Here is a 55,031-nt window from a genome sequence, read left to right as displayed (position 1 = left end):
TGAAACCAACATCCCGTGGGGGCCGGCGTTCATGGGGCCGATTGCCGAGCGCGTGCGCCGCGAGGCGGGCCTGCCGGTGACGTCGGCGTGGGGCTTTGGTACGCCGCAGTTGGCCGAGGGGGCGCTAAAGGCTAACCAGCTCGACCTGGTATCGGTGGGGCGTGCCCACCTGGCCGATCCGCACTGGCCGTACTTCGCGGCCAAGGAACTGGGCGTGGAAAAAGCCGCCTGGACCTTGCCGGCGCCGTATGCACACTGGCTTGAACGTTATCGCTGAGTTGCAGATTCAGCGGTAGCCTGCACCGGCCTCTTCGCGGGCAAGCCCGCTCCCACAAGTGAGCACTGTCTTCCAGATCAGTGCAGCACCTGTGGGAGCGGGCTTGCCCGCGAAAGGGCCACTGCGGTTCAGAGCATGGGCGCCTTATCCGCGCCACCCCACTTCCTGCAACGCCGTCAGCAACCGCTCCCCACCCAACCCCGGCACCAGTACACCATCCGCGGTGTGCATATCCTCCCCAGCCAGCATCGCATTGACGATCGCTTCTTCCACCGCCTCTGCCGCCGCTATGAACAGCGGGGTGATGTGGTCGTTATTGAGCATCTGCACCGCCTGGCTGAACGGCACGTTTTTACGCCCATACGCCGCCGGTGGCAGCTGTTGATCGGCAGTCGAGAAGGCGACGAACAGATCACCGCTGGCATCCTCGGTGCCGCCACCGGTCCGTGCAATGCCGATCGACGCCCGCTGGGCCAGACGCTGGCACTGGTGTGGCAGCAGCGGGGCATCGGTGGCGATGATCACCACGATCGAACCCATGCCCGGTTCACCGCGCTCGGCAAAGGGGGAGGGGAGGCCGTCCAGCACCCGGCCAACTGGGTAGCCATCGACCCTCAGTTCACGGCGCTGGCCATGGTTTGCCTGTACCAGCACGCCGACCGTCCAGCCTCCTTGTTCGGGCGACAAGCGCCTTGAAGCGGTACCGATACCGCCCTTGAACTCATGGCAGATCATGCCGGTACCGCCGCCCACCGCGCCCTCGGCAACCGGTCCGGGCTCGGCGCGGGCCAGCGCGTCGTGTACCTGCTCAGGCCCCACATGCTGCCCCCAGATGTCGTTGAGCAGGCCATCGAAAGTCTCCAGCACCACCGGCATGCACCAATACACCGACGGGTCGGCCACGCTGTCGCGCTCGGCGGCGATCAGCGCATCGCGCACCACGCCGACGCTGTGGGTGTTGGTGATGGCGATCGGGGTGGTCAGCAAGCCTGCTTCGCGGATCCACTCAAGGCCAGTGGCATCGCCGTTGCCGTTGAGTACGTGAACGCCGGCAAAGCACGGCGCCAGGCGGGCCGCCTCCGGGCGTGGCTGGACCACCGTGACCCCGGTACGGACCTGCTTGCCAATGCCCTCGGCCAGCAAGGTGCTGTGGCCGACACGGACACCGGGGACGTCGGTGATGGCGTTGAAGGTGCCGGGTTGGCCAAGGCCCAGGGTGATGCCAAGTTGACGAGCGCGCATGGTAGCTCCTGTTAGTCAGAGTTTCTGGAAGGCGGGGCTGAACTTGCCGTACGTGCTGTAGAGGATCACCGAGACGGCCAGCAGCACGAGGATGATGAGGATGTCGCGAAGCGGCGCGCCAAGCAGACCGCTGAGTAGCAGGTAGCCCGCGCCGACCACCGCCAGCAGCGCTGGCAGCGGCCACAAAGGCATGCGGTAGGGGTGCTCGCGGTCGCTGCGCAGTACGCGGCTGAACAGTGCGCAGAGGGCAACGGCCAGGTAGACCATCAGCAGCAACAGCACGGTGAAGGAGGTCATCTCCTCCAGATCCGAGCTGAAGCTCAGCGCGGCCGAGGGGACGGCCAGCAGCAGGGTGGCCAGCCAGGGCGAGTCCCAGCGGGGGTGGATGCGGGTGAACAGGCGGTTCAGGGTCGGCGTCCACAGCTGGTCGCGGCCACTGCTGAAAATCACCCGTCCGGACTGGATGACGATGGCGATGATGGCGTTGAACACCGACAGGAAGATGCCGGCGCTGACCAGCCGCGACAGGGTCGGGTTGCCGTGGGCGTTGAGCAGGTAGCCGATCGGGTCGCCACTGGCGAGCATGTCCCCCAGTGACGGCGCGCCCAGCAGCAGTGCGCAGATCGGCACCAGTTCAATCGCCACCACCAGTGCCAGCGACCACACGACCGCGCGATGGATGCTGCGCCCGCCATCTTTCATGTCCTCGGCCAGCACCACGGCAGCGCCGAAGCCGTTGTAGGCGAACAGCGCAGTGCCGATCGAGGCGAACACCAGCGCCCAGGGCGCAGCGGCCAGCAGGCCGTGGTCGATGTGCAGGGGCGTGATCAGCACGCTCAGCGGCTGGCTGACGTTGCCCAGCCCCAAAGCCACGATCACCAGCACGGCCGCGACTTCGCACAGCAGGAACACACCGGTGACCCAGGCATTCAGGCGAATGTTGAGAATGCCCAGGGCATAGCTGCCGGCGACGATGGCCAGAGCGACGGCCTGGGTATCGAATGCGGTGCCGAACGCATTGTTCAGGTAGGTTGCGGCGCCGGTGGCCAGCACCGGCGGGATGAACAGCAGCGATACCAGCACGGTCAGGAAAGTGGCGTAGCCGGCCATGCCGCCGAACACCCGCTTGGCATACACGTACTCGCCGCCTGCCGAGCTGTGCGCACGGCCCAGCTCGGCATAGCACCAGGCGAACATCAGTGCCAGCACGGCGGCCAATACGAACGCCAGAAAAGCACCACTGCCGGCCTGGGCAATGGCGAACGGTGCAATGACGAATACGGAACTGGCCGGGGTGACCGCCGAGACGGTGATGGCGACCACATCGAGCATACCCAGGCTGGGTTTGAGCGCACTGTCGTGCATGTCGTTTTCCTCGAATTGTTATTGGGGGTTGAGGCAGTGACGAAAGAAGGGGCGCCCTCTCGATTGGGGGCTGCATGGGCTGCAATCTAGGCCTGGCGCTGGCACCGGCCAATTACCCTTTGGGGTTACGCCCCTTGACGCGCGCGTTGCAAAGGCGGGAAATCACATCAGCGTTCACGGGAGCCGACACGATGCACAACGTTTTTCATGAAGTCGGCATGCATGCCAACCTGGGCCGGACCATCGAGCAGATTGGCCAGCCGCGTTTCTGGAAACAGCTGATCCTGCTGCTGCATCGCTGGCTGCCGTTCGATAACGCCCTGGCGGCGTTCTACCCCCTTAGCGGCCCGCCCGTGGTGCAGGAAGAGCATGACGCCACGCCGCAGGCAGGCACGGCGGCAATGGCGTTGTACCTGAGCGGGCTGTACCAGCTCGACCCGTTCTACCTGGCCTGCCAGGACGCGGTGGGCAGTGGCCTATATCGCCTGGATGAGGTGGCGCCGGACCAGTTTCACCAGAGCGAGTACTACGTCAGCTGGTTCCAGGCCAACGTCCTGAATGACGAAGTGCAGTTCATCCTGCAGCTCCCTGACCAGGGCGCCCTGACCCTGTCGCTGGGCCGGGCGCAGGCGTTCGATGCCGAGCAATATGGCGTGCTGGCAATGCTTTGCCCGTGGGTGCTGGCGTTGATGCAGCAGCATTGGCAGGCCGGCCGCAAACCCGCGCAGGGGCAGGGCGAGCCGGTCGCGGTGCAGGTGCGCGATGCACTCAGCCAGTTCGGTGCCGGGGTGTTGTCCGATCGTGAGCTGGAGATCGCTCGGCTGATTTTGCGGGGTTTTTCGTCAAAGGCCATGGCCGAGCGGTTGGCGATTTCACCGGAGACGGTGAAAGTGCACCGGCGGCATCTGTACACCAAGCTTGATATCTCGTCGCAGCCGGAGCTGTTTTCGCTGTTTCTGCAGTCGTTAGGGCATGACCCGCAGAATCCTTGATGTCAGTGCGAGCCTTTTCGCGGGCAAGCCCGCTCCCACAGGTACACCGCTGCCCTTGAGGTTGGCGGTGATCCTGTGGGAGCGGGCTTGCCCGCGAAGAGGCCCGCACAGGCTAAAACCGATCCAGTCGATAAGCCTCCATTCCAGTACTCCCCTCAGCCAACCCCCCCACCCATTCCGCCGTCACCGCCGCCTGGGTCAGCCCCAAGTGTTGATGCCCGAACGCAAGCAGCACCCGCCCATCACACACCCGGTCTATCACCGGCAACGAATCCGGCAACGAAGGCCTGAACCCCATCCACGGTGTCGCCCCCTGGGCATCCAGGTCACGCTGGAACAACCCCTTGCTCAACCGGTGCAGCTGCCACGCCCGCTGCATGCTCGGCGGCGCATCCAACCCAGCGAACTCCACTGTACCGGCCAGGCGCAGCCCTTCGGCCATTGGCGTCATGATGAACTTGCGCTCCAGCGAAGTAACGGCGAACGGCAAGCGCTGCTGCTCGCCAGGCAGCATCAGGTGATAGCCGCGCTCCGTGTCCAGGGGTACCCGCTTGCCGGTCAGGGCGGCGGTCAGGTGCGCGGAGTGCGCGCCGCAACTGATCAGCACCTGGCGCGCATTCAACGTGCCCTGGTCGCTGTTCAGCTGCACCCCATCAGCGTTCAACTGACCGCCCGCGACCTGCGCCTGGACGAAGCGCACGCCACTGGCCCTGGCCGCCTCGAACAGTTCACAGACCACTTGGTAGGGGTCGATGAAATGCCCGGTCCGGGGGAAGAACAGGCCGCCCAGGATCGCTGGGTTCAACTGGGGCGCCGCCGCGCGCACTGTGTCGGCCGACCAGAACTCCACCGGCACCGCTTGCTGTTGCATTCGCGCGCGCAACGCCTCCAGCGCCTGGCGCGACTCGGCGCGTTCGAACATCAGCAACGAGCCGTCTTCCTTGAACAGGTCGCTACGCCCGATAGAGCCGAGCAGGCGCTGCCAGGCGCCTAGGCTGCCCTCGTTCAACGTACGAATGCCGGCCACGCTGCGTTGGAACGGCGCCGGGCGCAGGTTGAGCAGCAGCCGGGCGAACCAGGGCATCGCCGTGGGCAGGTATTTCCAATCCAGGCGCAGTGGCCCCATCGGGTCCAGCAGCATGCGCGGCAGGCGCTTGAGGATCGACAGGTCGGCGATCGGGAACACCTGTTCGGTGGCCAGGTGCCCGGCGTTGCCGTAAGAGGCGCCGTGACCCGGGGGTTGGCGGTCAATCAGCAGCACCTGGCGGCCCTGGCGGGCCAGTTGCAGGGCGCAGGCGACACCGACGATGCCGGCGCCGACCACGGCGATATCGGTTTCAGCGGAGGCATCACGCATGGTTCAGCGTTCCCGTTGACCGTCGAGCAGACGCCGCAGCTGCAGCGGGTTGCCCTGTTTCAACGCTTGCGGCAGCAAGGCGTCGGGGAAGTCCTGATAGCACACCGGGCGCAGGAAACGCAGGATCGCCGCCGTGCCAACCGAGGTGCTGCGGGCATCGGACGTCGCCGGAAATGGCCCGCCGTGGACCATCGCATCGCACACTTCCACCCCGGTAGGCCAGCCGTTGACCAGGATACGCCCGGCCTTGCGTTCAAGCGTGGGCAGCAGGCTGCGGGCGCTGTCGAGGTCGGCGTCGTCCAGGTGCAGGGTGGCCGTCAGCTGGCCTTCCAGGTGTTCGGCGACCTGCTTGACCTGCTCATCGCTGTCGCAGCCAACTATCAGAGAAGCGGCACCGAATACTTCGCCCTGCAACGCCGGGTCAGCCAGGAATGCGCTGGCCTGAGTGACGAACAGCTGCGCCTGACACTGGTTCGGGCCTTGTGAGGGTTGGCCGCTGGCCGCGACCTGGGCATTGGCGTTTTCGGTCAGCGCGCCGACACCGGCTTCATAGGCGCTGAAGATGCCTGGCGTAAGCATGGTCTGCGCCGCCGCCTGGCGTATCTGTTCGCTGGCGGCGTCAATGAAGCGTTGCAGCGCCGGGCCTTGGCGGGCGATCACCAGGCCGGGGTTGGTGCAGAACTGGCCGGCGCCCTGGGTCAGCGAGGCGACGAAGCCTTGCGCCAACGCTTCGCCACGGGCCTGCAATGCCGCATCGAACAGGAACACTGGGTTGATCGAGCTCATCTCGGCATACACCGGGATCGGCTCCGGCCGTGCTTGGGCAGCGTGGCACAGGGCAATTCCGCCGCTGCGCGAGCCGGTAAAGCCGACCGCCTTGATGCGCGGGTCGCTGACCAGGGCGATGCCGACTTCGCGGCCCGCGCCGTAGAGCAGCGAGAACACACCTTCCGGCAGGCCGCACTGTTGCACCGCGCGGGCCACGGCCTGGCCGACCAGCTCACTGGTGCCTGGGTGGGCACCATGCGCCTTGACCACCACCGGGCAACCGGCTGCCAGGGCCGAGGCGGTGTCGCCACCGGCCACGGAAAAGGCCAGGGGGAAATTGCTGGCGCCGAACACCGCCACCGGGCCCAGGGCCACCTGGCGTTGGCGCAGGTCGGCGCGCGGCAGTGGCTGGCGCTGGGGCAGGGCATTGTCGACCCGCACATCCAGCCATTCACCGCTGCGTACGACGCGGGCGAAGGTGCGCAGCTGGCCGCAGGTGCGGCCACGCTCGCCCTGGATGCGCGCCTTGGGCAGGCCGCTTTCGGCCACAGCGCGGTCGATCAGAGTATCGCCCAACGCTTCGATGTGCTCGGCGATGGTTTCGAGAAAGGTGGCGCGTTGCTCCAGCGAGGTTTCGCGGTAGTCGTCGAACGCTGCCCAGGCCAGTGCGCAAGCCTGGGCCACGTGTTCGCCGGTGCCGCCGGCATAGGCGGGTTCGAGGGCCTGGTTGGTGGCTGGGTTGATGGCGCGGATCGCTTCGCGGCTGCCGGTCACGGCGCGCTGGCCGATCAGCAGGTTGCCTGTCAGGGGCATGGAGCCTCCTTCAAAATTTGGTCTAGTAACCTGTGGGAGCGGGCTTGCCCGCGAAGGCGTAGGTAAATTCACTGACGTCTTCGCGGGCAAGCCCGCTCCCACAGGGAATTTGCAGTCCTTGCCCTGGATCAGGCCAGGTTCTGCTCCGCCGACCAGCTTGCATACCAGGTGCGGAACAGCGCGTACTGCTGTTCGGCATAGTTGCGCTGGGCGTCGCTGAGCGCGTCGGTTTCGTTGAAGTGCAGGCTGTACTCCGTGTCACCGTTGAGCACCATCAGGTGCTTGTAGTACAGCACCAGGTCGCAGCCCTCATCGAACGACGACAGCACCGCCAGCGCCGATTCCAGTTCACGCGCCAGGCGGCGGGCCTTGGCGTCGCCCTTGGCGGCCTGCTTGCTCAGGCGCACCAGCTGCAGCACTTCACGCGGCAGGGCGTTGCCGATGCCGGTGATGGCGCCGGTGGCGTTGCAGTTGACGAAGCCATGCACCACCTGGGTATCGACGCCAACCATCAGGGTCACGTCGTCGTCCTTGGAGGTGATGTGCTCGGCGGCATAGCGCAGGTCGGCGCCGCCACCGAACTCCTTGAAGCCGATCAGGTTCGGGTACTCGCGGCGCAGTTCGAAGAACAGGTCGGCGCGGGTGGCGAAGCCGTAGTACGGGCTGTTGTAGATCACCGCCGGCAGCTTCGGCGCGGCCTGCAGGATCGCCGCGAAATGGTGCTTCTGGGCGCTCAGCGAAGCGCCACGCGACAGCACGCGGGGGATGACCATCAAGCCGGCGGCACCGACCTTGGCCGCGTGGGCGGCGTGCGCCACGGCTTCACGGGTGTTCACCGCGCCGGTGCCGACGATGGTCGGGATGCCGGCGGCCACCAGGCGCGCCACGCCTTCCTGGCGCTCGGCCTCGGTCAGCAGCGGCCAGTCGCCCATCGAACCGCAGTACACCACTGCGCTCATGCCCGCTTCGATCAGCTCGCGGCCCTTGCGCACCAGGGCGTCGAAGTCCGGCTTGCGCTCGGCGGTGCACGGGGTCATCAGGGCGGGCATGGTGCCGGTGAAGATGTTATGGGTCATTGTTGTCACTCCTGGCGGTATTCAGTTGGGAAAACGCGGGGTCAGATGCCCCAGGCGAAAGGGTCTTGTTCGTCGATCAACAGGGTGCTGTCGGCGGTCATGTAGGCGCGGCCGGTGATGAATGGGCGAATACGTTCGCCCTCACGCTCGTAGCGGCCGTGGAACTGGCTGCCAGTGATGCTCGCCTGGACCCAGGTCTGGCCCTCGGCGAGCTTGCCGTCGGCGGCCAGGCACGCCAGCTTGGCGCTGGTGCCGGTGCCGCAGGGCGAGCGGTCGTAGGACTTGCCGGGGCACATGACGAAGTTGCGGCTGTCGGCGTGAGGGTCGTCGGCGAACAGTTCGACATGGTCGATAGGGGCGCCGTTTTCGCCGGTGATGCCTTGCGCTTCGAGGGCCTTGAGCATTGCCCAGGTGTATTCGGTCAGGGCTTCGCGGTTGTCCAGCTCGATGCGCTGGCCATGCTCGGCAACCAGGAAGAACCAGTTGCCGCCCCAGGCGATGTCGCCGAGCACCACGCCGTGGCCTGGCACCTCGACCGGCACTTGCTGGCGGTAGCGGTAGGACGGCACGTTGCCGACGGTGACCGCGCCATCTTCATGCAGGGTGGCGCTGACTTGGCCAACCGGCGTGTCGATCAGGTGCTCGCCTGGCCCGATCAGGCCCAGGTGCTGCAGCGAGGCGACCAGGCCGATGGTGCCGTGGCCACACATGTTCAGGTAGCCAGCGTTGTTGAAGAAGATCACCCCGCAGGTGGCGCCTGGCGATACCGGTGGGCAGTGCAGTGCACCAACCAGCACGTCGTTGCCGCGTGGCTCCAGCAGGCAAGCACGGCGCCAGGCGTCATGTAGCTCGCGCAGTTCGTCGCGCTGCTCGGCCATGCTGCGGCCGTGCAGTTGCGGGAAGCCTTCGAGCACCAGGCGGGTCGGTTCGCCGCCGGTATGCGAGTCGATGACGTGAACGTGTTTCATGGTCATGTCCATTCAGTAAGTTTCAGGAGGCGACGGCGGCAGGGCGCTGGTCGCTGAAGGTGGCGTCGGCGGCTTCGCTTTCGTCCTCGCCTTCCAGGCGCACCAGGTGGGCCGGTACGCCAGTGGCGGCGCCCCAGTAGTAGATGCCCAGGGCGCAGGCGGCGACGACCACGGTGTCGAGCGGATGGCCGATGACCCCCAGGCCGCCGAAGCTGCCGAGCCAGGAAAGCAGGATGGTCACCGCGTAGAAGCCGATCAGCCAGGCGGACGAGCGCACCTGCTGGCCCAGCGACAGGTGTTCGGTCGGAACGAAGCGGCGGCACAGCAGGTACAGCACGAACATCACGATTTGCAGGGCCAGCAGCCACGACACGGTTTTCCAGCCCGACCAGTAGACGATCAGCGCGGCGATGATGAATGACAGCGGGCCGAGCACAGCCATGCCCTTGACCCGGAACGGGCGTGGCATGTTCGGGGCATTGCGGCGCAGGGCGGCGACGGTGACCGGGGCCACGGCGTAGCTCAGCACCAAGGCTGCCGACACCACATTGATCAGCGCTTCCCAGGACGGAAACGGCAAGGTCCAGAACACCGACAGGCCGAAGGTCAGCCACAGCGCCGGGCGCGGGATGCCGGATTGCTCATCGATGCGGGTGAAGTACTTGAAGAACGTGCCGGTTTGCGCCCAGCCATAGATCACGCGTGGGGTGGCGTTCATGTAGATGTTGCCGCAGCCGCTGGGCGAGATCACCGCATCGGCCACCACCAGGTAGGCCAGCCAGCCCACGCCCAAGGCCAGGGCGATGTCACGGTAGGGCAGGGCCAGTTCCTTGGTCACCGCAGCCCAGCCGTTGCTGAGCATTTCGGTCGGCACGCTACCGAGGAAGGCCAGCTGCAGCAGGGCGTAGATGGCGGTGGACAGCAGCACGGAAAGGATCAGCGCGATGGGGATGGTGCGTTGCGGGTTCTTCACTTCGCTGGCCACCGAGATGATCGGCGTGAGGCCCAGGTAGGCGAAGATGATGCCACCGGCCGACACCGCCATTTCCACACCGGACAGGCCGAATGGGGCGAAGCCTTGAACCTCGAAGTTCTCCGGCTTGAAGAAGGTGAACAGCACACCGATCACCAGCAACGGCACGATGAACTTGAACACGCTCACCAGGTTGTTGGCCTTGGCGAAGGTCTTCACGCTGCGGTAGTTGAGCAGGAAGAACAGCCCCAGCAAGGCGAACTGCACCAGCCAGCCGAGTACGGTTGGGTCACTGGAGCCGGCCTTGGTCAGCCCAGGGAACCACGCGGCGGCATACTGGCGCGAGGCGACCACTTCAATGGCGATCAGGCTGGAGAAGGCGATCAGGGTGATGAAGCCCATCAGGTAGCCGAGCAGCGGGCCGTGCGAGTACACCGGATAGCGCACCACACCACCGGCGCGGGGCAACGCGGCGCCGAGTTCGCAGTAGACGATGCCCAGCAGCAGCACGGCGAAACCGCCGAGGAACCAGGAGAGGATGCCGGCCGGCCCGGCGATGGCCGAGACGTGGCTGGCGGCGAACAGCCAGCCGGAGCCGAAGATGGCGCCGAGGCCGATGAAGGTGAGGTCGAGCAATGACAGCTGTTTCTTGAATTTGCCTGACATGGGTGCGCCTTTTTGTAGGTTTTGGATAGGCAGGTCTGATGTCACATGATGCGGCTTTTAGGGCCGCGCTCTTGTAGGAATTGGGCGGCTTGCGTGGGGCATAGAGTGGACTGAACGGGGCGAGGGTTCTTGATGGTTTTCTGCAGAGGGGATGACGAAATCGGCACAATTACAAAAAAATCTGGCGACTTGCTGGGTTCGCTGGATAGGCTGGAGGTCACATCAGATAAGGGCTTTAGAGGTGCAGTGGGTTTACTGGCCTCTTCGCGGGCAAGCCCGCTCCCACAGGTACCCCGTTAGCCTCAGGTACAGCCAGGAACTTGTGGGAGCGGGCTTGCCCGCGAAGAGGCCGGTCGCCTCGCCATGGAGAATCGAGATGCCACAAGAACCCCTGACAACCCTGTACCAGTCCCTCGACCAGCACCGCCCCGCGACCCTGGAGGCCCTGCTGGCTGGGGTATCCCTGCTGCTGCCGATCCTCGACGCCATCCCCAACGCCGCCATCTTCATCAAGGACCCCGACGCCCGCTACGTGCTGGCCAATACCACCCTGGTCCAGCGCTGCGGCCTGAAGCGTCTGCAGCCGTTGCTGGGCAAGACCAGTGCAGAGGTTTTTCCTGCGCAACTGGGCCCCGGCTACACCGAGCAGGACCGCCGCGAGCTCAAGGAGGGTCTGGTACTCGAAGACCAGCTGGAACTCCACCTTTACGGCAGCCGCGAACCGGGCTGGTGCCTGACGCACAAGCGCCCACTGCACAATCCGGCGGGGGAGATCATCGGCCTGGTGGGCATTTCGGTCGACCTGCAGTCAGCCGCCGACACTCACCCTGCCTACCGGCGCCTGGCCGCCGTGGACGAGTACATTCGCCGGCATTTTCACCAGCCGATCAGCCTGGGCGAACTGACCCGTATCGCCGGGATTTCCGTGGCGCAACTGGAGCGTTACTGCAAGCGCGTGTTCCACCTCACGCCTCGACAGATGATCCACAAGGCACGGCTGGAGCACGCCCATCGCTTGTTGCACAGTGACTTGCCGATCACTGACGTGGCAATGCAGTGCGGCTACACCGACCACAGCGCCTTCAGTCGCCAGTTCAAACAGCTGACCGGATTTACTCCAAGGCAGTACCGTCGGGCGACGGCGATTCAGCTGGGCTGAAACAGCAATCTCGCCTCGTCAAAGCACTGTTCGGCAATCGCCGAACGCGGCTCGCTGCGGCGCAGCAGCAGGCCGACCGGGCTGTGGATACTGGCGTCGGCGATGGGGATGATGCGCATGTGATCGCTCAAGTCCTCCAGGCCGCAATCGAGCGGCATGATCGCGCAGCACACGCCAGTGTTGATCGCCTGGATCAGCTGGAAGCTGGAGTCGCTTTCCAGTACGGCATTGGGTTCCAGGCTGCGGCTGCGGAAGCTCAGATCCAGCGACTGCCGGTAGTGCATGCCTTTGCTCAGCAGACCCAGCGGGATTTCTACCAGGTCTTCCCAGCGCAGGGTCTGGGCTTCGAATTGGAAATGGCGGGTATCGTGCAGCAGGCCCATGGTGGTGGTGCCCAGCTCGATCACTTCGAAGAAGTTGGCATTGACCTGGTCGAGGTAGCAAATCCCAAGGTCAAGTTGGTTACGGCTTAGGCCATCCATGATCTGCTCGGTGCTGTGCGAGCTGAGCTGAAACTGCAGCTCTGGATACTTTTCGCGCAGTGGCAGCAGCAGTTGCATCGGGTTGAAGCTGGCCAGTGGCACAGTGCCCAGGCGCAGGCTGCCGACCACCTGGCCCCGGCAGCTGGCGGCCTCGGCCTGCAAGCCATCGTGAGCGGCGAGCAAGGTGCGAGCCCAGGCCAGGATGCGCTCACCGGCTTCGGTAAAGCCCTCGAAACGCTGGCCGCGCTTGACCAACACCAGGTCCAGTTCGTCCTCCAGGTTGCGCAGGCGCATGGACAGCGTCGGCTGGGTGATATGGCACAGCGCCGCGGCCTGGCCGAAATGGCGGGTCTGGTCGAGGGCGATGAGAAACTTGAGCTGCTTGATGTCCATGGGAGTGCCTGGCGTCTGGTTAAGCTGACCTTAACCAAGTCGGCGATAGATGTCATCGATCAGCTGGTACAGCCTGTGGGAGCGGCTTTAGCCGCGAAGCAGGCGATGCGGTGGATGGCACCGGCTTCACCGGTGTTCGCGGCTGAAGCCGTTCCCACTCAGCTCAACACATGCTCCACCGGCTGCAGTGCCGGAGGCAGCGGCTGAACCCCCAGCGCCGCCAGCACATCCCGCTCTACCGTGCGCACCATCGCATCGGTCGGCAAGTCGTTCTCGTCCCGGCCGAACGGGTCTTCCAGCTCATTGCCGATCGCATCCAGGCCAAAGAAGGTGTACCCGACGATGGTAGTAAACAGCGGCGCCAGCCACCCCAGCGGCTCGGCCAACGCAAACGGCAGCAGCAGGCAGAAGATGTAGATGGTCCGGTGCAGCAGCAAGGTGTAGGGGAATGGTAGCGGCGTGCCCTTGATCCGCTCGCAGGTGGCCTGCACCTCCGTCAGCCCGATCAGACGCTGCTCCAAAAGGCTGTAGCGCCAGTCACTGATCTGCTGCTGTTCGGCCAGGCGCGAACACTGTGCGCCCAGCTCACGCAAGATCCCGTCGCAGACATTGTGCGGGCTGAACGCAGCCGGGGTGGCCAGCCAAGGGCGGGCCGCCTCCAGATCATCCTCGTTGCGCAGCCGTGCATTCAGCGCATGGGCAAAACCGCACAGGTTGCGCAGCAGCTCGGCGCGCAATGTCTCGTTGGCAATCACCACGCTTTCGCGCACGAATGAGCGGGTCTCGATGATCAACTTGCCCCAGGCCTTGCGCCCCTCCCACCACCGGTCGTAGCAGGCGTTGTTGCGAAAACTCATGAATATCGACAGCGACAGGCCAAGCAGGGTGAACGGCGTGGCGCTGACCGGGTAGAAAAACGCCGGGTAGTGGCGCTCGACCAGCACGATCAGCGCGGCCAGCAAGGTGACCATCAGGCAGCGCAAGGCGATGCGCTTGACGATCGAACCCTTGAGGGTGAAGAGCACACGCAGCACATCGGGGCGGGAGTGGACGATCATGGAAGTCCAGAGGCGGCCGATCAGCCGCCGGTCATGTTCATGAAGCGCAGGATCTGCACATCGCCACCCACTTCGAAGTGGTGGCGGTAAGGCTTGAGGTGCAGCGAGGCGCGGATGGCTTTTTCCAGCCGCTCGGCATCGCCTGGGTGGCTACGCAGCACCTGCTTGAGGTCCATCGAGTGCTCATTGCCCAGGCACAGCAGCAGGCGGCCTTCGACGGTCAGGCGCACGCGGTTGCAGGTGGCGCAGAAATTGTGGCTGTGGGGTGAGATGAAGCCAACGCGGGTATCGGGTGCTTCGGCCAGACGCCAGTAGCGGGCTGGGCCCTGCGACGACTCGGTCGATTCGACCAGGGTGAACCGCTCGGCCAGGCGCGCGCGCACGTCGTCACTGGAGCAGAACGACTCACCGCGTTCATGTTCGCTGATCACGCCCAGCGGCATTTCTTCGATGAAGGTGATGTCCAGCTCACGGTCGATGGCAAAGCGTACCAGGTCGACCAGCTCGTGGTCGTTGCGGCCCTTGAGCACCACGCAGTTGAGCTTGATACGCTGGAAGCCGGCGCGGCGGGCAGCGTCGATGCCTGCGATCACCTGGGCGAGGTCGCCGGTGCGGGTCAGTTGCTTGAAACGCTCAGAATCGAGGCTGTCGAGGCTGATGTTCAGGCGCGAAAGCCCAGCGTCGAACAGCGGCTGGGCCAGGCGGCCGAGTTGCGAGCCGTTGCTGGTCATGCACAGTTCGCGCAGGCCGGGCAGGGCGGCAATACGCCCGCACAGCTCGACGATGCCCTGGCGCACCAGCGGCTCGCCACCGGTGAGGCGGATCTTGCGGGTACCCAGGGCGACGAAGCGCTCGGCTACCTGGAACAGTTCTTCGAGGCTGAGAATCTGCTGGCGCGGCAGGAACTGCATGTCTTCGGCCATGCAGTAGACGCAACGGAAGTCGCAGCGGTCCGTGACCGACATCCGCAGGTAGTCGATTTTGCGATTGAAGCCGTCGATCAGGGCCCGGCTGTTCTGTTCCACGTTCGCGCTCGGCAGAGGGAGGAGTACAAGGTTCAAGCTATAACCTGCGCTGCCGCCCGTCAAATTGCTTTCCCCGACTATTCGATCAATATCCTCTATCACGGCTGCAGGCCCCGTATCCAAAGGCGCTGGGATACGTCGGCAGCCTGTGATCGAAATGGCTTATCACCCCGTAGGGCATATCGATTGGACGGCTCTATGCCGGCGTCCATAGGCTGGAAATAAGCACCGGACGACGCGATCCGCTGCACTTTCGATGCCGCGTGAGGATTGACCGCATGAGCCAGGACCAACACATCAGGGACTACAAAGGGCCTGCCGCCGGCTGGGGCGCGCTGAAAAGCGTGACCAAGAGCTGGCTGGGCAGCGAGAATGCCTTCAAGAACCTGCGGGCCATGCTCAAGACCAACCAGAACGGCGGCTTCGATTGCCCGGGCTGCGCCTGGGGAGAGTCGCCGGAAAGCGACATGGTCAAGTTCTGCGAAAACGGCGCCAAAGCGGTCAACTGGGAAGCTACCGGCCGCTCGGTGGACCCCGCATTCTTCGCCAGGTACAGCGTCAGCGCGCTCAAGGACCAAACCGATTACTGGCTCGAATACCAGGGGCGCCTCACGCACCCGATGCGCTATGACGCTACCACCGACCACTATGTCGAAACCACTTGGCAAGAGGCCTTCGAGCTGGTCGCCAAGCATCTGCGGGCGCTCGAGTCGCCCGATCAGGCCGAGTTCTACACCTCGGGCCGGGCCAGCAACGAAGCGGCGTTCCTCTACCAGCTGTTCGTCCGCGCCTACGGCACCAACAATTTCCCCGACTGCTCGAACATGTGCCACGAAGCCAGTGGCGTTGGCATGTCGCAGACCCTCGGAGTGGGTAAGGGCACCGTAGTGTTCCACGACCTGGAGCTGGCCGACGCGATTTTCGTCATCGGCCAGAACCCCGGCACCAACCACCCGCGCATGCTCGAACCACTGCGCGAGGCGGTCAAACGCGGTGCCCAGGTGGTGTGCTTCAACCCGCTCAAGGAGCGCGGCCTGGAGCGCTTTCAGCATCCGCAGCATCCGCTGGAGATGCTCAGCAACGGCTCCGAACCCACCACCAACGCCTACTTCCGTCCAGCCCTGGGTGGCGACATGGCGGCCCTGCGCGGCATGGCCAAGTTTCTGTTGCAATGGGAGCGCGAGGCTCAGGCCAAGGGTGAGCCCGCGGTGTTCGACCACGCCTTCATCGCCGAGCACACCAGCGGCGTTGATGACTACCTGGCGGCGGTGGACGCCACTTGCTGGGAGCACATCGTCGAGCAGTCCGGCCTGACCCTGGCCGAGATCGAACTGGCCGCGCGCATGTACCGCAAGGCCGAGCGGGTGATCATGTGCTGGGCGATGGGCGTCACCCAGCACCGCCACTCGGTGCCCACCGTGCAAGAAATCGTCAACCTGCAACTGCTGCGCGGTAACGTCGGCAAGCCAGGCGCCGGCCTGTCGCCGGTGCGCGGCCATAGCAACGTGCAGGGCGACCGCACCATGGGCATCGACGAGAAGCCCAAGGCAGCGCTGCTCGATGCCTTGGAAAAACGCTTCCACTTCCGCGTCCCTCGCGCCCACGGGCACAACGCGGTACTGGCGATCCAGGCCATGGAAGAGCAACGCGCCAAGGTGTTCATCGCGCTCGGCGGCAACTTCGCCCAGGCCACCCCGGACACGCCACGCACCCATGCGGCGCTGCGCAACTGCGCGCTGACCGTGCAGATTTCCACCAAGCTCAACCGCTCGCACCTGGTCACCGGCCGTGATGCGCTGATCCTGCCTTGTCTGGGCCGTACCGAGATCGACCTGCAGACCAGCGGGCCGCAAGGCGTGACCGTGGAAGACACCTTCAGCATGGTGCATATCTCGCACGGCCAGCTGCGCCCGCGTTCACCGCACATGCGTTCGGAGCCGTGGATCATCGCCGGCATGGCCAAGGCCACCCTGGGCAACCAGCCGATCGACTGGGAGTACGCCGTGGCCGACTACGGACGCATTCGCAGCATGATTGCCGACGTCATCCCGGGCTTTGCCGACTTCAACCAGCGCCTGGAGCAGCCGGGTGGTTTCCATTTGGGCAATAGCGCGGCCGAGCGCAACTGGCGCACGGCAACCGGCAGGGCGCGTTTCAGTGCCAGCCAGCTGCCCGAACAACTGGTCAACGCCCAGGTGCTGGCGCGGGGCGACAAGCCGGACCTGATCCTGCAGACGATGCGTTCGCATGACCAGTACAACACCACGTTGTATGGGCTCGACGACCGCTACCGCGGGGTGTTCGGTCTGCGTGAAGTGGTGTTCATCAGCGAGGCGGACATCCGCCGCCTGGGCTTCGAGCCGGGCGAACTGGTGGACCTGGTGTCGCTTTGGGAGGACGGTGTGGAGCGGCGGGTGTCGGGGTTCAGGCTGGTGGCGTATGACATTCCGCAGGGGCAGGCAGCGGCTTATTATCCGGAGACCAATCCGTTGGTGCCGCTGGAGAGTTATGGCGAGGGGACGTATACGCCGACGTCGAAGTTTGTGGCGATTCGGTTGGAGAAGGCCAAGGCGGGGAACCGGATTGCGGCGGTGCTGGCGGCGGATTGATGGGTTGCCTGAGCAGGCCTCTTCGCGGGGCAAGCCCGCTCCCACAGGTTCAGTGCAGCACTCAAGACCTGTGCAGAACCTGTGGGAGCGGCTTTAGCCGCGAAGAATCCAGTGCCGATTCAGGTTCTGTGCACAGGAAACGCCGTGGTGTATTTCATCTGCTCCATGGCAAAACTGGAGGTGATGTTCGACAGCCCATCGGTGCTGTTGATCAGCTTCTTGTAGAACCGGTCATAGGCCGCAATATCACCCACCACCACCCGCAGCATGTAGTCCCAGTCCCCGGACATGCGGTAAAACTCCATCACTTCCTCGAAGCCCTTCACCGTCGCGGCGAACTGCTCCAGCCAGGCGCTGTCGTGGCGCTGGGTCTTGAGCTGAACGAACACCGTCAGGCCCAGGCCCAGGCGCTCGGGATCGAGCAGGGCGACGCGGCCGAGGATATAGCCGTCTTCTTCCAGGCGCTTGACCCGCTTCCAGCACGGCGTGGTGGACAGGTTGACGGCTTCGGCCAGGTCCTTGAGCGATATTGACGCGTCGCGCTGGAGCAGAGTGAGAATGTGCTGGTCGAAGCTGTCCATATCGGTCACGGCTGACTGAGAAAAATATTCGCCAGATTACCCCAGCGGTAGAAAAAAATCCCGCAGCGCCAGCCCTTGTCGTTTGTGCGATAGTTGCGCAATTAACATCTGCCAATGGGCCCGACCATGTCCGATAAGCCGCGCAATTTCGCCACCCGCACCATCCACGCCGGCGAGCAGTTCAGCGTCGCTGACAACGCGATTTTCCCGCCAATCTACACCGCAAGTTCCTACATCAAACGCAGCCTCGACGACCACCCCGATTACGCCTACAGCCGCGTCGGCAATCCGACCCGGCATGCCTACGAAAGCTGCGTAGCGGCGCTGGAAGAGGGGGTCGGCGCGGTGGCCTGTGCCTCTGGTGTCAACGCCACCGCCACGGTGTTGGAGTTGCTGCCCAAGGATGCCCATGTGGTGGTGATGAACGGTGTCTACGGCGGTACCTTCCGCATCCTGGAAGACTATCGTGGGCACACCTCGGGCCTGACCACCACCTACGTGGACCTCAACGACATCGAAGCGGTGGCGGCGGCGATCAAGCCCGAGACCCAGCTGATCTGGATCGAGTCGCCGACCAACCCGTTGCTGCACCTGGTCGACATCAAGGCAGTCTGTGACCTGGCGCGGGCGCGCGGCATCCTTACCTGCATCGACAACACCTTCTGTTCGCCCTGGAACCAGCGCCCAATCACCCTCGGTGTGGACCTGGTGATGCACTCCGCCAGCAAATACATCGGCGGCCATTCGGACCTGACGGGAGGTGTGGTAGTGGCGGCCAGCGAGGCGTTGTACAAGCGCCTGCGCAAGATCAGCATGGCCGTGGGCGCGATACAGGGGCCGTTCGATTGCTACCTGGCCCTGCGTGGCCTGAAGACCCTCGACGTGCGCATGGAACGCCAATGCGCCAATGCCCTGCAGGTGGCGCGCTTTCTCGAAAGCCACCCGCAGATCGAGCAGGTGTTCTATCCGGGGTTGCAGAGCCACCCGCAACACGAACTGTGCAAGCGCCAGATGCGTGCGGGCGGGGCTGTGGTGGCGATGAAGGTCAAGGGCGGCGACCGCGCGGCGCTCAACCGCCTGGTCGAGGCTTTGCGCATCTTTGTCCTGGCCGATTCGCTGGGCGGTGTGGAGAGCATGATCAACCACTCCTGGAGCATGTCGCACAACTCCCTGAGCCCGGAGCAGAAGGGCGTGATGGGAATCAGTGAGAACCTGCTGCGGCTGTCGATCGGGATCGAGGATTGCCAGGACCTGATCGAGGACCTGGAGGGGGCGTTGAAGGCTGCGGCTGCTGTGTGAAGGCTGCTGGTCTCTTCGCGGCTTTAGCCGCGAAGAGGCCGGTGGGCTCAGCACAAAATCATGATGATTTCGGCGGATGAATAATTCGCTCGATCTTGTCCTTGATCAGCAGGCGCTCCTTGCGCAGGCGGTTGACGGTGTCGTCGTTGGTGCCATTGCCTTCGGCGGCCACCACTTCCTTGTCCTTGGCATTGTATTCCTTGTGCAATGCATGCAGCGTCTGGTCCTTGTCTATCCGTGCCTGGAAGTCATCAGCGGTAACGTGCAAGTCAGCGAGCAGATCATGCGGAACTGGCATTTCTTCACCTCTGTCAGGGTTGTCGTTAAGGTCCTGACCTTTGAGGATAGCCGCCTTTGCGCGGGTGGGGGACTGGGGTAGGCTGTCGGTCTCTCCAACGCCTGGAACCTGTGCCATGCCTCACTTGAACCTGGAATACAGCGACAACCTGTGCGAGCTCGATGTCGACGTGCTGCTGCTTCGCCTGAATCACGCCCTGTTCGGCAGTGGCCAGTTCGCCGACGAGGCGGACATCAAGAGCCGCGCCCAGGCGTTCAGCCATTACCGGGTGGGTACCGCGCCGGGTAAACGGGCGTTTGCCCATGTGCGTCTGGCCATCCTCAGCGGGCGCGCCCACGAGGTGAAGCAGCAGTTGTCAGAAAGCCTGCTTGCGGTATTGCGTGAAGGCGTACCGCAGCAAGCAGGCATGGACCTGCAGTTGTGTGTGGAAGTGCAGGACATCGATCGCGAGCCCTACGCCAAGCTCCATCTGCCAGCCTGAACGGCGGCTGAATGAACGTTATTTAATGAATGAAAGACGCCACTTCACGGATTCGTTGGCGTCTTTTTCACGAAAAATTGATGGTGCGCTTTCTAGAGTTTCGACAACTTTCCCAGGGTGCCTGACGCCCGGGAGCTGATACTCACTCTGGATTACCAATCCCCATGCTCACCTTCAAATCCCTGCGGACTGAATGGGTCACGCTGTTGGCCAGTGTTTACCTGTTGGTCGGGTTCAACGTGTTCCTCTGGGAGCACCTGCAACAGTTAGTACCCTCCGGTTTGCCTGGGCTGTGGCTGAGCCTGGCATTTGCCGCGCTGATGTTGTTCGCGTTCAATCTGGTGTTGACGATTTTTGCTTTCCGTTATGTATTGAAGCCGCTGTTAATTGTGTTGTTCATGAGTGGGGCGGGCGTTGCGTACTTCATGAATCAGTACGGGGTGCTTATTGATGGCGGCATGTTTCGTAATATGGCCGAAACCAATGTTGCAGAAGTTCGCGATCTGCTCTCTCTCACGTTTGCCGCCTATCTGTTGTTGCTCGGTGTATTGCCGTCACTGTTAGTGTGGAAAGCCCCCATTGCCTACCGTGCCTGGCACCGCGAAATCCTCGGCAAACTGGTGGTGAGCGGCGCTTGTGTCGTGGCATTGGGCTCGGTCGCGCTGGTCAACTATCAGGGGCTGTCTTCACTGTTTCGCAACCACCACGAACTGCGCCTGATGCTCACCCCGAGCAATATCGTCGGTGCTTCCATTGGGTATGTCAGCGAGCGTGTCGGTACAGCCGCCAGACCCTTCCAGCCTTACGGCACCGATGCCCGGCGCGATCCTGCCTGGCAGCAGCATGCGCGTAAATCGCTCACCGTACTGGTAGTCGGTGAAAGTGCCCGGGCGGACCACTTCGGCGTGCTCGGCTATGACCGTGATACCACCCCCAACCTGGCCAGGCAGCAGGGCCTGCTGGCGTTCTCCGATGTGCGCTCTTGTGGCACCGAGACGGCAGTGTCGGTGCCGTGCATGTTCTCGGGCATGCCGCGCAAGGACTACGACGCCCGCGTGGCCAAGAACCGCGAAGGGCTGCTGGATATCCTCCAGCGCGCCGGCCTGGCCGTGCAGTGGCGCGACAACCAGTCGGGCTGCAAGGGCACCTGCGACCGGGTGCAGTTCATCGATGTCAGCAACCTCAAGGACCCGGCGTTGTGCGCCAACGGCGAATGCCACGATGAGATCCTGTTGCAGGGCCTGGGCGAATTGCTCGATAACCTCGACAAGGACACCGTGCTGGTGCTGCACCAGATGGGCAGCCACGGCCCCGAATACTTCAAGCGCTACCCCAATGGCAGCGAGCGCTTCACCCCGGTATGCCAGAGTAACGCCTTGAACCAGTGCAGCGAACAGCAGATCATCAATGGCTATGACAACACCCTGGCCTATACCGACAAGGTGCTGGCAAGTTTGATCGATACCCTGCGCAGCAGGCAGGACAAGGTCGACACGGCGATGATCTACCTGTCCGACCATGGCGAGTCGCTGGGTGAATACAACCTGTTCCTGCACGGCACCCCTTACGCCATCGCTCCTGACCAGCAGAAACACGTGCCGCTGCTGACCTGGTTCTCCGATAGCTATAAGGAGGATTTCGGCCTCGACACCGACTGTCTGGCCAAGCTCAGCGATGCGCCGCTGTCGCAGGACAACCTGTTCCACTCCATGCTCGGCCTGCTGCAGGTGCACACCCAGGTCTACCAGCAATCGCTGGACATGTTCGCCAGTTGCCGCCCGTGGCTAACGGCCAAGCGCTGAGCGATTACGCTTTCCACTATCCTTAGAGGCGCGGCGGTCGCCAGGTTTCACCCGCAGCGCCCGCGCCGTATATACTGCGCGCCAATGTTTGTGGGAGAGCCTTGTGGCCATCGAAATACACTGGATCCGTGACGACCAGAATCTGGCCGAACTCTGCCAGAAGTGGCGCAAGCTGCCCTTCGTGGCGCTCGACACCGAATTCATGCGGGTCGACACCTTTTACCCGAAAGCTGGCCTGATTCAGATTGGCGACGGCGAGCGGGCTTTCCTCATCGACCCGTTGCTGATCGGCAACTGGCAGCCGCTTGGCGAACTGCTGGAAGACGCCGGAGTGGTCAAGGTCCTGCACGCGTGCAGCGAAGACCTGGAAGTGCTGCTGCGCCTGACCGGCAAGCTGCCGCAACCGCTGTTCGATACCCAGCTGGCCGCCGGTTACCTGAACCTGGGCTTCTCGATGGGCTATTCACGCCTGGTTCAAGAAGTGCTGGGTCTGGAGCTGCCGAAGGGCGAAACCCGCTCCGACTGGCTGCAGCGCCCGCTGTCGGACACTCAGGTCAGCTACGCAGCCGAGGATGCCGTGCACCTGGCCGAGCTGTTTATCGAGCTGCGTCCACGCCTGTCTGACGACAAGTACGCCTGGGTGCTGGAAGACGGTGCCGAGTTGGTGGCGGCCCTGCGCCGTGAAGTCGATCCGCAGGCCCTGTACCGCGACGTCAAACTGGCCTGGAAACTGGGCCGCCAGCAGTTGGCCGTGCTGCGCGAACTGTGCGCCTGGCGCGAGCGCGAGGCCCGCAGCCGCGATGTGCCGCGCAACCGTATCCTCAAGGAACACTCGCTGTGGCCCATGGCCAGGAGCCAGCCGGACAACCTGTCGGCGCTGGCCAAAATTGAAGAAATGCACCCGCGCACCATCCGTCAGGACGGCGCCACGCTGCTCGCACTGATCAAGCAAGCCGCCAGCCAGCCGCCGGAGCTATGGCCGGCGACCCTGCCCGAGCCGCTGCCGATCGAAGCCGCCGGCATCCTCAAGCGCCTGCGCGCCATCGGCCAGGCCGAAGGTGAGCGCCTTGGCATCGCCCCGGAGCTGATGCTGCGCAAGAAAGCCCTGGAAGCCCTGCTCAAGAGCGGCTACCCCAACGGCCCCTATCAATTGCCCGATTCGCTGCGCGGCTGGCGCCGTGAGCGGATGGGCCAGGCCCTGCTGGATGACCTGGCAGGTGCCGGAGAGAACCGATGAAACGTATCTGCTCAATCTACAAGAGCCCACGCAAGAACGAAATGTACCTCTACGTGCTCAAGGCCGATGGCCTGGAGCGTGTACCCGAGGCGCTGCTGCCGTTCTTCGGCAAGCCCGTGCACGCCTTCGACCTGGTGCTGACCCCCGAGCGCCAGCTGGCCCGCGAGGACATCAGCAAGGTGCTGGAGAACCTGGAAAACCAGGGCTACCACCTGCAGATGCCACCGGCCGAAGACGAGTACATCGAGCACCTGCCCGAAGAGCTGCTGCGCCGTAACGATCCGGTCTGACCATGCGTGTATTGATCGCTGAGCACGACCATGCTCGCTACACCGAACTGTTGCGCGAAGCAGCGCCACAATTGCAGATCTTCACCAGCGGCGATTCCGCCGAGCTTGCTTTGCAAGCCCCGCAGTGCCCGGTCTGGCTGGGCCAGCCAGACCTGCTGGCGAGCCTGCTGCGCCAAGGTCACAAGCCGGCGTGGATGCAGTCGACCTGGGCCGGCGTTACGCCGTTGCTGGCCGACGGCTTGCCGCGCGATTACCGGCTGACCCGTGCGGTCGGCATTTTTGGCCAGGTGATGGCCGAGTACATGCTCACCTACATGCTGGGGCATGAGCGTGAAGTGCTGTCGCGCCTGGTCAGCCAGGTCGAGCGCCGTTGGGACGATCGCCCGGGGCGTACGCTCGAAGGGCGCAAGGTGCTGATCGTCGGTACCGGCGATATCGGCCAGCGCGTGGCCGAGTTCCTCGCACCGTTTGGGGTGACGCTGTATGGCATCGCCAGCACGGCGCGTGAACAGGCGCCATTCGTCGAAGTGGCCGGTTTGGGGGATTTGCCAAGGATGGTCGAGCAAGCCGACTACGTGCTCAATTTGCTGCCGGATACGCCGGCGACCCATGACTTGTACGACGCCGCGCTGTTCAAGTGTTTCCAACCCAGCGCGCTGTTCATCAATGCCGGGCGCGGGGCGGCGGTGGTCGATGCCGACCTGGTCGAGGCTTTGAAGGAAGGACACCTTGCGGGCGCGGTGATCGATGTGTGTCGGCAGGAGCCGCTGCCGCAGCGTCACCCGTTCTGGACGGCCTGGGGGTTGTTGCTGACCGGGCACAGTTCGGCACCCACCTCGCCAGCGGCGATGGTGCGGTTGTTCGTCGAAAATATGCAGGCGTACCAGGCGGGGCACGGGTTGCGTGGAGAAGTGGATTTCGCCAAGGGTTATTGATTTGTAGCGTTGGTGCTGGCCTCTTCGCGGGCAAGCCCGCTCCCACAGGTCCTATGGACACCTCCGAACTTGTGGAAGCGGGCTTGCCCGCGAAGAAGCCAAGGCTGATTTTACAGACTGAAATCCCCTTCAGCCGCCAGCTCACTCAGCGGCCGGCGCGGGCTCGGCACTTCACGCGCCTGCAGGCCCTCGTCCAGGCTCGCCTTGTCGCCCAATTTGCCGATCGCCACCATGGCATGCAGCTCATAGCCTTCCGGCACCTTCAGTTCGCTGCGCGCCAGTTCTTTATCGAACCCGGCCATCCCATGGGTATGCCAGCCACTGATGCTCGCCTGCAAGGCCAGATGACCCCAAGCAGAACCGGTGTCGAAGGTGTGCCACAACGCCGGTTTTTCTTCACTGGCGCCCGGGGCGGCAAAGGTGGTCTTGGAGATCACCAGCACCAGCGCCGAGGCTTGCTGTGCCCAGCTGCGGTTGAACGGTACCAGCAAGTTCAGGTAGCGCTCCCAGCTCGGCGTGTCGCGGCGGGCATAGAGGAAGCGCCACGGCTGCGAGTTGTAGGCCGACGGCGCCCAGCGGGCGGCTTCGAGGAAGCTCAGCAGGGTCTCTTGGCTGATCGGCTCAGCGGTGAAAGCACGTGGCGACCAGCGGTTGATGAACTGTTCATTGATGGCGTAATCGGCAATGCGGGGGGTGGCGCTCATGGCTGCTCCTGCAACGGGCGGGGAAAGACCGCACGCTACTGCGTCCGCTCGGTACTGACAAGCGGTCTGGCGTTGCGCAAGGCCAGGCTCTAGACTGGCGCCGCCGCGCGCCGCGGCCTACGAGACGACTGCAGGAAACCCGTGTGATGATCGCTGAAAGCGCGCCGTTCTGGCGGCGCAAGACCCTCGAACAACTCGACCCGCAAGAGTGGGAGTCGCTGTGTGACGGCTGTGGCTTGTGCTGCCTGCAAAAGCTCGAGGACGAGGACGACAACAGCGTCTATTACACGCGCATCGCCTGCAAACTGCTGGACATGAACACTTGCCAATGCAGCGACTACCCCAACCGCTTCGCTGAAGTACCCGACTGCATCCAGCTCACCCCAGGCAAGGCCGACCAGTTCAAGTGGCTGCCGAGCACCTGCGGTTATCGCTTGGTCAGCGAGGGCAAGGACCTGCCGGCCTGGCATCACCTGGTCTGCGGTGATCGCCAGCAGGTCCATGAACAGCGCATTTCCCAATCGGGGCGTATGCTCAAGGAGCAGGATGTGGATGAAGACGACTGGGAAGAGCACCTGATTTTTCGCGCCAGCTAAACGGCACAGTCCGTCGTCTCTGGGAAACAAGGAGTTTCGCTATGCGTTGCCAGCTGTTGCTGCTTTTGGGCTTCATCGCCTGTTCCCCGGCCTGGGCGAAAAAGGTCGACCTCGACTACCAAGTGCGCCTGTTGCCTGCCAACGGCCAGGCCGAGGTGCGCCTGACCCTGGCGGAGGGTAGCTCCGTGCGCAGTCTCGACTTCGACCTGGGCAAGGCGGGGGCCTACAGTGGTTTTCAGGCTGACGGCCAGTGGCAGCTTAAAGGCGAGCGCGGCGTTTGGCACCCGGCGGCGGGCAAGACCAGCCTCAGCTACCGGGTCAACCTGGACCAGAAACTGCGTAGCGGCGCCTATTCTTCGCGCATCACGCCCCACTGGGCGCTGTTTCTCGGCGATCAGCTGATACCACCGGCACGCCTCGATCAACAGGACGGCACCGAACTGGTGGCGCGCCTCTCGGTCGACTTGCCCGAGGGCTGGAAGAGCATCGAAACCTCCTGGCCGCGGGTCGGCAAGGACAAGTTCCGCATCGACAACGTTTCGCGCCTGTTCGATCGGCCCACCGGCTGGATGCTTGCCGGTGACCTCGGCAGCCGCCGCGCCCGCCTGGGCGAAACCGACGTGACCGTGGCAGCCCCGGTGGGGCAGGGCATGCGCCGGATGGACACCTTGACCCTGCTGACCTTCGTCTGGCCGCACCTGCAAGCCGTGTTCCCGCGCAACCCGCCCAAGCTGCTGCTGGTGGGTGCTCGCGACGGCATGTGGCGCGGGGCGATGTCGGCGCGCGGTTCGCTGTATCTGCACAGCGGCCGGCCGATGGTCAGCGAGAGTGGCAGCAGCCCGTTGCTGCGCGAGCTGGTTCAGTTGTTTGCTCAGATTCGCGTCAGTGCCGACAGCGACTGGCTTGGTCAAAGCCTCACCGACTATTACGCCAACGAACTGCTGCGCCGGGCCGGGGGCGTGAGCGATGACCGCTACGAGGTGTGGCAGGCGCGGTTGCAGAAGCAGGGCGCCAAGGTCACCCAGCTGCGCGGCGAGCACGCAAGCCCCGCCCAGGTGGCGCGCGGGGTGCTGCTGTTGCAGGCGCTGGACAAGGAAATCCGCATTCATACCCAGGCCAAGCGGTCGCTGGATGATGTGACCCAGGCATTGATGCGACTGCCGAAGGTAAGTACCGACGAGTTCGTGCAGATCAGCGAGAACGTGCTGGGGCGGCGGTCCGAGGTGTTGCAGAGCAAGGCCCTGCGCTGATTTCTTTGTTGCCAGTGCCGGCCTCTTCGCGGGCAAGCCCGCTCCCACAGGTACACCACTGATCTCAAGGGCAGTGGTGTACCTGTGGGAGCGGGCTTGCCCGCGAAAAGGCCAGTACAGTCAACCCATCAACTACCGGTCAACGGATCTTTCCCTGTCACCGTAACCCCTCGCATTGCCGAATCCGCACTGCGCTTGAGCGCCTCCAGCTCCCCGGCACTGCGCTCAATATCCGCACGCAACCGGTGATACTCCTGACGATGCTGCAGGAACCAGGTCTTGGCCGAACAATGCCCGCTGACCCCGCGTGCCACCGCAACACCGCCCACCACCATCTGCAGCAACCCGATCAAGCCACCGTGGCGCAGCCCCTTGGTGAACATCAGCGCACCGCCGGCCAGCGAACCAACCCGCTCCAGGCCTTGGACATTGTGCTCCGCCGAGGCCGAATTGGAATGAATATCGAGCATGACAACCCCTCCGTGTGAAATGTAAGCAGGTGACCCATCGCCCGGCGCAGCCGTTCAGTTCACATGCCGAGCGGTTGCCCAGGCGCGGTGATGGCTCTGCAATGCGGCTTTTAACGCGGCCAATGTCAGGTCTGGTCAAGTGCATGGCGGATTGGGGCAACTGGCCCGGCCTGCCGCGCATTACCTTGACCTGGCGCGAAGCTCATCCACGCTGGGTTTCGATCCAGGAGCTTCACGTCCCCCTCCACAAAAAAACAAAAGCAGGGATCAGGATGACAACGACAAGCGCGAGTGGCGCCGGCAATCAGCTGGCGCAAGGCTTCAAGCAACGCCATGTGACCATGCTTTCCATTGCCGGGGTGATCGGTGCCGGGCTGTTCATCGGTTCCGGCCACGCCATCGCCGCTGCTGGCCCCTCGGCCATCGTCGCCTATGCATTGGCCGGTGCACTGGTGGTGCTGGTGATGCGCATGCTTGGCGAAATGGCAGTCGCCAGCCCCGACACCGGCTCCTTCTCCACCTATGCCGATCGCGCCATTGGGCGTTGGGCCGGTTTCACGGTCGGCTGGCTGTACTGGTGGTTCTGGGTGCTGGTGATCCCCATCGAAGCCATCGCCGCTGGCGTGGTTCTCAACAACTGGTTCCCGCACATCGATGCCTGGTTCTTCGCCCTGAGCATGACCGTGCTGCTGACCGCCACCAACCTGTTCAGCGTGGCCAAGTACGGCGAGTTCGAATTCTGGTTCGCCATGCTCAAGGTGATCGCCATCGTCGCCTTCATCGCCCTCGGTGCTGCAGCCCTGGCCGGGGTGTTGCCTGGGCGTGAGGTCAGTGGCCTGCCGCGCCTGTTGGAACAGCAGGGTGGGTTCATGCCCAATGGCTGGACGGCGATCATCGGCGCATTGCTGACCACCATGTTCAGCTACCTGGGCACCGAAGCGGTGACCATTGCCGCTTCGGAGTCCAAAGACCCGGCGCGCAACATCGCCAAGGCTACCCGTTCGGTGATCTGGCGCATCAGCGTGTTCTACCTGCTGTCGATTTTCGTGATCATCTCGGTGGTGCCGTGGAACGACCCGCTGTTGCCGGTGCAGGGCTCGTACCAGCGCGCGCTGGAAATCATGCACATTCCCTATGCCAAGTTCCTGGTGGACATGGTCGTGTTGGTGGCAGTGGCTAGCTGCCTGAACTCGTCGATCTATATCTCGTCGCGGATGCTCTACTCGCTGAGCAAGCGTGGCGATGCCCCAGGCTTCATCCAGCGCACCTCCAAGGTTGGCGTGCCACGTGTTGCGGTGATAGGCAGCACTCTGATCGGCGCCCTGGCCACCATCGTCAATTACTTCGCACCGGCTGAGGTGTTCGCCTTCCTGCTGGCCAGCTCCGGTTCGATTGCCTTGCTGGTGTACCTGGCGATTGCTTTCTCACAACTGCGCATGCGCGCCATCCTGCAGCGGCAGAACGTCGAGATCGCCTTCCGGATGTGGCTGTACCCGTGGCTGACCTACGCGGTGATCGGCTTCATCGTGTTCGCCCTGGGGACCATGTTCGTGATGCCGCAGCACCGGATGGAGGTGTCGCTGACGCTGGCCCTGGCCGTGGTGATTCTAGTGCTGGGCGTGATCAGCGGCCGGCGCCATGAGCGGCGGGAGGCCTTGGCGGCTGCCTGACTTCGCGCGGTGACGGGATGAAAGCCACCTTCCGCAGGTGGCTTTTTTCGTTGTGGCTCAACAGGTTCTGCATTTCTGTCTTGTCTGGATAATTACCTGTCCGGTTTGGCAATGCAGCCTCAAGGGTGTTTAATCTCACCTCATTAACCCGCTCAAGCCCTTTAAATCAGGGGCTTTTAGAGATTCCACCGTTCATCGAAAATGCTGTAGACACATTGTCTAACAGTGCCATATAGTCGTTATACAAATAGTAGACACAGTCTATGACAACAAAGAAGGCCGCCATGAAAGCCACCGTTGAACCCATCACCGCAGAGGTGCCACAGGACCGCAAGGCCGTCCTCGCCGAAGCGTTGCGCCGCCGGATCCTCAGCATGGAACTGGCCCCAGGCGCGGTGGTGGACGAACTGGCCCTGTGCGACGAGTTTGGCCTGTCGCGCCCCCCGGTTCGTGAGCTGTTGCGCCAGATTGCCGCCGAAGGCTACATTGAACTGGAAGCCAACCGCGCCCCGCGCGTGGCCGCGATGAACCACGAATCGCTGCACAGCTTTTATGTCGCCGCACCGCTCATCTACGTCGCCACCACTCAGCTGGCGGCCACCTACGCCACCGAAGCCGAAATCGAAGTGCTCAAGGCCATCCAGGCGCAGTTCCGCCAGGCCATCGAAGAGCGCGACGTGGAAAACCGCGTGCTCTACAACGACGCCTTCCACCTGGAAATCGGCAAGATGGCGCACAACGAATACCTCATGCCTACGCTGCGTCGGATCCTCATCGACCACACCCGCCTGGGCAAGATCTTCTATCGCCATCCCACCACCGATGACATGCAACGCGATCTCGAGCTTGCCTGCGAGCAGCACGAGCAGATCATCGTCGCCATCGAGCAGCGGGACCCGCAAACAGCGGGCAGGGTAGTGCGCGAGCACATGGAGCTGTCGCGCCGGCGCATGGCCGAATACGCCGCACCGCAAGCGCTGGATGTACCGATTCAGATATGAGTTCCAACGGTTGCGCCGTTGGCGCTGACCGCTCGTCAACAACAAGATCCAGGTTAGTGACATGACAAGAATAAGTTCGTTACCTGCTGATGATGCCACTTGTGGCTGGTACCACCTGAGCAAACCGCGCACACCTCGGCCGGCCCACAGCGGCCACAGCCAGGCGCGCTGGGTGGTGGTCGGCGCCGGCTTCACCGGGTTGGCCGCAGCGCGCCAGTTGGCGACGAACTTCCCGGACGACGAGATCGTGCTGATCGAGGCCCAGGAGGTCGGTTTCGGCACCTCTGGGCGCAATGCCGGTTTTGCCATCGACCTGCCCCATGACATCGGCGCCGAGGACTACATTGGCGACATCGATATCGCCAAGACCGTGCTCAAGCTCAACCTTGGCGGGCAGTCGTACCTCAAAGAGCTGATCGAACGCTACGACATCGAGTGCCAGTTCCGCCATTGCGGCAAGTACCAGGCGGCCATCGAAGATCGCGGCATCGCCGTGCTGGATGCCTACCGCCGCGGCCTGGACAAGCTCGGCCAACCCTATGAAGTAATCGAAGGGCGCGATCTGCCGGACCATATCGGCACGGACTTCTACCGCAAGGGCCTGTTCACCCCCGGCACGGCGCTGTTGCAGCCCTCGGCGTTGGTGAAAGGCCTGGCCGACAGCCTGCCGAGCAACGTCTCGCTCTACGAAAACACCCCCATCACCGATGTCGACTATGGCGACAAGGTGGTGCTGCGCCACGCCAACGGTTCGATCACGGCCGACAAGCTGGTGCTCACCACCAACGCCTTCGGCATGAGCTTCGGTTTCCTCAAGGGCCGCATGCTGCCGGTATTCACCTATGGCAGCATCACCCGCCCGCTGACAGAGGAAGAACAGGCCCGCCTGGGCGGCAAGCCGTACTGGGGCGTGATCCCGGCAGACCCGTTCGGCACCACCATGCGCCGCACCGTCGACAACCGCCTGCTGATCCGCAACAGCTTCAGCTACAACCCCGACGGGCGCAGCAATCGCAAATACCTCGACCGCTTCGTCCAGCGCCACCGCGACTCATTTGCCCGGCGTTTCCCAATGTTGCCGGGTGTTGAATTCGAATATACCTGGGGCGGTGCGTTGGCACTCTCGCGCAACCACATGGGCTTCTTCGGCAAGTTGGCGCCGAATGTAGTCGGCGCATTGTGTTGCAACGGTTTGGGCGTTACCCGTGGCACGGTCACTGGCAAGTTGCTGGCCGACTGGTTGGCCGGTGACAAGAACGAACTTATCGAGTTTCTGCTCAATGCCCCCGGGCCTTGTGCGAATCCACCGCAGCCCTTGGTATCCCTGGGCTTGAACGCCAACCTGATGTGGGGGCAAATGCGCGCGGGTAAGGAAAGCTGACGCTTCACTAAGTTAGGCCATTGAATTTTTAACGCCGGTCCTGTTTGGCCGGTACGGGCTCGCTTTGCCCGAAATTGATGATCGAGATGCGCCATCCGGTCACACGGGGCTGAAGAAGTTTTCAGTTTCGCGGACGCGCTCGCCTTGAAAACGTGCATGTAAATGAAGTGGTAGGAACAACAATGACAAGTCCGAATATTTCGATTGAAGATGTACCGATCAACCGCTTTCACCAATTGCTGACCTTGCGTTCCGGTGGCGGCTCGTTCGTCGACGGCTATGTGCTGAGTATCATCGGCGTGGCCATGGTGCAGATGTCCGCAGGCCTAGGCCTGACCAGTTTCTGGCAGGGCATGATCGCCGCTTCGGCGCTGATCGGCATTTTCTTTGGTGGCTTCTTCGGCGGTTGGCTGACCGACCGCTTCGGCCGCAAGCGTGTGTTCTTCGTCGGCCCGACCTTGTTCATCGTCGCCTCGGTCGCGCAGTTCTGGGTGGAGTCGGCGCTGGCCCTGTTCCTGCTGCGCTTTGCCATCGGTATCGCGGTGGGCATCGAGTACCCGGTGGCGACTTCGCTGCTGGTGGAGTTCCTGCCCAAGAAAAACCGCGGCCCACGCCTGGCCACACTGACCGTACTGTGGTTCGCCGGTGCGGCCACCGCCTACATGATCGGTGAAGCCATCCTGCGCCACGGCGGGGACGATGCCTGGCGCCTGGTACTGGCCAGTGCTGCAGTGATCGGTGCCTTGCTGTTCGCTATTCGCCTGGGCACCCCTGAGTCGCCGCGCTGGCTGATCAGCAAGGGCCGCTCGGCCGAAGCCGAGCAAGTGATCAAAGACGTGTACGGCAACGACTTCTCCCTGCGCAACCTGCCCGAGGAGCCGAAGGCCCGCAAGCTGTCGTTCCTCAGCCTGCTGCACTCCGGCTACGGCAAACGCATGCTGTTCGTCACCATGTTCTGGACCTGCTCGGTGATCCCGGTGTTCGCCGTCTACGCTTTCGCCCCGAAGGTGCTGGGCGCACTCAACCTCAAGGGTGACTGGGCCTCGATCGGTTCGGTGGCGATCACCTGCCTGTTCGTGGTCGGCTGCGTCATCGGCACCCGCCTGCTGAACACCATCGGTCGGCGCACCACGCTGCTGCACAGCTTCTTCTGGTCGGGGCTGGCGCTGCTGGGCCTGGGCGCCTTCAGCAGTGGCAACGAGATGCTCATCCTGGTGCTGTTCGGTGCCTATGCTTTGTTCATCGGCGGAGCCCAGGTGCTGCAGCTGGTTTACCCGAACGAGCTGTTCCCCACTGAAATCCGTGCCTGCGCCGTGGGCGTCGGCACCTCCATGTCGCGGGTCGGTGCTGCGGTTGGTACCTGGCTGGTACCCATTGCCCTCGACAGCTATGGCATCGGCGCAACCATGTATGCCGCCGCCGCCGTCACCTTCGTCGGCCTGGCGTTCTCCGTGGCCCTTGCCCCGGAAACCCGTTCGCTGAACCTGCAACAGGCCGCTTCGCTGGGCTGAACCCCTACAACGTGCCGCTGCTTCGATCCGCAGCGGCCTTTTACAACACTGATCAACGCACTGGAGAAACTACCGTGAAATTCGAAGGCATCTACACCCCGGCAATCACTCCGCTGGCTGCGGACGGCTCGATCGACAAGGCAGCGTTTGCCGAGGTCCTCGAATACCTGGTCGAATCGAAAATCCACGGCGTGATCATCGGTGGTTCCACCGGTGAGTATTACGCGCACACTACCCAGGAGCGCATCGAACTGGCCGCCCAGGCCAAGGACGTGCTCAACGGCCGCCTGCCACTGATCGTCGGCACCGGTGGCATCCGCACCGAAGACGCCGTGGCGTTCGCCCAGCACGCCAAGGAAATCAAGGCCGACGCGCTGCTGGTGGGCACCCCGCCGTACGCGCTGCCGACCCAGCAGGAAATCGCCGACCACGTCAAAGCCGTCGACGCCGCCGCTGGCCTGCCGATCATGCTCTACAACTACCCAGGCCGCATGAGCGTGAGCATGGGCGAGGAATTCTTCGATGCCGTGGCTGATGTGAAGAACATCGTCGCCATCAAGGAAAGCTCCGGCGACATGGCCCAGCTGCACCGCCTGGCCATCCACCGCCCGAACATCCAGCTGTCCTGCGGCTGGGACGACCAGGCCCTGGAATTCTTCGCCTGGGGCGCACAGAGCTGGGTCTGCGCCGGTTCCAACTTCATCCCGCGCGAACACGTGGCCCTGTATGAGGCCTGCGTGATCGAGAAGGACTTCGCCAAAGGCCGCAAGATCATGAGCGCCATGATGCCGCTGATGGACTTCCTCGAAGGTGGCAAGTTCGTCCAGTCGATCAAGTACGGCGTGGCCCTCAACGGCCTGAGCACCGGTAGCGTGCGTAAGCCGCTGTCCGAGCTGGATGCCGCCGAGAAAGAAGAACTGCAGCGCGTGGTCAGCACCCTGAAGGCCACCATCGCCCAGATCAAATAAGGAGCACGCAAATGGCTGATTTGCTGAGCAAGGAACAATACGCGGCCATCGCCGCCGACCTGCAACTGCGCACCAAGGCGTTCATCGACGGTGAATTCCGCGATGCCATCTCGGGCCGCACCTTCGTCACCACCAACCCGGCTACCGGCAAGCAGCTGGCTGAGGTCGCCGCCTGTGACGTGAACGACGTGAACGTCGCCGTGGCCGCAGCCAAGCGCGTGTTCGAAGAAGGTACCTGGTCGAAGATGCAGCCGAGCGACCGCAAGCACGTGCTGCAGAAGTTCGCCCAGCTGCTCGAAGACAACGCCCACGAGTTGGCGGTACTGGAAGCGCTGGACAGCGGCAAGCCGGTCAGCGAGTGCCAGAACGTCGACGTGCCGGAAACCATCCACACCATCCGCTGGCACGCCGAGCTGATCGACAAGATCTACGACGCCACTGCCCCGACCGGCAACGCCGCCGTGACCATGGTCGTGCGCGAAGCCATCGGCGTGGTCGGCCTGGTGCTGCCGTGGAACTTCCCGCTGTTGATGCTGGCCTGGAAGATCGCCCCGTCGCTGGCCGCCGGTTGCTCGATCGTGGTCAAGCCGGCCAAGGAAACCACCCTCAGCGCGCTGCGCGTGGCGGAACTGGCCCACGAAGCCGGTATCCCGGCCGGCGTGTTCAACCTGGTGCCTGGTGGTGGCCGTGAAGTGGGCGAAGCCATCGGCCGCCACATGGACATCCCGATGGTCAGCTTCACCGGCTCCACCGACACCGGCCGCCTGTTCCTGAAGTACGCCGCCGAGTCCAACCTCAAGCGCATCGTGCTGGAACTGGGTGGCAAGAACCCAGCTGTGGTCATGAACGACTGCGAAGACTTGAACGAAGTGGCCGAGTTCGTCACGGCCGGTGCGTTCTGGAACATGGGCGAAAACTGCTCGGCTTCCTCGCGCCTGATCGTCCATAAAGACGTCAAGGACGAGCTGCTCAGCCTGATCGGCAAGCACCTCAAGGACTGGAAGTTGGGCGACCCGCTCGACCCGGAAAACCGCCTCGGCGCCATGGTCAGCAAATCGCACTTCGAGAAGGTCAAGTCGTACCTGGAATACGCCGCCGAGCACAAACTGGACGTCGTTCAAGGTGGCGAGGCCGAACAGGGCGTGTTCATTCAGCCGACCATCGTCGACAACGTCGGCCGCGATAACAAGCTGTTCATCGAGGAAATCTTCGGCCCGGTGCTGAGCGTGACCAGCTTCGAGACCATCGACGAGGCGATCGAACTGGCCAACGACACCGTCTACGGCTTGGCGGCTTCCGCCTACACCGGCAGCCTGCGCAACGCGCTGCGCCTGTCGCGTGAAATTCGCGCAGGCGTGGTCACGGTCAACTGCTTCGGCGAAGGTGATGTGAGCACGCCGTTCGGTGGCTACAAAGAGTCCGGGTTTGGTGGGCGTGACAAGTCCATCTGGGCCCATGATCAGTACACGGAGCTGAAGACCATCTGGATCAACGCGTCGTGAGCTGATTGCAGGACGGTGCTGTTCTGACGGAGCTCAGCACCCGGCCGCCCTGTGGTGACAGGGCCGGCCTCTTCGCGGGGCAAGCCCGCTCCCACAAGTACTCTACTGGCCTGAGGTCAGTGGGGCATCCTGTGGGAGCGGGCTCGCCCCGCGAAGAGGGCGGTACTGAGACCACAAGGCGGCTTTTTTGTTACTTGAACTTCGGCCCCGAGCGGGTATTCAAGCCTTTGGCCAGGCGGTCATACAGCACCACATTCACCGTCGCCGCAAGGTTCATGCAACCTTCGGTCGGGATGTAGATGGTCTCTTCACACCAGCCCCGCACCTCTTCACTCAACGAACCATCCTCAGGCCCGAAGATGTAGATGGCCCGATCCGGGTGAGTGTATTCCGGTAGCGGCCGCGCCCCATCGACCAGCTCCACGGCAACCGGCGTGCAGCCCAGGGGAATGATGCGCTGCAGGTCGTCGATGCCGATCAGCGGGATGTCGTAGTGCACACGCTTGGTGTCGGTGACGAAATCGCGCGCGCGTTCATAGCGCTTGCCGGTGTAGAACACTGAGTTGACGCCGTAGCAACCCGCTGCGCGCATGACTGAACCGACGTTCTCCGCAGACTTGGGGTTGAACAGGCCGATGCAGCTGTACCGTTTGTTTGCCACGTGCCGGGGCCCTTCGCAAAAAAAGCGCGATTATACGGGCTCGCCGGCGGCAGCGGGGGTGGTATCGACAGTCAGTCTTTTTTCAGCATGCCAGCCAAGGCGGCAAAGGGGTTGTGCGTGGCCTTGGCGATGCTCGGGGTGCTGGTGGAACCTTCGCTGAAATACTGCTGGTCGGTGTAGCGCGAGTGTTCGTTGTCGTGGCAGTACAGGCACAGCAGCTCCCAGTTGGAGCCATCCTGCGGGTTGTTGTCGTGGTTGTGGTCACGGTGGTGCACGGTCAGCTCGCTCAGGCGCTTGCCGGCGAACTCACGGGCGCAGCGGCCGCAGACGTGCGGGTACATTCTCAGGGCCTTGTCGCGGTAGCCCATTTCCTTGTCGCGCTTGGCGTCGGCGAGGATGCGGTCGAGGCGGGCGGTGGCGGCGGAAGTGGAAGCCGAACTCATGGTGTTTCCTTTGTTCTGATCAGGCAGGTGACGGTTATGCCATTGAGTCTAGCGCGCTTGCAGGGCAGGCGGACAGGCGAAAAGGTTCATAAGGGCGTAGCCTGTAGGAATGTTCAGACAGGAGGTGGCTGATGTTGCAAGCGATCCTCACCGCGCTACTGCTGGCCAGCGTGCCGTTGGCGCAGGCCGCCGGTACGCCGCCACGTATCACCACGCCGGTGCCCGGCGCGCCCGGCACTGCGACGCCCACGCCGTATCCGCAGATTACCCCGAGCACGCCCCCCAAGGCTTACGACAACCAGCCCGGCGCGCCATTATTGCCGCCGATGCCGGTGCCAGGGCCGCCCAAGGATCAGCCGTTGCCGGGGTTGCGTACGGAGCCGGCCAAGCCGGCAGGGGATGACGATTAGAGCGACAGGCGCTGGCCGTCCTGCATGCGCAGGCGTTTCGACAGCGCCACAGCCAGTGCGCGAATGATCCGCGCGGCAATGCGTGGCGCTTCGTTGAGCATCTTTTCCAGCGAGTCCTTGCCCAGGGTCAGCAGCTGGCAGTCGCTGGCGGCGACGCAGGTTGCCGAGCGACGTTCGCCGTCGAGCACGGCCATTTCGCCGAAGGCGCGGCCACTGCGCAGGGTGGCGATTTCGACTTGATTGCCATCGCCGTCGAGCTTACGGACGGAAACGACGCCTCGGTGGAGGATGCACATGAACGTGCCCGCGTCGCCTTCGTTGAAGATGGTTTCGCCCTCATCCATGGTCGTGAGGCTGAAGTACCCAGCGGCGGTGAGGCAGTCGCTGGGCTGGAACGTGTCGAACAGGCCGCAGTCCATGAGCATGTCGCGGATTTCGGCGCTGAGGTGGGTTGGGTCGGGCATGTGTTGTTCTTCGTGTTGTCCGGTATCTGTTGAGCACCTCACCCCCTTGTGGGAGCAGAGGTGGTCTTTGCTAATGATGCGAGACCACTAAGACAACAGGAAACGCGTTTTACACCACGCCCAGCTCACCCAATACGAACGCATATTCCAACGCCACATCCCGCAGCCCCTGGTAACGCCCGCTCATCCCGCCATGCCCAGCCCCCATTTCGGTCTTGAGCAGCAGCAGGTTGCCGTCGGTCTTGCGCGTACGCAGGCGCGCCACCCATTTGGCCGCTTCCCAATACTGCACGCGGCTGTCGTTGTAACCGGCCACCACCAGCATGGCCGGGTAAGGCTGGGCGCTGACGTTTTCATACGGCGCGTAGGCCTTGATCCGCTCATACACCTCGGGCGCTTGCGGGTTGCCCCATTCGTCGTACTCGGTGACGGTCAGCGGCAGATCGGGGTCGAGCATGGTGTTGAGCACATCGACGAACGGCACCTCGGCGACCGCGCAGTGGAACAGCTCAGGGCGCAGGTTGAGCACCGCGCCGATCAGCAGGCCGCCAGCGCTGCCACCACTGATGGCCAGGCGGTCGGAAGCCGTCACGCCCTTGGCGATCAGGTGCTCGGCGCAGGCGATGAAATCGCTGAAGGTGTTGTGTTTGTGTTCCTGCTTGCCAGCCCGATACCAGGCCTCACCCAGCTCACCGCCGCCGCGCACATGGGCAATGGCAAAGCCCACGCCGCGTTGCAGCAGGCTCAGGCGGGCGTGCGAGAACCACGGGTCGAGGCTTTCGCCATAGGCGCCGTAGCCGTACAGGTAGAGGGGGACGGTCTTGCCGAGGTCCTGCTTGCGGCGTACCAGGCTGATCGGCACCTGGGTACCGTCCGCAGCGGTGGCCCACAGGCGCTCGCTGACATAGTCGTCGGCATCGAAGTCGCCCAGCACCGGGGTTTGCTTTAGCACCACCTGCGCGCCGCTGGCCAGGTCCAGCTGACGCACCTGGGCGGGGCGGTTGAGCGCCTCGTAGCGTAGGCGCACGCGGCGGCTGGCGAATTCCAGGCTGTCCTGCACGTACAGGCTGTAGGCGGCGTCCGGCAGTTCGACACGGTAGGCCGGCAGGCCTTGCGGGCGTACCTCGATGATTGGCAGGCCGCCTTCGCGCAGGCTCAAGCTGAGGGCGCCGGCATTCAGGCTGAGGCCTTCGAGCATGATGTCGTCGCGGTGCTGCACCAGCACTTGCCACTGCTCGCGTGTTGGCACTCGATCTGCCGGGGTTTGGTACAGCGCGAAGTTGATGCCGTCCTGGTTGCTGCGGATGAACCAGCGCCACTGGCCATCGAGCTGGCCGTGGTCGGGGAAGTATTCGTGGCCTTCGACACGCGGGGCCAGGCAGGTGAAATCTGCCAGCGGCGTCTCGGCGTCCAGCACCCAGGCTTCGCTGGTGGTCTTGCTGTTGAGCAGCAGCACCAGCTGTTTTTCCGAGCTTGAGCGGTAGCAGTGCAGGAAGAAGCGGCCATCGGCCTCTTCGAACACCGTGAACGCGTCGGCCTCGCCCAGGGTATGGCGGCGCAGGCGCCAGGGCCGGTGAGTGTCGTCCAGCTCGGCGAAGAACAGCGTGCGGCTGTCGTTGGCCCAGGTCAGGCTGCCGTCGCAGTCATCGAAAGGCAGGGTGGTGACGATGCCGCTGCTCAGGTCCTTGATGTACAGGGTGTAGATTTCGTCGCCGCTGGTGTCGAGGCTGTAGGCCAGCAGGCGATGGTCGGGGCTGATATTGAATGCACCTAGCGCCAGAAAGCCGCCGTTGGCCAGGGCGTTGGGGTCGAGCAGCAGCTGTTCCTGGCTTTCGTCCACGGTGTTGGAATCGTCCGCCGGACGGGGGCAGCGGTAATGGCGCGGGTATTCGTCGCCCGCCGTGGTGCGGGTGTAATACAGGTACGGGCCCCAGGGCGATGGCAGCGACAGGTCGGTTTCGAGGATACGGCCCTTGATCTCTTCGAACAGTTGCTCGCGCAGCGGCGCCTGATTGGCCAGGCAAGCTTCCTGATAGGCGTTCTCCGCCTGCAGGTAGTCGAGCACTTCAGGGGTGTCGCGCTGTTGCAGCCAGGCGTAGGGGTCGGCGGCCTGGTCCTGGCGGGCGATGGGAGGCTGGAGCGCGTTGGGCATCGGGGATCTCTTGGCTAGGGGGCGCCTGCGCCCGGAAAAGTGTTTATCATAGGCAACTCTTTGCCTGGCTTGCACGAACACCATGACCGAGAACGACTATACCCTCGCCTGGGGCCTCTACGCCGTTGCTGCCCTGGGTTGCATCTGGGTGGGTTTTAAACTCACCGGCTGGATGTGGCGCTGGCTGCGTGAGCCGCTGCGGGTGATCCTCGCGGTCCTGCTGTTGACCCCGACCGTGGTCGACCCGGGCAAGGACGCCATGGCCCCGGCCGTGGCCATCACCGCCCTGGACGTCGCCTTCAAGGTCGGCAACAACGCCTGGCGCGCCGTGTCCGACTTCGCCATGTATGGCCTGATCGCCTTTGGCCTGTACCTCGCCTTCGTGCTGCTGCGTTGGCCGCTGGAAAAGCGTGCCCGCGAGCGCCGTGAACAGGCCGAGGCCGCCGCCAAGCGCCAGGCTGCCGAGGATGAGGCCGTTGCCGTCGATTCCCCGCTGGCCGGCGAACGCCGCGATCGTTACCGCAACGACCCGCCGCCTGCCGCGCCCGTCGGCGGCCGGGTCGAGCCACGTCTGTAAGCCGGGAGGCCACCATGTGCGAACTGCTGGGCATGAGCGCCAACGTCCCCACCGACATCGTCTTCAGCTTCACCGGCCTGATGCAGCGCGGCGGACGAACCGGCCCGCACCGTGACGGCTGGGGCATCGGCTTCTACGAGGGCCGCGGCCTGCGCCTGTTCCAGGACCCGGCGGCGAGCAGCGAATCGGAAGTGGCCAACCTGGTGCAGCGTTACCCGATCAAGAGTGAAGTGGTGATCGGCCACATCCGCCAGGCCAACGTCGGCCGGGTGTGCCTGTCCAACACACATCCGTTCGTCCGCGAAATGTGGGGCCGCAACTGGTGCTTCGCGCACAACGGCCAGCTCGGCGAGTTCAAGGGCCAAGCGACGTTCTACCGGCCTATCGGCGACACCGACAGCGAAGCCGCATTCTGCGACCTGCTCAACCGCATCCGTGCCGCTTTCCCGGAACCGGTGGAAGTGGAAGAGCTGCTGCCGGTGCTGGTCGAAGCCTGTGACGAATATCGCGGCAAAGGCGTTTTCAATTGCCTGCTCAGCGATGGCGACTGGCTGTTCTGCTTCTGCTCGACCAAGCTGGTACACATTACCCGTCGCGCGCCGTTTGGCGCCGCGCGGTTGAAGGATGTCGACCTGATCGTCGATTTTCACACCGAAACCACCCCCAATGACGTGGTCACGGTGATTGCCACCGAGGCCTTGACCGAGAACGAGACCTGGCGGCGCTACGAGCCCGGCCAATGGGCGTTGTGGCGGCACGGCGAGTGCGTTGTGCAAGGCCAGAGCTAAGGACGCTGCATGTTCAGAAGTTACCTGCGGTTGCTGCTGTTCACCTTCGGCCTGCTGGCCGGTATCCAGGTGCCTGGGCTGGTCAAGGACTACAGCCAGCGGGTCGAGGCACACCTGTTCGAATCGCGCCAGGCGCTCGATGGCTTCAAGCAGACCGCCGAGCGCTTCTTCAAGGGTGACCTGCAGGCCCTGCTGCGGCACTATCGCAGCAGTGACGATCCGGTGTTCAACAGCGATGCCAACAGCATCGAGAGCCTGATGATCCGCAACCAGTTGCTGGAAAACGAGTGGCAGGCGCTGCAGGGGTCGTGGGTGACTACGACCTGGCATGTGCTGGTGCAGCCGGATCCGCAACTGCGGGAAGAGACGCTCAAGGGCTACAGCTACCAGATTTTGCTGGTGCCGGAGGCGATCGGCTGGGGCGTTGGCGCGGGGTTTGTGCTGGCGTTCGTGGTCGAGAGCCTGTTGCTGGGGATTGGCTGGGTGATTCTGGGTGGGCGGCGCAAGGCGGTGAAAGAGAGCTGGCGCTGAGGCCCTTTCGCGGGCAAGCCCCTCCCACAGGTACAGCGCAGTTCTTGAGATCAGTGCCAAACCTGTGGGAGCGGGCTTGCCCGCGAATGGGCCGGCACAGGCTCTGTAGATTCCTTAGACCAACACAATCCGCTGCCCACCCACATCCCGCGCATACCGCTCCAGCACCTGCCGGCAAACGCCAACCACCTCGTCCACCAGCGCCACGCCAGTCTGCCAGGCCACCACCAACTCCAGGCTCGGCGGCGGTTGCAGGCCCTCCAGTAGCACTAGCTCACCACGGCTCAATTCGGCATCCACCAATGCCGGTGGCAGCGCGCCAATGCCAAAGCCATCACGCAGCAGGCGGGTAATCGCCGCCACCGAGTTCACGCAGTTCAGTCTTGGATTTTCGACTCCCGCGCTTTGCAGCAGGCTGAGCACTTCCTGATGCGGCCGGGAGTTCTTCGAGAAGGTGACGATCCGCTCACGCGCAAGCTCGGCCAGCGAAGCGTAGTCACGGTGCTGGGCGCCGCCTGCAGCCACCACCCAGCCCATGGGGTAGCGCGCCAGGTCGTGGCTACGGATCGATTGCTCGCGCAGCAGGTCGGTCTGCAGGATCACGTCCAGAAAGCCTTTTTGCAGCTGTTCGCGCAAATTCAGCGCCGTATCGGCCACCAGCTCGATTTCCACCTGCGGGTAACGCTCGCTCAGCTCGGCCACCAGTGCGCTCATCCAGGTATGGATCACTGTGTCCATCACGCCCAGGCGGATGCGCCCGACCTTGGCCCGGTCGCTGTCCAGTGACTGCTTCATGGCCTTGGCGGTATCGAGCATGCGCTCGGCATACTCCAGCACCTTGCTGCCCTCCGGGGTCAGGCTGACGCCGCGCGAATCGCGCAGCAGCAGCTTGACCCCAAGGTCGGCCTCCAGCGCGGCGATGCGGCTGGAGACCGAGGCCTGGGTGGTGAACAATTTCTCGGCGGTGAGGCGGAAGCTCTTGAGCCGGGCGACCCACACGAAGGTTTCGAGGAAGCGAAGGTTCATGATCAGTTTTTCTTGTTCCAGACCGGCGGTTTTTCTCGTTGGACGCAGCTGGCGTGGGCTCTGAACATGACGCTCAGGCCGCGACGCCAGACGTCGCCCATAAAACAATACCAACAAGCCGAGGCAAGCATGAACCCAAGCGGCGTGCAGCAACAGGTGCAATCACCACCTTCGACCGGGCCATTCGCCTGGTACCGCGACATCGACTCCCAGCAACGACGTACGTTCTGGAGCTGCAAGATTGGCTATGGCCTGGATGGCATGGACACACAGATGCTCAGTTTCGTCATCCCCACGTTGATCATGCTGTGGGGCATCAGCACCACCGAGGCCGGGCTGATCCACACCAGCACGCTGATCGCCTCGGCCATCGGTGGCTGGGTCGCCGGCATCCTGTCCGACCGCATCGGTCGCGTGCGCACGCTGCAGCTGACGGTGCTGTGGTTCGCCTTCTTCACCTTCCTTTGCGGCTTCGCGCAAAACTACGAGCAGCTGTTGATCGCCCGCACCCTGATGGGCTTCGGCTTTGGCGGCGAATGGACCGCTGGTGCGGTGCTGATTGGCGAAGTGATCCGCGCCCAGGACCGTGGCAAGGCGGTGGGGATGGTGCAGTCGGGCTGGGCTATCGGCTGGGGTCTGACAGCGATCCTGTACGCGCTGTTGTTCTCCTGGCTGCCGCCGGAGCAGGCCTGGCGGGCGTTGTTCCTGCTGGGGCTGGTGCCGGCGATCTTCGTGATCTTCGTCCGCCGCCTGGTCAAGGATCCCGAGGTCTATCGAGAAGCCAAGGCCGTGGAAAACGCCGAGGCGCCTGCGCAGTTCTATGAGATTTTCGCCCCCGGCCTGCTGTGGACCACGGTGCGTGCTTCGTTGCTGACCACCGGTGCGCTGGGCGGCTACTACGCCATCACCTCGTGGCTCCCGACCTTCCTCAAGAACGAGCGCGGCTTGAGCGTGTTGGGCACGGGCGGCTACCTGGCGATGGTGATCGTCGGTTCCTACTTTGGCTACGTGGTAAGCGCTTATCTTTCCGACCTTCTGGGCCGCAAGAAGAACTTTATCCTGTTCGCCGTCGGCTCGTTCATCATTGTGCTGCTGTACACGCAAATGCCGGTCAGCGACGGCGTCATGCTGTGGCTGGGCTTCCCGCTGGGCTTCTTCGCCTCGGGTATTTTCAGCGGCATGGGCGCTTTTCTCACCGAACTGTTCCCCACCCGCATCCGCGGTTCGGGGCAAGGCTTTTGCTACAACATCGGCAAGATCTTCGCGGCGATGTTCCCATTGTTGATCGGCGTACTGGGCCAGAAGATTCCGCTGGGCCTGAGCATTGGCGGCTTTGCCGCCGTCTCGTATGGCGTGGTGATTCTGGCGGCCCTGAGCCTGCCGGAAACCCGTGGCAAACACCTCCAGGCGCGCTAGGGTAGGCACATGAACATCGACACAGGAGCACGCCAGGTGAACCGCCTGCTACTCAATTGCGACATGGGCGAAAGTTTCGGCAGCTGGCGCATGGGCCTGGATGCCGAGGTGATGCCTTACATCGATTGCGCCAACATCGCTTGCGGCTACCATGCCGGTGACCCCGGCACCATGCGCCGCACCGTGGCCCTGGCACTGCAGCACGGCGTGACCATTGGCGCCCATCCGGCCTACCCGGATCTGGTCGGCTTCGGCCGCCGTTCCATGGCCTGCAGCAACGAGGAAATACGCGATTTGCTGCACTACCAGATCGGCGCGCTGGACGGCATCTGCAAGGTGCTCGGCGGCCGTGTGGCCTACGTCAAACCCCATGGTGCGCTGTACAACGACATGATGGCCGACCCGCTGAAGTTGCGTACCGTGCTTGAAGCCGTGGCGGCCTATGGCAGCGATTTACCACTGATGCTGATGGCCACTGCGGACAACAGCCCAGCCCAGGCGCTGGGCGATGAAGTCGGCGTACCGCTGTGGTTCGAGGCGTTTGCCGACCGCGCCTACACCGCCAGCGGCCACCTGGTGTCGAGGCGCCAACCCGGCGCGGTGCACCATGAGCCCGCCCTGGTGATCGAACAGGCACTGCGCCTGGCCAAGGGTGAAACCCTGGTGGCGGACGACGGCAGCGCGCTGCACCTGCACGCCAGCACCTTGTGCGTGCACGGCGACAACGACAGCTCAGTGGCGGCGGTACGGCAGATTCGGCAGGCCCTCGATGCACTGGAGTCCGCATGAGGACCCGCATCGAGGTGGTCGCCATCGACAGCCTGATGGTGCGCCTGTTCGACGCCATCGACGAGGCCAACATGCCGTGGATGCTCGCCGCCAGCCAGCGCCTGAGCGCCGCGTTCGGCGAGCATCTGGTAGACCTGGTGCCGTCCTACACCACGCTGATGGTGCAGTTCGACATGCCGCCAGGGCAGGCGCGGGCGCTGATCGTCCAGGCATTGGAAGGGCTGCAGCCCGACACCGGCAGCGGCGGTCGCCTGCATGAGGTTGCCGTGTGGTACGACGCCAGTGTCGGCCCTGAACTGCCCGTGCTGGCGGCGCGCAGCGGCTTGAGTGAGCAAGAAGTCATCCGCCTGCACAGCGAGCGTGAATACCCGGTGTTCGCGCTGGGTTTCGCCCCTGGCTTCGGTTTCATGGGGTTGGTGGACGAGCGGCTGGCATCGCCGCGCCTGAGCACACCACGCAAGCGCGTGGCGGCCGGTAGCGTCGGCATTGCCGAGCGCCAGACAGCGGCCTACCCGGCGGTTTCGCCGGGCGGCTGGAACCTGATCGGGCGTACCCCGGTACGCCTGTTCGACCGCGAACGTGAGGGTTACAGCTTGTTGCAACCGGGCGACCGGGTGCGCTTCGTGGCGGTTTCTCGGGCCGAATTCGTGGCCCTGGGCGGCGATGTGGAGGCGCAGGTATGAAGCAATTGCAGATCGAGGCGAGTACCGCCTTGTGCCAGCTGCAGGACGCCGGACGTTTTGGCGTGCGCCACCTGGGTGTGACCCAGGGCGGGGCGCTGGATTGGGTGGCGATGCATTGGGCCAACTGGCTGCTGGGCAACCCGCTGGGTGCGCCGGTAGTCGAGGTGGCGCTGGGTGGCTTCACGGCTGTGGCCGAGCAGGATTGCGTACTGGCCCTGGCTGGCGCCGACCTGGATGCGCGGGTCGATGACCAGCCCTTGGCGCCTTGGCGCAGCTTTGCCTTGGCCAAGGGCCAGCGGCTGACCTTGAAGCTGCCGAAGCAGGGCGTGCGAGCCTATCTTGCGGCGCCGGGCGGGTTTCAGGGGGAGGCAGTGCTGGGCAGCTGTGCCACTGTCGTGCGTGAAGCGCTCGGTGGCATCGATGGCCGGGGTGTGGCCTTGGGCAAAGGGCAGTTGGTGGGTTTTGCCGGCGAGCAGCAGGTTTTGCGCGAAGTGCCCGAGGCAATGCGACCGGTTTACCTGCAAAAGCCAACGCTCGACCTGGTGATGGGCGCTCAGATCGGTGATTTCAGCGGCATCAGCCTGTTCGAGGCGTTCAACAGTGACTGGACGTTGGACAGTCGTGCCGACCGCATGGGTACCCGTTTGCTCGGGCCGCAGTTGGTCTATCAGGGCGCGCCGATGATTTCCGAAGGGATTGCGCTGGGGGCGGTGCAGGTGCCGCCGGATGGTCAGCCGATCGTGTTGCTCAATGACCGCCAGACCATTGGTGGGTATCCGCGGCTGGGGGCATTGACGCCATTGGCGCTGGCGCAATTGGCCCAGTGCATGCCGGGGGCGGCGGTGCGGTTCAGGGCGGTGGAGCAGGACGAGGCTTGGCGGGAGCAGCAGGTGTATCTGCACCGTTGGCGGTGAGGCTACTGGCCTCTTCGCGGGGCAAGCCCGCTCCCACAGGGTCACCAACGACCGCCCCTGTGGAGCGGGCTTGCCCCGCGAAGAGGCCGGCTCAGGCGACATCACTTGGACAGATAGCGCATCCCATCCTCCAACCCCTGCAAGGTCAGCGGATACATCTTGTCCTCGATCAAATCCCGCACCAGGTGGGTCGACGCCGTGTACTCCCAGGCCTGCTTCGGATAAGGGTTGATCCAGATGATCTTCTTGAATTTCTCCATGAAGCGCTGAATCCACACATACCCGGCTTCTTCGTTCCAGTGCTCGACGCTACCACCCGGCTGGGTGATCTCGTAGGGCGCCATGGCCGCGTCACCGACGAACACCACTTTGTAGTCGTCGCCGTACTTGTGCAGCAGGTCAAAGGTGGAGAAGCGTTCCGACGTCCGTCGCAGGTTGTTCTTCCACACCGACTCGTAGACGCAGTTGTGGAAGTAGTAATACTCCAGGTGCTTGAACTCGGTCTTGCAGGCCGAGAACAGCTCTTCGCAGACTTTGACGTGGGCATCCATCGAACCGCCGATGTCGAACAGCAACAGCAGCTTCACCGTGTTGCGCCGCTCGGGGCGCATCTGGATGTTCAAGAGCCCTGCGTCACGCGCGGTATGGTCGATGGTGCCGTCGATGTCCAGCTCTTCGGCGGCACCTTCGCGGGCGAACTTGCGCAACCGGCGCAGGGCCAGCTTGATGTTGCGCGTGCCCAGCTCGACCTGGTCGTCGAGGTTCTTGTACTCGCGCTGGTCCCAGACTTTGACCGCCTTGCCCTGGCGTTTGCCGGCCTCGCCGACGCGGATGCCCTCGGGGTTGAAGCCGCCCGAGCCGAACGGGCTGGTGCCGCCGGTGCCGATCCACTTGTTGCCGCCGGCGTGGCGTTCTTTCTGCTCTTCGAGGCGTTTCTTGAATGCCTCGATGAGCTTGTCCAGGCCGCCCAGCGACTGGATCTGCGCCCGCTCTTCATCGCTGAGCGAACGCTCGAATTCCTTGCGCAGCCAGTCTTCGGGGATCAGCGCTTCCAGGTGCCGATCGAGGTTTTCCAGGCCCTTGAAGTAAGCAGAAAACGCCCGGTCGAACTTGTCGAAATGGCGCTCGTCCTTCACCAGGATCGCCCGGGCCAGGTAGTAGAATTCGTCCATGTCGGCGAACACCACGCGCTGCTGCAGGGCATTGAGCAGGTCGAGCAGCTCGCGTACCGACACCGGCACCTTGGCCGCGCGCATTTCGTTGAACAGGTTGAGCAGCATGGCCGGCTCCTGTCAGCGGTTGCCGCGCCGGCTCATGAAGGCCAGGCGCTCAAGCAACTGCACGTCCTGTTCGTTCTTCACCAGGGCGCCGGCCAGGGGCGGGATGGCCTTGGTCGGGTCGCGCTCGCGCAGCACCGCTTCGCCGATGTTGTCGGCCATCAGCAGCTTGAGCCAGTCAACCAGCTCGGAGGTGGAGGGCTTTTTCTTCAGGCCGGGCACCTTGCGCACGTCGAAGAACACGTCCAGCGCCTCGCTGACCAGCGATTGCTTGATGTTCGGGTAGTGCACGTCGACGATCTGCTGCAGGGTGTCGCGGTCGGGGAAGGCGATGTAGTGGAAGAAGCAGCGGCGCAGGAAGGCGTCGGGCAGCTCTTTTTCGTTGTTCGAGGTAATGATGATGATCGGGCGCTGCTTGGCCTTGATGGTCTCGTCGATTTCGTAGACGTAGAACTCCATCTTGTCGAGTTCCTGCAACAGGTCGTTGGGGAACTCGATGTCGGCCTTGTCGATCTCGTCGATCAGCAGGATGACGCGCTCTTCGGCCTCGAAGGCTTCCCAGAGCTTGCCCTTTTTCAGGTAGTTGCGCACGTCGTGGACTTTTTCGGTGCCCAGCTGCGAATCGCGCAGGCGGCTGACCGCGTCGTACTCGTACAGGCCCTGGTGGGCCTTGGTGGTGGACTTGATGTGCCAGGTGATCAGCCGCGCGCCGAACGAGGCCGCGAGCTGTTCGGCGAGCATGGTCTTGCCGGTGCCGGGCTCGCCCTTGACCAGCAGCGGGCGTTCGAGGGTGATGGCCGCGTTGACCGCCAGTTTCAGGTCGTCTGTGGCGACGTAGTCGCGGGTGCCTTCGAACTTCATCGGGATTGTCCTCTGTGGGGTGTCAGTGTCGGCCCCTTCGCGGGCAAGCCTGCTCCCACAGTTAATGCACAGCCCTCAAGAACTGTGGGGTACCTGTGGGAGCGGGCTTGTCCGCGAAGAGGCCGGCCCAGGCAATACATGATTGTCGGTTGTCAGCGACTATACCCCGGCCCCAGGCAGCTGCAAACGCAGACCGGGTATTCAGTCCCTGAATGGCCCGTCACGCACATTCAGTCCGAATCCGGCTTAGGCTGTTCATACCGTGCATTGAACGCCTGAACAAACCCATTGCGCAAAATCTGTAGAAACGCCTCGAAGGCGCTGATGTCCTGCTGGTGCACGCTGCCGCTGAGCTCCACGCGGGTGGCGAACTGGTTTTTCGGCTGGTTCTTCAACACCGTCTCACTGGCCCCGACCAACGCCTCCCACACCGAACGGAAGAATCCCTTGTTCTTGTTTTCGACGTCCTGCTGCCAGTTGAACACGTCGACATCGCGCAGCAGTGGCTTGATATAGCCATTGAGCCGGCCCTTTTCCGCCTGCGCCTCGATCACTACATCGCCGTGGCCGGCGTTGAAGTCGAACTTGCCATAGGCACTGGCGAAGTCGTTGAGCCGGCGCAGTTCGATACCGGTGGCGCGCAGGCGGAACTGGAAGTCGTCGAAGTCGCTGAACGGGTCGAAGGTGGCGCGGCTCTCGACCTTGGCGTCGCCCAGCAGCAGGGCGTTGGCCTCGAAACTGGCGTCGCGCCGGCCTTTTTCGTCGCGCACGTTGGTCAGGTTGCGGATGTTGGCGTCCAGGCGGGTCGCCTTGAGGTCCACGGGGGGCTTGGAGTTGAAGTTGCGGAAGGTCAGCGTGCCGTTGTCTATCCGGACTTCGTTGAGGGTGATCGGCAGCAACTTTTCCAGCTGCTGGCGCCAATCGGTGCCGCGACCGGTCTGTGAGGCCTGCTTGCTACCGCCGTCGACGAAGTTCAGCTCGGGCCGAACGAAGGTCACTTCGGCCACCACGGCCTGGTCGTACCACAGTGAATGCCAGCTCACCGACAGGTCGATCAGCGGAGCGTCGAGCAACGGCACCGGCACCTTGCCGGTTGTCTTGACGATCTTCAGGCCGTTGATCTGGTAGGCGCCGCGCCACCAGGCCAGGTCCACATCAGTGACCTGGCCACGGTATTCACCCATGTCCGCCAGCTTGTCATTGAGGTAGTCGCGCACCAGGTAAGGCAGCGCCAGGTGCAGGGCCACCAGCAGCACGACCAGGCTGGCCAGGCCGACCAGCGGCCAGCGGTAGCGGGCTTTCATCGCGGTGTTCTCCTAAGCGGGTTGTGCGGTTGACCGCAGGCCGCCTGGGCGAGTTCGAACGGGCTTTACGGGCCAACGGGGCAGGCTTACCCTTTAAGTCTTTCCCTGCTATTTCATGCCAAGGACCCTGCCATGAGCCGTATCTACGCAGACAACGCCCATTCCATCGGCAACACGCCGCTGGTGCAGATCAACCGCATCGCCCCGCGCGGGGTGACCATCCTGGCCAAGATCGAGGGGCGCAACCCGGGCTATTCGGTCAAGTGCCGGATCGGCGCGAACATGGTCTGGGAGGCCGAAAGCAGCGGCAAGCTCAAGCCTGGCATGACCATTGTAGAGCCGACCTCGGGTAACACCGGCATCGGCCTGGCATTCGTCGCCGCCGCCCGTGGCTACAAATTGATGCTGACCATGCCAGCGTCGATGAGCCTGGAGCGACGCAAGGTGCTCAAGGCCCTCGGTGCCGAGCTGGTGCTGACCGACCCGGCCAAGGGCATGAAAGGTGCAATCGAGAAGGCCAACGAGATCGTCGCCTCCGATCCTGCGCAGTACTTCCTGCCGGGCCAGTTCGAAAACCCGGCCAACCCGGCCATCCATGAGAAGACCACCGGCCCGGAAATCTGGAACGATACCGACGGCGCGGTCGACGTGCTGGTCGCTGGCGTCGGCACCGGCGGCACCATCACCGGTGTGTCGCGCTACATCAAGCACACCCAGGGCAAGTCGATCCTGTCGGTGGCGGTGGAGCCGGTGTCTTCGCCGCTGATCAGCCAGACCCTGGCCGGCGAAGAACTCAAGCCCAGCCCGCACAAGATCCAGGGCATCGGCGCCGGCTTCGTGCCGAAGAACCTCGATTTGTCGATCGTCGACCAGGTCGAGACCGTGACCGACGAAGAATCCAAGGCCATGGCCATTCGCCTGATGCAGGAAGAGGGCATTCTTTGCGGCATTTCCTGTGGCGCGGCGATGGCTGCAGCGGTGCGCCTGGCGGAAAAACCGGAAATGCAGGGTAAGACCATCGTCGTAATCCTGCCCGACTCCGGCGAGCGCTACCTGTCGAGCATGCTCTTCAGCGACCTGTTCAGCGAGCAGGAAAACCAGCAGTAATCAGCCTTGGCGCTGATCCGGCGCAACATTCGCCGGCCTGGTTTATTGCAAAATCTTCATGAGTGAGATCCCGCCCCGGTGGTTTGTACCGGGGCGGGATGGGTTTATGATGGCCGGATGATTTTTCTGGGGGCAGGCAGCGCTGGCCTGCTTCCCTTCAAAGGAGTGTTGCATGACCTTTTCCTTCGTCGCCAAGGCGGGTGTCCTGCTGGTGTTTTTCGGCAGCGTGCTCTATGTGCACCTGCGCGGCAAGGCACGCCTGCCGGTGCTGCGCCAGTTCGTCAACCATTCGGCCCTGTTCGCACCGTACAACAGCCTGATGTACCTGTTCTCCGGCGTGCCGTCCAAGCCCTACCTGGACCGCCAGCGCTTCCCGGAGCTGGATGTGCTCAAGGACAACTGGCAGGTGATCCGCGAAGAGGCCATGCGCCTGTTCGACGAGGGCTACATCCGCGCCGCCGAGAAGGACAACGACGCAGGCTTCGGATCGTTCTTCAAGAAGGGCTGGAAGCGCTTTTACCTGAAGTGGTACGACAAACCGCTGCCGTCGGCCGAGACGCTGTGCCCGAAGACCGTCGAACTGGTCAGCAGCATCCCCAACGTCAAGGGGGCGATGTTCGCCCTGCTGCCCGGTGGCAGCCACCTGAACCCGCACCGCGACCCGTTCGCCGGCTCCCTGCGCTACCACCTGGGCCTGTCGACGCCTAACTCCGACGATTGCCGCATCTACGTCGACGGCCAGGTCTACGCCTGGCGTGATGGCGAAGACGTGATGTTCGACGAGACCTACGTGCACTGGGTGAAGAACGAAACCGACGTCACCCGAGTGATCCTGTTCTGCGACATCGAGCGCCCGCTGAGCAGCCCGCTGATGACTCGCATCAATCGAAAGGTCAGCGCCTTCCTCGGCCGCGCCACCGCGCCGCAGAACACCGACGACGAGCGCGTGGGTGGGATCAACCAGGCGTATGCCTGGAGCAAGCGCTTCAGCAACAAGATCAGCACCCGTGTGAAGCAGTTCAAGCGCGCCAATCCCAAGGCCTACCGCATCCTGCGGCCGGTGCTGGCGGTGGTGGTGGCTTATCTGCTGTATCACTGGTTGTTCTAAAGCAGGTTCGGCCTCTTCGCGGGGCAAGCCCGCTCCCACAGGGATCACCATACCTCCTGTGGGAGCGGGCTTGCCCCGCGAAGAAACCACCGCTATAGTCCAAACCATTCACTTCATCAAAAGCCCCGATCATGCCAGCCATCCCTTCCACCACATGCTTTGCCTTCGCGCCAGTCGCGGGCACGGTCGTGCGTGGCAGCCAGCAGCCGGCCATGATCAGTCATTACCCCCCACCTGTCAGTGGTGTCGTAGGCGGCGTCGCTCCGCCTCCTTGCGTGGTCGCACACGCAACCTACTGAATACGGTCGGCTACTTCCTCTACTGAAGTACACGCCCACCGTTCGGCTTATCTGCCCGAATACAGGTGCATGCATGTCTGTCTTATCCAAAACCTCCGTGGCCTCGGCGGCCACCACCAGCCTGTTCGTCCTGCTCTGGAGCAGCGGCGCTATCGTTTCCAAACTTGGCTTGGCCCATGCCAGCCCCTTCGCCTTTCTGCTGCTGCGCTCAGCGCTGGCACTGACCGGGCTGTTGCTGATTGGCCCATTGCTGGGGCTGCGCTGGCCACGCACGCGGGGTGCGATTTTGCGGGCTCTGGGCACCGGCTGCGTGCTGCTCGGCGCCTACCAGATCTTCTACCTGCTGGCGCTCAATACCCATGTCACCCCTGGCGTAATGGCCACGGTGATGGGGGTGCAACCGATCCTTACCGTGGTGCTGATGGAGCGCCAGCGCTCCTGGAGTCGGCTGTTCGGCCTGGGCCTTGGGCTTGGCGGGCTGGTGATGGTGGTCTACCAGGGCATCAACCTCGGCGGCGTGTCGCTGGCTGGGATGCTGTTTGCCTTGCTGGCGCTGGCCAGCATGACCTTCGGCTCGATCCTGCAGAAGCGCATCACCGACAACCCCATGGGCACGCTGCCCCTGCAGTACCTGGCGGGGTTTGCCCTGTGCGCGGTGTTCGCGCCGTTGCAACCGATGCACGTCGAATGGAACGCCAGCTTTGTCGGGGCGCTGCTGTGGATGGGGCTGGTGGTGTCCTTGCTGGCGACGTTGCTGCTTTATCGACTGATCGCCAAAGGTAACCTGGTCAACGTCACCAGCCTGTTCTACCTGGTGCCGGCGGTGACCGCGGTGATGGATTTCCTGATCTTCGGTAACCGCCTGGCACCGCTCAGCCTGTTGGGCATGGGGTTGATCGTGGTCGGGTTGCTGTTCGTGTTCCGCAAACCGGCGGCACGCTTGGCCCAGGCGTAGGCGCTTAGCGAAATTCTTCGGGGATGGCGTGGCGCAGCACGCCTTCCTCGAAGTCCAGGTTGCCGGCTTCGCGCTGGGTCAGCAGGTAGTAGAGCAGGGTGTCAAGTGAACGCGAAGGCGGGACTTCGACGGCCAGCATTCTGACTGCCTTTTCGACTACGCAGGGACAGCCGAAATCCTCGAGTGCAGCGCGCACCTGCTCCAGGTCGCCTGCGGCTTTCACCAGAACCCGGAACACCGAAGCCCCGCCGCTTTGTCGCAGGCTGTCGAACCAGGATTGCTCGCCGTCTTCACGGATGCTGATGATGTCGCCGGGTGCGATGCCGTAGGCATAGAAGGGGGTGCTCTCGACCTGGTAGCCGGCTGCGGTGGGCTTTGCCCAGAGGCCTTCGACCGACGCCGGTGGGTAGCCTTGGGCGTCTTGCTCCAGGCGCCAGAGCACGATCTTGTAGTCGGAGGACATGGGGCGTTTTAGGTCGTGGGGGCCGGTCATGGTAATGCGATTTGGCTGTGATGTCTGTACCGGCCCCACAAAGGTTCAGAAGTAATAGCCAATGTTGATATTGGTCCGGTAATACCAGTCATTGCTCCCCACCGAGCTGGTACTGGTCCAGCCGGTACCGTTCTCTGCCCCACCAAAGGGGTTGGCATTGCGCGCCCAGGTCAGGTCGACCCAGGCCATGATCGGCATCGCCAGGAACTGCGCGCCGACGGTGAACATCTGTGAGTCGTCCCAGCCATGCTCATCCTTCATCATCCGGCTGTAGTCGGTGTAGAGCTTGATCTTCTTCAACTGCCCAAGCCTCGGTGTGAACACGTCATAGCCAACGTTGACCGCGCCGATGGTCGCCTTTGCGGCGATAAGGTACGCCGGGGTCAAGCCGTTGCCGCCCATCAGCACCGCGTTGCCGCTGACGCCGGTCGGGTTCTTCGGGTCGTATTCATAACGGATTGCCTGGCCCGTCACTGTCCACGGGCCTTTGTTGAACAGCGCGTGCACACCGCCAGCCCAGTAGTCGCCATCGTCACGGGTGGTGGCGTTATACAGTTCGGCGGCGGCCAGCGAAGCGCCGAGCTCGGTCTTCCAGCCATCGCCAGTGAAGGTGCGGGCGACGCGGGCGTTGACCTGGTTGCGCTTTTCGTTGTCCTGGCGCGACTGGGTGAAGGGCACTGCGTTGTCGTCGAGATCGGCATAGCGCCCGACTTCCGGCGAATAGCGCAGGCTCGACGGCAACATGCGGGGGAAGTAGCCCAGTTGCAGGTCCCAGTGGGCGTCCTTGTAGCTGTACTTCAGCCCCGTACCGGCGCTGACGCCGTAACCCATGAAGAAGGGTATGTGGTAGCTCCAGCCGAATTGCGGGTAGGGTTCCAGCCCGAACGGCTTGAACGGCGCGCCGAGTTGCAGGTTGGCCTGCGGGCTGAAGCGGTAGCCGATGTAGCCGCGGTCGATGGAGCGTTTGCCGTCGTCCTGGAACCAGTAGCCGACATCGCTGAACAGCTGGCGGTGGCTGGCCTGGACGTCCAGGCGGAAGGTATCGAAGAGCATGCGGCCGTTGTTTTCGGTGGTGTCCCAGTGTTCGTCGCGGTAGTTGACGCGCAGGGCACCGCCGACATCCAGGCTGCTCTGGCCGTCGTCGCTGCGCCAGGCGATGTGCGGGAAGGGCTTTTTCGAGGTGGGTGGCTGGTCCGGGGCGGCGGGGCCGGGTTCGGAGGCGACGCTGGTGCAACTGCAGACGAGCAGACCGAGGGTGATCAGGTATCTGTTCATGTTGTGCCCTGCAAGGTTGGGGAGTTTTCGCGGGCAGCAGCGGGCCGTCATCCCATCAAGGGATGTTTCGGAAGTCTCGGCTGGCTGAATGCGGAAAACTGGGGGTGGTTTTTATTGTTTTAGGGTGTCAGTGCCGGCCTCTTCGCGGGGCAAGCCCGCTCCCACAGGTACTGTACAAGCCTTGAACTCTGTGGGAGCGGGCTTGCCCCGGGTACAAACCGAAGACATCGTTTACATTTCAAACCGGGGACATTGTTTACAGGCTAATACGCATGATCAGGAGGTATTTGATCATGCCC

The 55,031-nt window shown here is 63.6% G+C and carries 53 protein-coding genes (1 of these 53 running past the window's edge); 29 read left to right on the top strand and 24 right to left on the bottom strand.

Annotated elements, in window-relative coordinates:
- Positions 1-277 carry the 3' end of a xenobiotic reductase XenA gene (gene xenA / locus ACZ6YA_RS16045; protein ID WP_465898098.1) on the top strand. It extends 815 nt beyond the left edge of the window, so 277 of the gene's 1,092 nt are visible here — the last part of the coding sequence; the start codon falls outside the window, past its left edge; the stop codon is at positions 275-277.
- A gap of 144 nt (positions 278-421) precedes the next feature.
- Here xenA and ACZ6YA_RS16040 read toward each other — a convergent pair whose 3' ends face one another.
- Together ACZ6YA_RS16040 and ACZ6YA_RS16035 are read right to left on the bottom strand one after the other, a co-directional pair.
- On the bottom strand, positions 422-1,519 hold the full coding sequence (locus ACZ6YA_RS16040) for a DmpA family aminopeptidase (protein ID WP_465898097.1): 1,098 nt from the start codon (positions 1,517-1,519) through the stop codon (positions 422-424).
- A gap of 15 nt (positions 1,520-1,534) precedes the next feature.
- Positions 1,535-2,884 (bottom strand): APC family permease, encoded by a 1,350-nt coding sequence (locus ACZ6YA_RS16035; protein WP_465898096.1) that lies wholly within the window; start codon positions 2,882-2,884, stop codon positions 1,535-1,537.
- A gap of 191 nt (positions 2,885-3,075) precedes the next feature.
- Here ACZ6YA_RS16035 and ACZ6YA_RS16030 point away from each other — a divergent pair, with 191 nt between their 5' ends.
- Positions 3,076-3,876, top strand: a complete 801-nt coding sequence (locus tag ACZ6YA_RS16030; protein ID WP_465898095.1) for a response regulator transcription factor — start codon at positions 3,076-3,078, stop codon at positions 3,874-3,876.
- A gap of 112 nt (positions 3,877-3,988) precedes the next feature.
- Here the strand turns inward: ACZ6YA_RS16030 and ACZ6YA_RS16025 are convergent, their stop codons facing one another.
- From ACZ6YA_RS16025 to ACZ6YA_RS16005, 5 genes are all read right to left on the bottom strand, one after another.
- Positions 3,989-5,233, bottom strand: a complete 1,245-nt coding sequence (locus tag ACZ6YA_RS16025; RefSeq protein WP_465898093.1) for an NAD(P)/FAD-dependent oxidoreductase — start codon at positions 5,231-5,233, stop codon at positions 3,989-3,991.
- A 3-nt stretch (positions 5,234-5,236) separates the two neighbouring features.
- A complete protein-coding gene (locus ACZ6YA_RS16020; protein ID WP_465898092.1) occupies positions 5,237-6,814 on the bottom strand; it encodes an aldehyde dehydrogenase (NADP(+)) in 1,578 nt (525 codons plus the stop codon).
- 128 nt (positions 6,815-6,942) lie between these two features.
- Positions 6,943-7,890 (bottom strand): dihydrodipicolinate synthase family protein, encoded by a 948-nt coding sequence (locus ACZ6YA_RS16015; RefSeq protein WP_465898091.1) that lies wholly within the window; start codon positions 7,888-7,890, stop codon positions 6,943-6,945.
- A gap of 41 nt (positions 7,891-7,931) precedes the next feature.
- Complete coding sequence (locus ACZ6YA_RS16010; RefSeq protein ID WP_465898090.1) at positions 7,932-8,858, bottom strand: 4-hydroxyproline epimerase; 927 nt, start codon at positions 8,856-8,858, stop codon at positions 7,932-7,934.
- A 22-nt stretch (positions 8,859-8,880) separates the two neighbouring features.
- On the bottom strand, positions 8,881-10,497 hold the full coding sequence (locus ACZ6YA_RS16005) for an APC family permease (protein WP_465898089.1): 1,617 nt from the start codon (positions 10,495-10,497) through the stop codon (positions 8,881-8,883).
- Between the two features lie 376 nt (positions 10,498-10,873).
- On the opposite strand from ACZ6YA_RS16005, the gene ACZ6YA_RS16000 reads away from it, so the two are divergent.
- A complete protein-coding gene (locus tag ACZ6YA_RS16000; protein ID WP_465898088.1) occupies positions 10,874-11,656 on the top strand; it encodes a PAS domain-containing protein in 783 nt (260 codons plus the stop codon).
- Here ACZ6YA_RS16000 and ACZ6YA_RS15995 read toward each other — a convergent pair.
- From ACZ6YA_RS15995 to moaA, 3 genes are all read right to left on the bottom strand, one after another.
- Positions 11,644-12,531 (bottom strand): LysR family transcriptional regulator, encoded by an 888-nt coding sequence (locus ACZ6YA_RS15995; RefSeq protein WP_465898087.1) that lies wholly within the window; start codon positions 12,529-12,531, stop codon positions 11,644-11,646. The genes ACZ6YA_RS16000 and ACZ6YA_RS15995 overlap by 13 nt on opposite strands.
- Before the next feature lie 158 nt (positions 12,532-12,689).
- Positions 12,690-13,589 (bottom strand): bestrophin family protein, encoded by a 900-nt coding sequence (locus ACZ6YA_RS15990; protein WP_465898086.1) that lies wholly within the window; start codon positions 13,587-13,589, stop codon positions 12,690-12,692.
- A gap of 20 nt (positions 13,590-13,609) precedes the next feature.
- A complete protein-coding gene (gene moaA, locus ACZ6YA_RS15985) occupies positions 13,610-14,614 on the bottom strand; it encodes a GTP 3',8-cyclase MoaA (protein WP_465898085.1) in 1,005 nt (334 codons plus the stop codon).
- A 278-nt stretch (positions 14,615-14,892) separates the two neighbouring features.
- Between moaA and ACZ6YA_RS15980 the strand changes: the two genes are divergently transcribed.
- Complete coding sequence (locus ACZ6YA_RS15980) at positions 14,893-17,223, top strand: FdhF/YdeP family oxidoreductase (protein WP_465898084.1); 2,331 nt, start codon at positions 14,893-14,895, stop codon at positions 17,221-17,223.
- A 119-nt stretch (positions 17,224-17,342) separates the two neighbouring features.
- Here the strand turns inward: ACZ6YA_RS15980 and ACZ6YA_RS15975 are convergent, their stop codons facing one another.
- Positions 17,343-17,804 (bottom strand): Lrp/AsnC family transcriptional regulator, encoded by a 462-nt coding sequence (locus ACZ6YA_RS15975; protein ID WP_400795764.1) that lies wholly within the window; start codon positions 17,802-17,804, stop codon positions 17,343-17,345.
- A 114-nt stretch (positions 17,805-17,918) separates the two neighbouring features.
- On the opposite strand from ACZ6YA_RS15975, the gene ACZ6YA_RS15970 reads away from it, so the two are divergent.
- The gene (locus tag ACZ6YA_RS15970) at positions 17,919-19,103 is read left to right on the top strand and encodes a trans-sulfuration enzyme family protein (RefSeq protein WP_465898083.1); all 1,185 of its coding nucleotides are present in this window, start codon (positions 17,919-17,921) and stop codon (positions 19,101-19,103) included.
- A 58-nt stretch (positions 19,104-19,161) separates the two neighbouring features.
- On the opposite strand, the gene ACZ6YA_RS15965 is transcribed toward ACZ6YA_RS15970, so the two are convergent.
- Positions 19,162-19,401, bottom strand: coding sequence for a YdcH family protein (locus ACZ6YA_RS15965; RefSeq protein WP_465898082.1), 240 nt, complete (start codon positions 19,399-19,401; stop codon positions 19,162-19,164).
- 115 nt (positions 19,402-19,516) lie between these two features.
- Here ACZ6YA_RS15965 and ACZ6YA_RS15960 point away from each other — a divergent pair, with 115 nt between their 5' ends.
- From ACZ6YA_RS15960 to ACZ6YA_RS15940, 5 genes are all read left to right on the top strand, one after another.
- Positions 19,517-19,882 carry a 5-carboxymethyl-2-hydroxymuconate Delta-isomerase gene (locus ACZ6YA_RS15960; RefSeq protein ID WP_465898081.1) on the top strand — a complete coding sequence of 122 codons (366 nt, stop codon included), beginning with the start codon at positions 19,517-19,519 and terminating at the stop codon, positions 19,880-19,882.
- A gap of 164 nt (positions 19,883-20,046) precedes the next feature.
- Positions 20,047-21,684 (top strand): phosphoethanolamine transferase, encoded by a 1,638-nt coding sequence (locus ACZ6YA_RS15955; protein ID WP_465898080.1) that lies wholly within the window; start codon positions 20,047-20,049, stop codon positions 21,682-21,684.
- A 103-nt stretch (positions 21,685-21,787) separates the two neighbouring features.
- Positions 21,788-22,921: a ribonuclease D gene (gene rnd / locus ACZ6YA_RS15950; protein ID WP_465898079.1), complete on the top strand. Its 1,134-nt coding sequence runs from the start codon at positions 21,788-21,790 to the stop codon at positions 22,919-22,921.
- The gene (locus ACZ6YA_RS15945) at positions 22,918-23,211 is read left to right on the top strand and encodes a YcgL domain-containing protein (protein ID WP_465898078.1); all 294 of its coding nucleotides are present in this window, start codon (positions 22,918-22,920) and stop codon (positions 23,209-23,211) included. Before rnd ends, ACZ6YA_RS15945 begins: the two co-directional genes overlap by 4 nt.
- A gap of 2 nt (positions 23,212-23,213) precedes the next feature.
- Positions 23,214-24,146 (top strand): D-2-hydroxyacid dehydrogenase, encoded by a 933-nt coding sequence (locus ACZ6YA_RS15940; protein ID WP_465898077.1) that lies wholly within the window; start codon positions 23,214-23,216, stop codon positions 24,144-24,146.
- Between the two features lie 110 nt (positions 24,147-24,256).
- On the opposite strand, the gene ACZ6YA_RS15935 is transcribed toward ACZ6YA_RS15940, so the two are convergent.
- Positions 24,257-24,850 carry a nitroreductase family protein gene (locus tag ACZ6YA_RS15935; RefSeq protein ID WP_465898076.1) on the bottom strand — a complete coding sequence of 198 codons (594 nt, stop codon included), beginning with the start codon at positions 24,848-24,850 and terminating at the stop codon, positions 24,257-24,259.
- A gap of 146 nt (positions 24,851-24,996) precedes the next feature.
- Here ACZ6YA_RS15935 and ACZ6YA_RS15930 point away from each other — a divergent pair, with 146 nt between their 5' ends.
- Entirely contained in the window at positions 24,997-25,446 is a 450-nt protein-coding gene (locus tag ACZ6YA_RS15930; RefSeq protein WP_465898075.1) for a YcgN family cysteine cluster protein, read from the top strand.
- A gap of 41 nt (positions 25,447-25,487) precedes the next feature.
- On the top strand, positions 25,488-26,696 hold the full coding sequence (locus tag ACZ6YA_RS15925; RefSeq protein ID WP_465898074.1) for a hypothetical protein: 1,209 nt from the start codon (positions 25,488-25,490) through the stop codon (positions 26,694-26,696).
- 128 nt (positions 26,697-26,824) lie between these two features.
- Here ACZ6YA_RS15925 and ACZ6YA_RS15920 read toward each other — a convergent pair whose 3' ends face one another.
- On the bottom strand, positions 26,825-27,166 hold the full coding sequence (locus ACZ6YA_RS15920) for a YgaP family membrane protein (RefSeq protein WP_465898073.1): 342 nt from the start codon (positions 27,164-27,166) through the stop codon (positions 26,825-26,827).
- 272 nt (positions 27,167-27,438) lie between these two features.
- On the opposite strand from ACZ6YA_RS15920, the gene gabP reads away from it, so the two are divergent.
- The 6 genes from gabP to ACZ6YA_RS15890 all read left to right on the top strand — a co-directional run bounded on the left by gabP (position 27,439) and on the right by ACZ6YA_RS15890 (position 35,199).
- On the top strand, positions 27,439-28,836 hold the full coding sequence (gene gabP / locus ACZ6YA_RS15915; RefSeq protein ID WP_465898072.1) for a GABA permease: 1,398 nt from the start codon (positions 27,439-27,441) through the stop codon (positions 28,834-28,836).
- Between the two features lie 284 nt (positions 28,837-29,120).
- On the top strand, positions 29,121-29,837 hold the full coding sequence (locus ACZ6YA_RS15910) for a GntR family transcriptional regulator (RefSeq protein ID WP_400795732.1): 717 nt from the start codon (positions 29,121-29,123) through the stop codon (positions 29,835-29,837).
- Between the two features lie 61 nt (positions 29,838-29,898).
- Positions 29,899-31,218, top strand: a complete 1,320-nt coding sequence (locus ACZ6YA_RS15905) for an NAD(P)/FAD-dependent oxidoreductase (protein WP_465898071.1) — start codon at positions 29,899-29,901, stop codon at positions 31,216-31,218.
- Positions 31,219-31,400: 182 nt separating this feature from the next.
- Positions 31,401-32,729, top strand: coding sequence for an MFS transporter (locus ACZ6YA_RS15900; protein WP_465898070.1), 1,329 nt, complete (start codon positions 31,401-31,403; stop codon positions 32,727-32,729).
- Between the two features lie 74 nt (positions 32,730-32,803).
- Entirely contained in the window at positions 32,804-33,697 is an 894-nt protein-coding gene (locus ACZ6YA_RS15895) for a dihydrodipicolinate synthase family protein (RefSeq protein ID WP_465898069.1), read from the top strand.
- Between the two features lie 11 nt (positions 33,698-33,708).
- Positions 33,709-35,199: an aldehyde dehydrogenase gene (locus ACZ6YA_RS15890; RefSeq protein ID WP_465898068.1), complete on the top strand. Its 1,491-nt coding sequence runs from the start codon at positions 33,709-33,711 to the stop codon at positions 35,197-35,199.
- 190 nt (positions 35,200-35,389) lie between these two features.
- Here the strand turns inward: ACZ6YA_RS15890 and ACZ6YA_RS15885 are convergent, their stop codons facing one another.
- Both ACZ6YA_RS15885 and ACZ6YA_RS15880 read right to left on the bottom strand, forming a co-directional pair.
- Positions 35,390-35,860 carry an RNA methyltransferase gene (locus ACZ6YA_RS15885; protein WP_060510325.1) on the bottom strand — a complete coding sequence of 157 codons (471 nt, stop codon included), beginning with the start codon at positions 35,858-35,860 and terminating at the stop codon, positions 35,390-35,392.
- Between the two features lie 71 nt (positions 35,861-35,931).
- The gene (locus ACZ6YA_RS15880) at positions 35,932-36,303 is read right to left on the bottom strand and encodes a YajD family HNH nuclease (RefSeq protein WP_176517065.1); all 372 of its coding nucleotides are present in this window, start codon (positions 36,301-36,303) and stop codon (positions 35,932-35,934) included.
- A 131-nt stretch (positions 36,304-36,434) separates the two neighbouring features.
- Between ACZ6YA_RS15880 and ACZ6YA_RS15875 the strand changes: the two genes are divergently transcribed.
- Positions 36,435-36,713, top strand: coding sequence for a hypothetical protein (locus ACZ6YA_RS15875; protein WP_465898067.1), 279 nt, complete (start codon positions 36,435-36,437; stop codon positions 36,711-36,713).
- Here ACZ6YA_RS15875 and ACZ6YA_RS15870 read toward each other — a convergent pair.
- Positions 36,710-37,177 (bottom strand): Crp/Fnr family transcriptional regulator, encoded by a 468-nt coding sequence (locus ACZ6YA_RS15870; protein ID WP_465898066.1) that lies wholly within the window; start codon positions 37,175-37,177, stop codon positions 36,710-36,712. The genes ACZ6YA_RS15875 and ACZ6YA_RS15870 overlap by 4 nt on opposite strands.
- A gap of 109 nt (positions 37,178-37,286) precedes the next feature.
- Positions 37,287-39,329 (bottom strand): S9 family peptidase, encoded by a 2,043-nt coding sequence (locus ACZ6YA_RS15865; RefSeq protein ID WP_465898065.1) that lies wholly within the window; start codon positions 39,327-39,329, stop codon positions 37,287-37,289.
- Between the two features lie 82 nt (positions 39,330-39,411).
- Here ACZ6YA_RS15865 and ACZ6YA_RS15860 point away from each other — a divergent pair, with 82 nt between their 5' ends.
- From ACZ6YA_RS15860 to ACZ6YA_RS15850, 3 genes are read left to right on the top strand one after another with little or no spacing between them, the layout of a single operon-like run.
- Complete coding sequence (locus tag ACZ6YA_RS15860) at positions 39,412-39,906, top strand: MFS transporter (RefSeq protein ID WP_465898064.1); 495 nt, start codon at positions 39,412-39,414, stop codon at positions 39,904-39,906.
- A 14-nt stretch (positions 39,907-39,920) separates the two neighbouring features.
- Positions 39,921-40,694 carry a class II glutamine amidotransferase gene (locus ACZ6YA_RS15855; protein WP_465898063.1) on the top strand — a complete coding sequence of 258 codons (774 nt, stop codon included), beginning with the start codon at positions 39,921-39,923 and terminating at the stop codon, positions 40,692-40,694.
- Between the two features lie 9 nt (positions 40,695-40,703).
- Positions 40,704-41,225: a DUF2937 family protein gene (locus ACZ6YA_RS15850; protein ID WP_465898062.1), complete on the top strand. Its 522-nt coding sequence runs from the start codon at positions 40,704-40,706 to the stop codon at positions 41,223-41,225.
- Between the two features lie 114 nt (positions 41,226-41,339).
- On the opposite strand, the gene ACZ6YA_RS15845 is transcribed toward ACZ6YA_RS15850, so the two are convergent.
- Positions 41,340-42,251 (bottom strand): LysR family transcriptional regulator, encoded by a 912-nt coding sequence (locus ACZ6YA_RS15845; protein ID WP_465898061.1) that lies wholly within the window; start codon positions 42,249-42,251, stop codon positions 41,340-41,342.
- Positions 42,252-42,380: 129 nt separating this feature from the next.
- Between ACZ6YA_RS15845 and ACZ6YA_RS15840 the strand changes: the two genes are divergently transcribed.
- Genes ACZ6YA_RS15840 through ACZ6YA_RS15825 form a run of 4 tightly spaced genes read left to right on the top strand, consistent with a single transcriptional unit; the run spans position 42,381 to position 46,053 of the window.
- Positions 42,381-43,667 carry an MFS transporter gene (locus tag ACZ6YA_RS15840; RefSeq protein ID WP_465898060.1) on the top strand — a complete coding sequence of 429 codons (1,287 nt, stop codon included), beginning with the start codon at positions 42,381-42,383 and terminating at the stop codon, positions 43,665-43,667.
- Between the two features lie 9 nt (positions 43,668-43,676).
- Positions 43,677-44,456, top strand: a complete 780-nt coding sequence (locus tag ACZ6YA_RS15835) for a 5-oxoprolinase subunit PxpA (RefSeq protein ID WP_465898059.1) — start codon at positions 43,677-43,679, stop codon at positions 44,454-44,456.
- Positions 44,453-45,139 (top strand): 5-oxoprolinase subunit PxpB, encoded by a 687-nt coding sequence (pxpB, locus tag ACZ6YA_RS15830; protein WP_465898058.1) that lies wholly within the window; start codon positions 44,453-44,455, stop codon positions 45,137-45,139. The genes ACZ6YA_RS15835 and pxpB overlap by 4 nt, the downstream gene beginning before the upstream one ends.
- On the top strand, positions 45,136-46,053 hold the full coding sequence (locus ACZ6YA_RS15825) for a 5-oxoprolinase subunit C family protein (RefSeq protein ID WP_465898057.1): 918 nt from the start codon (positions 45,136-45,138) through the stop codon (positions 46,051-46,053). The genes pxpB and ACZ6YA_RS15825 overlap by 4 nt, the downstream gene beginning before the upstream one ends.
- A 101-nt stretch (positions 46,054-46,154) precedes the next feature.
- Here ACZ6YA_RS15825 and ACZ6YA_RS15820 read toward each other — a convergent pair whose 3' ends face one another.
- From ACZ6YA_RS15820 to ACZ6YA_RS15810, 3 genes are all read right to left on the bottom strand, one after another.
- Entirely contained in the window at positions 46,155-47,333 is a 1,179-nt protein-coding gene (locus ACZ6YA_RS15820) for a vWA domain-containing protein (RefSeq protein ID WP_465898056.1), read from the bottom strand.
- Positions 47,334-47,345: 12 nt separating this feature from the next.
- A complete protein-coding gene (locus ACZ6YA_RS15815; protein WP_012315697.1) occupies positions 47,346-48,191 on the bottom strand; it encodes an AAA family ATPase in 846 nt (281 codons plus the stop codon).
- 230 nt (positions 48,192-48,421) lie between these two features.
- The gene (locus ACZ6YA_RS15810; RefSeq protein ID WP_465898055.1) at positions 48,422-49,495 is read right to left on the bottom strand and encodes an AsmA family protein; all 1,074 of its coding nucleotides are present in this window, start codon (positions 49,493-49,495) and stop codon (positions 48,422-48,424) included.
- Between the two features lie 132 nt (positions 49,496-49,627).
- Here ACZ6YA_RS15810 and cysK point away from each other — a divergent pair, with 132 nt between their 5' ends.
- From cysK to ACZ6YA_RS15795, 3 genes are all read left to right on the top strand, one after another.
- Positions 49,628-50,602, top strand: a complete 975-nt coding sequence (gene cysK / locus ACZ6YA_RS15805) for a cysteine synthase A (protein ID WP_465898054.1) — start codon at positions 49,628-49,630, stop codon at positions 50,600-50,602.
- Between the two features lie 172 nt (positions 50,603-50,774).
- Entirely contained in the window at positions 50,775-51,710 is a 936-nt protein-coding gene (locus ACZ6YA_RS15800) for an aspartyl/asparaginyl beta-hydroxylase domain-containing protein (RefSeq protein WP_387528766.1), read from the top strand.
- A gap of 372 nt (positions 51,711-52,082) precedes the next feature.
- Complete coding sequence (locus tag ACZ6YA_RS15795; protein WP_465898053.1) at positions 52,083-52,964, top strand: DMT family transporter; 882 nt, start codon at positions 52,083-52,085, stop codon at positions 52,962-52,964.
- Between the two features lie 4 nt (positions 52,965-52,968).
- On the opposite strand, the gene ACZ6YA_RS15790 is transcribed toward ACZ6YA_RS15795, so the two are convergent.
- Together ACZ6YA_RS15790 and ACZ6YA_RS15785 are read right to left on the bottom strand one after the other, a co-directional pair.
- Entirely contained in the window at positions 52,969-53,427 is a 459-nt protein-coding gene (locus ACZ6YA_RS15790) for a DUF4265 domain-containing protein (RefSeq protein WP_465898052.1), read from the bottom strand.
- Positions 53,428-53,502: 75 nt separating this feature from the next.
- On the bottom strand, positions 53,503-54,732 hold the full coding sequence (locus ACZ6YA_RS15785) for a hypothetical protein (RefSeq protein WP_465898051.1): 1,230 nt from the start codon (positions 54,730-54,732) through the stop codon (positions 53,503-53,505).
- Positions 54,733-55,031: the final 299 nt, after the last annotated feature.

This window comes from Pseudomonas sp. NPDC090752 (genome assembly GCF_055584805.1).
Note: the sequence above shows the minus strand (reverse complement) of the source record. Positions and strands in the feature narration are given on the sequence as shown.

Bases quoted from the DNA above. Each gene is read 5' to 3' on its own strand.
- ACZ6YA_RS16040 (WP_465898097.1), bottom strand. From the start codon at position 1,519: ATGCGCGCTCGTCAACTTGGCATCACCCTGGGCCTTGGCCAACCCGGC.
- ACZ6YA_RS16035 (WP_465898096.1), bottom strand. From the start codon at position 2,884: ATGCACGACAGTGCGCTCAAACCCAGCCTGGGTATGCTCGATGTGGTC.
- ACZ6YA_RS16030 (WP_465898095.1), top strand. From the start codon at position 3,076: ATGCACAACGTTTTTCATGAAGTCGGCATGCATGCCAACCTGGGCCGG.
- ACZ6YA_RS16025 (WP_465898093.1), bottom strand. From the start codon at position 5,233: ATGCGTGATGCCTCCGCTGAAACCGATATCGCCGTGGTCGGCGCCGGC.
- ACZ6YA_RS16020 (WP_465898092.1), bottom strand. From the start codon at position 6,814: ATGCCCCTGACAGGCAACCTGCTGATCGGCCAGCGCGCCGTGACCGGC.
- ACZ6YA_RS16015 (WP_465898091.1), bottom strand. From the start codon at position 7,890: ATGACCCATAACATCTTCACCGGCACCATGCCCGCCCTGATGACCCCG.
- ACZ6YA_RS16010 (WP_465898090.1), bottom strand. From the start codon at position 8,858: ATGAAACACGTTCACGTCATCGACTCGCATACCGGCGGCGAACCGACC.
- ACZ6YA_RS16005 (WP_465898089.1), bottom strand. From the start codon at position 10,497: ATGTCAGGCAAATTCAAGAAACAGCTGTCATTGCTCGACCTCACCTTC.
- ACZ6YA_RS16000 (WP_465898088.1), top strand. From the start codon at position 10,874: ATGCCACAAGAACCCCTGACAACCCTGTACCAGTCCCTCGACCAGCAC.
- ACZ6YA_RS15995 (WP_465898087.1), bottom strand. From the start codon at position 12,531: ATGGACATCAAGCAGCTCAAGTTTCTCATCGCCCTCGACCAGACCCGC.
- ACZ6YA_RS15990 (WP_465898086.1), bottom strand. From the start codon at position 13,589: ATGATCGTCCACTCCCGCCCCGATGTGCTGCGTGTGCTCTTCACCCTC.
- ACZ6YA_RS15980 (WP_465898084.1), top strand. From the start codon at position 14,893: ATGAGCCAGGACCAACACATCAGGGACTACAAAGGGCCTGCCGCCGGC.
- ACZ6YA_RS15975 (WP_400795764.1), bottom strand. From the start codon at position 17,804: ATGGACAGCTTCGACCAGCACATTCTCACTCTGCTCCAGCGCGACGCG.
- ACZ6YA_RS15970 (WP_465898083.1), top strand. From the start codon at position 17,919: ATGGGCCCGACCATGTCCGATAAGCCGCGCAATTTCGCCACCCGCACC.
- ACZ6YA_RS15965 (WP_465898082.1), bottom strand. From the start codon at position 19,401: ATGCCAGTTCCGCATGATCTGCTCGCTGACTTGCACGTTACCGCTGAT.
- ACZ6YA_RS15960 (WP_465898081.1), top strand. From the start codon at position 19,517: ATGCCTCACTTGAACCTGGAATACAGCGACAACCTGTGCGAGCTCGAT.
- ACZ6YA_RS15955 (WP_465898080.1), top strand. From the start codon at position 20,047: ATGCTCACCTTCAAATCCCTGCGGACTGAATGGGTCACGCTGTTGGCC.
- ACZ6YA_RS15945 (WP_465898078.1), top strand. From the start codon at position 22,918: ATGAAACGTATCTGCTCAATCTACAAGAGCCCACGCAAGAACGAAATG.
- ACZ6YA_RS15940 (WP_465898077.1), top strand. From the start codon at position 23,214: ATGCGTGTATTGATCGCTGAGCACGACCATGCTCGCTACACCGAACTG.
- ACZ6YA_RS15935 (WP_465898076.1), bottom strand. From the start codon at position 24,850: ATGAGCGCCACCCCCCGCATTGCCGATTACGCCATCAATGAACAGTTC.
- ACZ6YA_RS15930 (WP_465898075.1), top strand. From the start codon at position 24,997: ATGATCGCTGAAAGCGCGCCGTTCTGGCGGCGCAAGACCCTCGAACAA.
- ACZ6YA_RS15925 (WP_465898074.1), top strand. From the start codon at position 25,488: ATGCGTTGCCAGCTGTTGCTGCTTTTGGGCTTCATCGCCTGTTCCCCG.
- ACZ6YA_RS15920 (WP_465898073.1), bottom strand. From the start codon at position 27,166: ATGCTCGATATTCATTCCAATTCGGCCTCGGCGGAGCACAATGTCCAA.
- gabP (WP_465898072.1), top strand. From the start codon at position 27,439: ATGACAACGACAAGCGCGAGTGGCGCCGGCAATCAGCTGGCGCAAGGC.
- ACZ6YA_RS15910 (WP_400795732.1), top strand. From the start codon at position 29,121: ATGAAAGCCACCGTTGAACCCATCACCGCAGAGGTGCCACAGGACCGC.
- ACZ6YA_RS15905 (WP_465898071.1), top strand. From the start codon at position 29,899: ATGACAAGAATAAGTTCGTTACCTGCTGATGATGCCACTTGTGGCTGG.
- ACZ6YA_RS15900 (WP_465898070.1), top strand. From the start codon at position 31,401: ATGACAAGTCCGAATATTTCGATTGAAGATGTACCGATCAACCGCTTT.
- ACZ6YA_RS15890 (WP_465898068.1), top strand. From the start codon at position 33,709: ATGGCTGATTTGCTGAGCAAGGAACAATACGCGGCCATCGCCGCCGAC.
- ACZ6YA_RS15880 (WP_176517065.1), bottom strand. From the start codon at position 36,303: ATGAGTTCGGCTTCCACTTCCGCCGCCACCGCCCGCCTCGACCGCATC.
- ACZ6YA_RS15875 (WP_465898067.1), top strand. From the start codon at position 36,435: ATGTTGCAAGCGATCCTCACCGCGCTACTGCTGGCCAGCGTGCCGTTG.
- ACZ6YA_RS15870 (WP_465898066.1), bottom strand. From the start codon at position 37,177: ATGCCCGACCCAACCCACCTCAGCGCCGAAATCCGCGACATGCTCATG.
- ACZ6YA_RS15865 (WP_465898065.1), bottom strand. From the start codon at position 39,329: ATGCCCAACGCGCTCCAGCCTCCCATCGCCCGCCAGGACCAGGCCGCC.
- ACZ6YA_RS15860 (WP_465898064.1), top strand. From the start codon at position 39,412: ATGACCGAGAACGACTATACCCTCGCCTGGGGCCTCTACGCCGTTGCT.
- ACZ6YA_RS15855 (WP_465898063.1), top strand. From the start codon at position 39,921: ATGTGCGAACTGCTGGGCATGAGCGCCAACGTCCCCACCGACATCGTC.
- ACZ6YA_RS15850 (WP_465898062.1), top strand. From the start codon at position 40,704: ATGTTCAGAAGTTACCTGCGGTTGCTGCTGTTCACCTTCGGCCTGCTG.
- ACZ6YA_RS15845 (WP_465898061.1), bottom strand. From the start codon at position 42,251: ATGAACCTTCGCTTCCTCGAAACCTTCGTGTGGGTCGCCCGGCTCAAG.
- ACZ6YA_RS15840 (WP_465898060.1), top strand. From the start codon at position 42,381: ATGAACCCAAGCGGCGTGCAGCAACAGGTGCAATCACCACCTTCGACC.
- ACZ6YA_RS15835 (WP_465898059.1), top strand. From the start codon at position 43,677: ATGAACATCGACACAGGAGCACGCCAGGTGAACCGCCTGCTACTCAAT.
- pxpB (WP_465898058.1), top strand. From the start codon at position 44,453: ATGAGGACCCGCATCGAGGTGGTCGCCATCGACAGCCTGATGGTGCGC.
- ACZ6YA_RS15825 (WP_465898057.1), top strand. From the start codon at position 45,136: ATGAAGCAATTGCAGATCGAGGCGAGTACCGCCTTGTGCCAGCTGCAG.
- ACZ6YA_RS15820 (WP_465898056.1), bottom strand. From the start codon at position 47,333: ATGCTGCTCAACCTGTTCAACGAAATGCGCGCGGCCAAGGTGCCGGTG.
- ACZ6YA_RS15815 (WP_012315697.1), bottom strand. From the start codon at position 48,191: ATGAAGTTCGAAGGCACCCGCGACTACGTCGCCACAGACGACCTGAAA.
- ACZ6YA_RS15810 (WP_465898055.1), bottom strand. From the start codon at position 49,495: ATGAAAGCCCGCTACCGCTGGCCGCTGGTCGGCCTGGCCAGCCTGGTC.
- cysK (WP_465898054.1), top strand. From the start codon at position 49,628: ATGAGCCGTATCTACGCAGACAACGCCCATTCCATCGGCAACACGCCG.
- ACZ6YA_RS15800 (WP_387528766.1), top strand. From the start codon at position 50,775: ATGACCTTTTCCTTCGTCGCCAAGGCGGGTGTCCTGCTGGTGTTTTTC.
- ACZ6YA_RS15795 (WP_465898053.1), top strand. From the start codon at position 52,083: ATGTCTGTCTTATCCAAAACCTCCGTGGCCTCGGCGGCCACCACCAGC.
- ACZ6YA_RS15790 (WP_465898052.1), bottom strand. From the start codon at position 53,427: ATGTCCTCCGACTACAAGATCGTGCTCTGGCGCCTGGAGCAAGACGCC.
- ACZ6YA_RS15785 (WP_465898051.1), bottom strand. From the start codon at position 54,732: ATGAACAGATACCTGATCACCCTCGGTCTGCTCGTCTGCAGTTGCACC.